Here is a 42606-nt window from a genome sequence, read left to right as displayed (position 1 = left end):
GTGGCCCTTGTGGTCCTGCAACTCCGGCTTCACCTTTTAGACCTTGAGGTCCACGAATGTTACCAATCTTATCCCAAGTTCCGTTTTCTTTCTTATAAACATCACCTGTAGTTGCATCGATATAAGTGTCGCCATCTTTACCATCATCTGCTGTTGGTGCTTTAGGTCCACTTAATAATTCAGCACCATTACGTCCATCTGCTCCGGCTGCTCCGGCTGCACCATTGGCACCGTCTGTACCATTTAAAATATCAGCTGAACTAATTGGTTCGTCAACTCCTGGATCATATTTACCATTTCCATTGTTATCGAAGTAAGCTGTAATACGAGTTCCAATTACTTTTGGTTTTTCAGTTGGAGCTGGGGTATCTGATAATGATCTTCTTACTCTTCCGCTTCTTTGATTATTCAGTCTTACTGCTGCCTCTGCTAAAGCATTTAAATCAATATTTGGTGTACGTCCATCTTTTCCGTCTTTTACATTAACGGTTACAGGTTCTTCACCAGGAATAGTAAATGTAATATCAGTACTACGGCCGTCTGCTCCACGAGCAGTTGTGATTTTTGGAGTTTTTCCGTCACGTCCCGCTGCCCCTGTTTCACCACGGTCTCCACGTTCACCTTTTTCACCTTGCGCTCCAGTGAGACCGCGTTCGCCTTGGTCTCCTTTTTCACCTTTGGCACCATCTGCAATGACAACTTCTTTTAATTTCTTATCAGAAGCATCTAATTCGTTGTTTCCATTTTTATCGTAATAGAAGATAACAGTTGTTGTTTTATCAGCTTCATTTCGTTGAGTCGCAACTAATGGACTTGCACCATCGAAACCATCTCTTACAACAGTACTTGTAACATTACCTCTACCGTCGTTAATAGTGATAGTGTGAGTACCATCTTCTTTATTATCCCTAACGGTTACGGTTGGAGTTACACCGTCACGTCCTGCAGATCCTTGCGCTCCAGTGAGACCGCGTTCGCCTCGGTCTCCTTTTTCACCTTTAGCTCCAGTTAAACCGCGTTCACCTTGGTCTCCTTTTTCACCTTTAGCTCCAGTGAGACCACGTTCGCCTCGGTCTCCTTTTTCACCTTTAGCTCCAGTGAGACCACGTTCGCCTTGGTCTCCTTTTTCACCTTTGGCTCCATCTTTAATAGCAATTTTTTGAACAAGTTCGTCTACACCTTCAGTATAAACACCGTTTCCATCGTTATCAAGATAGAAAGTGAGGTTATTTGTATCACCGACTTTATTTTGATCGACACGTGGTTTTACTGTATCGATTAGCTCTTTAGCCACACCAATTTGCATAATACGTGGCTTAGCTTCTTTAGTAACAGAATTACTAATTGGTAATCCTAAAAGTGTTTCGTTACCAAATCGATGTACTTTATAGGTAATTTGACGTTGTCCTTTTTCACCTTCTCGAACTAATCTAGTTTGACCTTCTAGTAACTTACTAGTTGGAAGATAGACAGTTTGGAAGTCAATGTCTTCTGAAACAGTCTTGTTATTAGTACCACCATAAGGGTTTGCATCCAAGTATAGTGGGTTTGCTCTATAATAATAGTTGGAGTTGCTGTATGGGTCATTGCTAGTAGCGGCACTACCACCACCTTGGTCCACGTTAAAAGTAACTGGTTTCAAACGAACAGATAAGTCACCATTTGGATTAATGATAGGCAAACTAAATCTGATTGTTTGTTTTTCACTCGTTGATGTAGCAGAAGTCATACTGTATCCTGAGTGCGATACGAAGTTGCCACCCTGACTAACAGGTCTTGTTTGTTCTCTCAACCTTGGAGTCGTGATGGTTGCATTTGAAGGATTTCCAAATCCATCCCCTTTATCCAAGATAAAGTTATTATTAACAAATTCACCTGGACCAGAATAGTCGATTGTGAAATTCAATTTATTACCTTGACGTACTGTTGTTACATCGTAATGAATGGAATTACCACCACGTGAGTTCCCGTAGCCACGGAAACTATAACTACGACCACCTTGACTAATATCTGTAAATGCAACTGTATTTCCAGAACCTGAAACAATTGGGTTTGCTGGATTGCTAGACGCTCTAAAGCCACTGTGTCCCTTATCTAAGTCTTCCTTACGAATTGCTGGATTTTGACGAGCATCAGAAAGGCTCAATCCTGGTTTCAAGATTTCATTAGTTGCTTCTACTTTAGCAGTTGTGCTAGTTGGCAAAACAGCACTATCAACAGCTGAGCGATCAGACGTTGTTGCAGCTGGCTTAGACTCTTCTTTCGCTTCAACTACATCAGCTTTCTTCCCTACAGGCGTTTCTAATACAGTTCCTTTGTCAGAGTTAGAACGAGACTCTAGACCAATATTAGCTGATTTATCTTTTGCTTCTTCAACTTTTTCTGCTGGTTTAGTAGCTTCTTCAGTTTTAACTGGAGTCGTTTCTACTGGATGAGCAACAGTTGGAGCTGTGTAAGTTGTTTCTTTTTTAGGGGTAGAGACTTCTGCTAGTTTAGTAGCTTCTTCAGTTTTAGCTGGAGTCGTTTCTACCGGATGAGCAACAGTTGGAGCTGCGTAGGTTGTTTCTTTTTTAGGGGTAGAGACTTCTGCTGGTTTAGTAGCTTCTTCTACCTTATCAACAGAAACAATGTTAGTTACTTCTGGATTTTGTTCCTCCGCTTGTACTGCTTGCGCATTAGCAGCAGTTCCCAAGACTAAGGCTGTCCCAAGCAAGACACTAGCCGCACCAAAGTGATACTTACGAATAGAGTATCGTTGATGCATGCTATACCAGTCAAATGATTTCTTATGTGAATGTTTCATTTTGAACTCCTAAATAATATTTTACAATTCCCAATCTACAACCATTTGATATAAAAATCAATATTTTCTGAATAATTGATATATTCTGTTTTTGCACCTAAGAGTCACTTATATTATTCTAAATTCTCTGACTACTAACGACAATTTTCTTATTCTAATTTTATTGTACTTTTTGGACAAGAATGTGATAGAATAAATTAAGGAGGAGACTATCTACATGCGTAACCTTTTATCCACAAAAGTTCAACGACAATTACGTTTAATGGAAACTTTAATTCAAAATCGTAATTGGATGAAATTACATGAACTTGCCGAAAAATTAGAATGTACAGAACGAATCTTAAAAAGTGATTTAAATGAACTACGTCTTGCCTTTCCAGATATTGACATCCAATTTTCTGCTAACGGAATCATGATAGATTTAGCACTTAACACTAGTGTAGAAGATGTATATCAATATTTTCTTGCACATTCTCAATCTTTTCAATTACTAGAGTATCTGTTTTTCAATGAGGGCCTACCTATTTATCGAACAATAGAAAATCTTCATTCTAGTAATGCTAATCTCTATCGATTAGGTCGAAATATTACAAAAACTCTATCATCTCAGTTTCAAATAGAATTATCTTTTACTCCATCCGAGATACGTGGGAATGAGATTGATATTCGCTATTTTTTTGCCCAATATTTTTCTGAGCGCTATTATTTCCTAGACTGGCCTTTTCCTGACCTTCCTGAAGAAGATTTAACAGAGTTTGCTGACTTCTTCTATAAAATCACGAATTACCCAATGACATTTTCAATTTATAGAATGTACAAATTGATGCTGGCTATCAGTATCCACCGCATCAAAAATGGTCATTTTATCGACTTACCAAATCATTTCTATGATGAATACTATCCTATTTTGGAAAGTATTCCAAACTTTGAGGAGATACTTGTCCATTTCTCTGAGAAATTGGGGTTGGAAATCACTCCAGATATAATCGCACAAATTTTTATATCCTTTATTCAAAACAATCTTTTCTTAGATCCTCAAGAATTCTTCAACTCTTTAGAAGAGAACAGTGAAGCAAGATACTCTTACCAATTACTTAGTCAAATATTAGAACGCCTATCAAAACAATATAAGATTACTTTTACCAACCACGATGAGCTGATTTGGCATTTGCACAACACTGCTTTATTTGAAAGACAGGAAATCTTTTCTACCCCAATCTTATTTGAACAAAAAGCATTGACGATTCAAAAATTCGAAGTTTACTTCCCAGACTTTATGGAAAGTGCGCGTCAAGAACTGGCTCAATACCGTCAAGCAATTGGACAGCATGACCATCCTGAACAGTTGGAACACTTGATGTACACCATCTTAACCCATGCTGAACACCTCTCTACTCAGCTGTTAGAAAATCGACCACCTATCAAGGTTTTGATTATCAGTAACTTTGACCATGCTATATCCCTTACCTTTGTTGATATGCTCTCCTATTACTGTAATAACCGCTTCACCTTCGATATTTGGGATGAATTAGAAACAAGTCCTGAGATTTTAAATCAGACAGATTACGATGTCATCGTGTCTAATTTCTATATTCCAGATATCACCAAGAAGTTTATTTGCCAAAACTATCTGTCAATCATGGATTTGGTCAATCATCTTAATACTTTATCAAATGAGATCCATTTATCCAATACTTTATAAGCTAGAAAAAAGTCAGCATGATGTGCTGACTTTTTCTCTTATCTGATTTATATACTTCCTTAACAAAAACCAATTCCTGTAACTTTTGTAGTGGATAAAACTCTATAGATTTTATGGAGCCTAAAAGTCCCATAAAATCTATAATGAGAAGAGACACAACAACTCATTAGAAAGAATCATATGAAAGAATTACACTTGATCACAAAACCACTCGATATTTAAGACTCTAATATCCAGATTCTAGACATCATCAATAAGGATACACACAAGAAGATCATCGCTTAACTGGACTATAATGCCCCATCTTGTCCTGATTGCGAAAGCCAAATGAAGAAATAGGATTTTCAAAAACCGTCTAAGATTCCTTACCTTGAGATGACTGGTACTCCTACCAGAATTCTTCTGAAAAAAGCGTCGTTTTAAGTGCTACTATTGTTCGAAAATGATGGTCGCCGAGACATCTTTCGTCAAGAAAAATCACCAAATTCCTCGTATCATCAATCAAAATATTGCTCAAAAGTTAATTGAAAAGACTTCTATGACCGATATTGCACATCTGCTTTCCATTTCAACGTCAACTGTCATTTGTCATTCGTAAGCTCAATGACTTCCGTTTTAAGCATGATTTTTCTCGTCTTCCAGAGACCATCCGAAATCACTTTCTTAAATATGATAGAGTAGTCCGATGTCGAGTGAAAATCATGACTATGGATATGTTTAGCTCTTACTATGACTTGGCTAAACAGCTTTTTCCATATGCTAAAATTGTACTTGATTGCTTTCACCCTTCGTTATTATATTTCTAAACTCATGCTGAAACAGTTCAGTGAACAGTTTTACTCCAACACCTTAGATCTTAGCCGTGTTATGAGTCATATGCGTGTTCAAATCATAAATCAATTTGAGCGAGAACCTCATGGATACAAGACAATCAAACGTTATTGAAAGCTCATTCAACAAGATTGTTGTAAACTCAGCGCTAAGCGATTTTATCGTCCTACTTTTCGTATGCACTTGACGAATAAAGAAATTCTAGACAAGCTTTTGAGTTTTTATGCCCCTATCTAGATATTAGCTTTTCGTCACCCACTACAGTCAACAAAGAGCTAAAAAATAGGAAAAGCCATCCAAATGGACAGCTCTTTCACTATTTAGAAAGACCAGTAAAGAAATCTACAATAGCTTGCCAGATTTTTGAGAAAATATTTTTGCTATTCTCAACTGCTTTGTTGGCATTAAAGTTTAGGTTGATTCCAGAGAAGGTATTACCAGCTTTCGAAACGATAGAATCTTTAAGTGAACTCAAGGTTGACTTAAAGTTAGCACTATCAATGATTGAAGACTTAGATAAATTCATAGCAAAATTCACCAGAAGGTTAATTTGTGTACCAGAAAGATCCAAGTTGTAGTTATTGATGGTTTGCTGAACAATCGTTTTAGCTTGGTCTTCAGTCAACTTATCCCCCTTATTAGCAACTGCTGACTTAATATCAGTCATAGCTACATTAAGCTTATCCGCATCATAGTTACTCTTACCTGAATTTTCCTCATTGATTTGGGAAAGGGTTTTAAGCTCCTCCTGAGCAAGCTCTTTGCTTTCATCTGAGACTTTAGCTCCATTCTGCTCTAGAGAATAATAAATACCAGCCAAGGCGCTTTCCCCAGTTACTGGAATAGGTGCTGCTACTGTAATCTTAGCATGTTCGATACCAAGTGTCGTGGCAGCATTACGGTACATATCTGGAGTGATTTTAGTGATATTTTGTGGTGTCACAATCTCTACACTCAAGGTTTCCTTAGCACCTAGCTTAGCAATCTTTACTGAAGAATATAGCTGAAGACTAGAATCGTCAGCAACATTCATGATATTCGCATAAGCAGATGTCGTAAGTGTCTTAACATTGGTATCCTTACTACTATCATACCCTAACAAATTCAAGGTTTCATTACGTTGCTCTTCCGACAATGAGTAACCCATCACATAGTCTGGTTGAACATAAGATTCATCAATAACCTTTTGGACTTGCGATGACGTTGCTGCTTGCGCAACCGAAGTGAAGGCTGTTACTGAAGCCAATAAAGCCATCCCAGTAACAAGAAGTTTTTTCAATTTCATGTGTGTTTCCTTTCGAAAATAGAATATTATTCCATAATCTCCTAAAGGACGACTGGTATGAGACCAACCGTAAATTTATTATACCATGACTTAAAAAATTAAGGTCAAAAAAACTACTCGTGCAACTCCAAGGGAAGACCATCCGGATCAGCAAAGAAAGTCATCTTTTCACCGGTAAAAGTGTCCTTACGAATAGGTTGGCAGGAAATACCCTTTTCTTCTAAACTCTTGACAACCTCTTCAATATTAGCCACTTTAAAAGCTAAATGACGTAATCCACATGCCTCAGGATAAGACAGACGTTTTGGTGGCTCCACATAGGCTAGATCACTAGTCTTATTTCCAAAGATTTCCAGTTCTATATCACCACAACGTAGATCTAATTTATAATCATGACGTTCCGGACGATAATTTTCACGTATAATTTCAAAACCTAGTTTATTAACATAAAAATCTCGAGATGAATCATAATCAGAAACAATGATAGCGACATGGTGTATTGTTTTCAAAAACATTTTTTCCCTCCATAGAAAAAGGCCTTATGGCCTTTTCTTAACTTTGAAATTGATTGTATGACTTATTGAAGGCTTCAATAATATCTGAACTTGCCTTGTCAAAATCTACCTGTGATTTCAATTCACCTTTGACGATTGTACGCTGAGTTGCTTCAGCATCCGTACATGTTACAAGGGTAATTTCAGACTTGCCAGGTGTATCATCAACTACTGCTACTTCAGTTGGTTGGACAACCTTCACCTCACTAATAACATAAGTATAGACCTTATTTTTATCCGTAAGATAAATCTTCATGCCATTTTTTGCTCTATCTAATGGTGAGAAGAGCATATCCGAAGCCCCAGCGATACCAAAGACGTGGTGACTAGCTAGTGAATAGTTGTTTTTTCCCCCCATGACTTGATTTTCCTTCATAGTTCCAGCACCGTAGGTAAGCTCTGTATTACCAAGTCCTTTGAAAATAGGGAGATTAATACCAACCTCAGGGATAGCAATACCACCAACTACTGGAAGTTCTTGAGCATTCATTTGTGCCTGCAAGACAGACTCAGTGCTAATTGATTTAACGGTATCAAAGTCAAAGCTCGTCTTAGCTTCCTTGTTTTTCTCAATAGTCTTCTTAGAAACCTTACTTACTTGATATTTATTAGTATTCCAAGCAATTACAGTGTTTCGAATCGATTTATTGAAAATTAAAGCTAAACCAACAACCAAGAGAACAACAATCAAGATCCAACGAAGGACCTCAAGCCACTTACGATGCTTTTTAGGCGTCTTATTTTTGTTATCTTTTCTCATTAGTTATCACCACTTTCTTGGTCTTCAGTAACTTGATCAACTTCTTCAGGTTCAACCAAAGCAAAGGTGACAATACGAGCAGTATCATCTAAACGCATGACCTTAACCCCTTGAGTTGCACGACCAGTTTGAGAGATATTAGCAACTGCGGTACGGATAATAACACCCGTATCAGTTATGACCATAATATCCTCATCACCAGAAACTGTTACAATACCTGCTAGGTTACCATTTTTATCAGTGATATTAGCTGTCTTAATACCTTTACCACCACGCCCCTTAGTTGGATATTCAGTAGCTGAGGTACGCTTACCGTAACCTTTTTCAGTGACAATCAAGACTTCTTGGTCTTCAGTAATAGCTGCTGCACCAACAACTTGGTCACCGTCACGAAGGGTTACCCCTTTAACACCAGCGGCCATACGACTCATACTGCGAATAGTATCCTCTTTGAAACGCACACTGTAACCAAATTTAGTACCAATAATAATTTCTTCATTACCAGTAGTCAAGAAGACATTGATTAGCTCGTCACCTTCTCTAAGTTTCAAGGCAATCAATCCATTTTGACGGATATTTTTGAATTCTGCTTCCTTAGTTCGTTTCACTAAACCTTGGCGAGTTACAAAGACAAGGTGATTGTTATCTGACCCTTCATCACTCTTAGCATTAATCACTGTTTGAATTGACTCACCTTCATCCAACTTCAAGAGATTGACAATTGGTAACCCCTTAGCTGTACGGCCATACTCAGGAATTTCATAACCCTTGAGACGGTATACACGCCCTTTGTTGGTCATAAAGTAAAGGTGATCATGAGTGCTTGTTGAAACGATATCACGAACAAAGTCGTCATCGTTCACACCTGTCCCTTGAACTCCACGTCCTCCACGTTTCTGAGAACGAAATTCGTCTTGAGCCAATCGTTTGATATATCCCTTGCTAGAAAGAGTGATAACGACATCTTCTTCTTCGATTAGATCTTCATCTTCAAGTGAGACAACTTCACCGACCATCAATTCTGTACGACGGGCATCTGCGAATTTACGCTTACTTTCATCCAACTCTTCCTTGATGATAGCAATGACACGTTCTGGTTTTGCCAAAATATCAGCCAAATCAGCAATCAAGGCAAGGAGATCATTGTATTCATTTTGAATCTTATCACGTTCCAAACCGGTCAAACGACGCAAACGCATATCAAGAATGGCCTGACTTTGACGTTCAGTGAGTTCAAAGCGAGCCATCAACTCGGCTTGAGCCTCTGCATCAGTTTGACTGTTACGAATAATCGTAATCACTTCATCCAGATGATCAAGCGCAATTAACAAGCCTTCTAAAATATGGGCACGTGCTTCAGCCTTATCCTTATCAAACTGTGTACGACGGACCACAACCTCTTGTTGGTGAGCAATATAGTCAGCCAAAATTTGACGCAAGGAAAGGATTTTGGGCACACCCTTTTCAATGGCCAACATATTGAAGCTGAAGTTTGTCTGAAGTTGAGTTAATTTGAACAAATTGTTCAAGATTACGTTGGCAGATGCATCACGACGCACTTCGATGATAAAACGTACCCCCTCACGAGAAGACTCGTCACGAACTGCTGTAATCCCCTCAATACGTTTTTCCTGGGCCAAACGAACGATGTGTTCATGGACCTTAGTCTTATTGACCATATAAGGAAACTCAGTGACTACAATGCGCTCACGACCTGATTTTGTTGTTTCAATTTCGGTACGCGAACGAAGAACAATAGAGCCTTTACCAGTTTCATAAGCACGGTGAATACCAGATTTCCCCATGACCAAACCACCAGTTGGAAAGTCTGGACCAGGAAGAACTTCCATCAATTCACGGGTTGTGACTTCAGGATTGTCCATCATCAGTTTAACGGCATCTATAGTTTCAGCCAAATTGTGTGGTGGAATGTTGGTCGCCATACCAACCGCAATCCCTGTAGCACCATTAACAAGAAGATTTGGAATACGTGATGGAAGAACAATTGGCTCACGTTCAGAACCATCGTAGTTATCTTGAAAATCTACGGTATTCTTATTGAGATCACGGAGCATCTCCAGGGCGATTTTAGACATACGAGCCTCAGTGTAACGCTGAGCGGCTGCACCATCACCATCCATAGAACCAAAGTTTCCGTGGCCGTCAACCAACATGTAACGGTAACTCCACCATTGAGCCATACGAACCATGGCTTCATAGATAGATGAGTCACCGTGTGGGTGATATTTACCCATAACATCCCCGGTAATACGAGCAGATTTTTTATGAGGCTTATCAGGTGTCACCCCAAGCTCATTCATTCCATAAAGAATACGACGTTGTACCGGTTTTAAACCGTCACGAACATCTGGGAGTGCACGAGATACGATAACACTCATGGCATAATCGATAAAACTCGTTTTCATCTCAGACGTCAAATTAACGTCAATTAAATTATTATCTTGCACTCTAAAAATGCCTCTTTTCTTTCATTCAAATCATTCTAAATTCTCATAAAAGAGAATGGAAATTTTCTATAATATTATACCATAAAATGCTTTATATTTCAGTTCCATAAAACGCTTTCATTTGATAATTCCTTAATATTTCGTGACATCCATCACTTAAAATGGTAGAATAAGCAGTGTATGGGGTAACCCAATAAAAAATTAAGGAGATGTTTAGACCATGACTGCAACTAAACAACACAAAAAAGTCATCCTTGTTGGTGACGGTGCCGTAGGTTCATCTTACGCTTTCGCACTTGTAAACCAAGGTATCGCTCAAGAACTAGGTATCATCGAAATCCCACAATTGTTTGAAAAAGCTGTTGGTGATGCGCTTGACCTTAGCCACGCACTTGCTTTCACTTCACCTAAAAAAATCTACGCAGCTAAATATGAAGACTGTGCGGATGCTGACCTTGTAGTTATCACTGCTGGTGCTCCACAAAAACCAGGTGAAACTCGTCTTGATCTTGTTGGTAAAAACCTTGCTATCAACAAATCTATCGTTACTCAAGTTGTTGAATCAGGCTTCAAAGGAATCTTCCTTGTGGCAGCTAACCCAGTTGACGTATTGACTTACTCAACATGGAAATTCTCAGGATTCCCTAAAGAACGCGTTATCGGTTCAGGTACTTCACTTGACTCAGCTCGTTTCCGTCAAGCACTTGCTGAAAAACTTGATGTCGATGCTCGTTCAGTTCACGCTTACATCATGGGTGAACACGGTGACTCAGAGTTTGCGGTTTGGTCACACGCTAACATCGCCGGTGTCAACCTTGAAGAGTTCCTTAAAGACAAAGAAAACGTTCAAGAAGCTGAATTGGTTGAATTGTTCGAAGGTGTTCGTGATGCAGCTTACACAATTATCAACAAAAAAGGTGCTACATACTACGGTATCGCAGTAGCCCTTGCTCGTATCACTAAAGCTATCCTTGACGATGAAAATGCAGTACTTCCATTGTCTGTATTCCAAGAAGGTCAATATGGTGTAAGCAACGTCTTTATCGGTCAACCTGCTATCGTAGGTGCACACGGTATCGTACGTCCAGTAAACATCCCATTGAACGATGCGGAACAACAAAAGATGAAAGCTTCTGCTGATGAATTGCAAGCTATCATTGATGAAGCATGGAAAAACCCTGAATTCCAAGAAGCTTCAAAAAACTAATCTTACTTTAGTTAAATAAAAGCCTCCAGTTGGAGGTTTTTTAGTATTTTAAAAAGAAAAACAGCTAATTCAAATGAATTAGCTGTTTAATATTATTCAGCTGAGATAGCTGCTTTAGCAATATAGCTAAGTGGTTGGTTAAAGTGTGGCAAGAAGAACAAATCAAGCAATTGTAGACGATCAATTGTTACTCCTTCTTGAATTGCCAATGAGAACATGTGGATTCCCATTGAGATATCCATGTGTGAAACCATTTGAGCACCCAAAACTTTACGAGTATCTTTATCATAAACAATCTTGATAGTTACATCGTCATTTTCATCTTCCATGAAGGCAGCTTTTTGAAGATCTGTTGATTCTACTACTGCTGGATTGAAACCAAAACGTTTTGCTTTCTCTTCAGTCAAACCAGTAGAAACCATGTTCAAACCATAGATAGAGATACCATTTGATCCTTGAACACCATTTGATTCTACATCACCACCACCGGCATTGTGTCCACCTACAATACCTGAACGAACAGCATTTGAAGCCAAGGCAATGTAGTTGACATCGTCAAGAGCATTGTCATAAACCGTAGCACAATCACCAACAGCGTAAACGTCCTTAACTGATGTTTCTTGTTTCTTATTAACAAGGTAAGCACCATTTCGGAATGTTTCCAATTTACCAGCTCCAAGGGCTGTATTAGGACGGAAACCAACGGCAAGAACAACCATATCTACATCGTAAGCATTTTTATCTGTTACGATGCGTTCTACCTTAGTTTCACCTTCTACTGCTTTAACAGTTTCGCCAAAGGCCAATTGGATACCATGGTCTTCCATATTTTTAGCCATACGGTCTGTAAAATCGCGGTCATAGTATCCTGCCAAACATGTGTCAACAACATCAATAAGGATAACTTCTTTACCATGACGTTGGAAAGCTTCAGCCAATTCAACACCAATGTAACCTGCACCAACGACTGCTACACGTTTGATGTCTTGTGACTTATCGTTCAGCTTATCAATAACTTCTTGAGCGTTTTGGAAAAGTTTAACGAATTGAAGGTTTTCAAGAGTCGCTTCGAAAGTACGACTCCCTTCTTTAATCTCAGCACCATCGATTGGAGGTAAGATTGGCTGTGAACCAGTAGCTAAAATCAATTTGTCATATGATTCAACATGCTCTTTACCATCAACAAGAGCTGTAACAGTTTTACCGTCAAAGTCAATAGACTCAACTGGTGAGTTCATATAAACTTTTGCACCCTTGCTTTCGAGGCCTTCTTTGTTGGCATAGAAAAGTCCATCAGAACCTGAGATTTGATTACCAATCCAAAGAGCCATACCACAACCCAAGAATGAAATGTTAGAGTTTTGATCGAAAACAACTACTTCATTTTGGTCTCCGTAATTATCAAGAATAGTATTAATACTAAAAGTACCAGCATGGTTAGCACCAACAACTACGATTTTTGACATAAGTTTATCCAACTTTCTTTTGATAATAGTTTACTATATCATTTTACCACAATTGGAAAACGGTTACACATTTTATGCTCAAACTTTGTTACTTTTTGAACAAAATAAGACATTTTGATTTAAAATCATCATTTTATTAGCTCAATTCATATTAACTAGTGTGCTATGTTAAATATTCTTATCACTAACTGACCCTAGAGTCTCTATCATTAAACTATTATCAAATCCTAATGACTACTACTTGGCTCTTTGGCCACTCAAAAAAAGAGTGAGTGACACTTAAACTCATTGAGAAGATGTCAACACTCTTTTTGATTATACTAACTCATTAAAATCCCAAACGTCTGTCCAACCTTCATAAAATTCAGGTTCGTGACATACCATTAGGACACTACCTTTAAATGCCTGAAGGGCACGCTTCAATTCGTCCTTTGCGTCAACATCCAAGTGATTGGTGGGCTCGTCAAGAACAAGGACATTATTTTCACGATTCATAAGGAGACAGAAACGAACTTTAGCCTGCTCTCCTCCTGACAAGACCTGAATTTGACTTTCAATATGTTTAGAGGTTAATCCGCATTTGGCTAGAGCTGCACGAACCTCAGCTTGATTTAGAGCTGGGAAAGCGTCCCAAACCGCTTCAAGAGGCGTCTGACGTGAGCCTTCTGCTTCTTGCTCAAAATAACCTAGATCAATAAAATCACCTGTTTCAACTTCTCCTTCGAGTGGTTGAATAATACCAAGCAGGCTCTTAAGCAAAGTGGTCTTACCAATACCATTAGCACCGACAATAGCTACCTTTTGATTACGTTCGAATGTAAGATTCAATGGAGCCTTGGTCAACGGACGGTCGTAACCAATAACAAGATCTTTGGTTTGGAAAATAAAGCGTCCAGGTGTACGACTTTCCTTGAAATGGAATTCTGGTTTTGGCTTCTCTGCCTGCAACTCGATAATTTCCATCTTATCCAATTTCTTCTGACGAGACATGGCCATATTTCGAGTAGCAACACGCGCCTTGTTACGGTTAACAAAATCTTGAAGGTCTGCAATTTCCTTTTGCTGACGTTCATAGGCTGCTTCCAATTGAGCTTTCTTCATTGCATAGACAGATTGGAAATTGTCATAATCACCTGCATAGCGAACCAAATCTTGATTTTCAACATGGTAGACAATGTTAATCACATCGTTTAAGAATGGAATATCATGCGAAATGAGAACAAAAGCATTCTCATACTCTTGGAGATAGCGTTTAAGCCAGGCGATGTGTTCAGCGTCCAAATAGTTTGTTGGCTCATCGAGGAGCAAGATATCTGGTTTTTCAAGCAATAACTTAGCCAAGAGAATCTTGGTACGTTGACCACCTGAAAGATCTGTTACATCAGTGTCCATACCAAAATCCATAACACCTAGTGCACGGGCAACCTCATCAATCTTAGCATCTAGTGTATAGAAATCACGCGTTTCCAAACGATCCTGAAGCTCACCTACTTCTTCCATCAGAGCATCAACGTCGGCTCCTTCGTCAGCCATAGACATGTAAATCTCGTTGATGCGTTCTTCAGTTTTAAAGAGCTCATCAAAAGCCGTACGAAGGACATCACGTACGGTCATACCCTTTTCAAGGACAGCATGCTGATCCAAATAACCCGCTGTCACATACTTAGACCACTCTACCTTACCTTCATCTGGCTGCAATTTCCCAGTAACGATAGACATGAAGGTTGATTTCCCTTCACCGTTAGCACCGACAAGACCGATATGCTCACCTTTGAGCAAACGGAATGAGACATTTTCAAAAATAGCACGGTCACCAAATCCGTGACTAAGATTTTTGACTTCTAAAATAGACATAGCATATCTGGGCTAAAACAGTCTTCAGCCCTTTCCTTTCTTGACATTAACTCTACTATTTTACCATTTTTTAGTTTAAATTTGGACCTATGCTTCTGAAAAATTAAAAAGAGTTATCAGGACCAACCTGCTAACTCTTTAGTTTCTCTGTAAAATACGTTTAAAGACAGGATATAGGAGAGGAACAGCAATAATTGTAACAACTGATGTCCCAAAAGTACCACCAATCTTAACCAATGAAGCCAACATTGCAGCTTTTAAAGGTAGAGATGCAACAGCAGTGTTTATAATCGTATATTTGACAAAATTAAGAATGATTTTCGTCACTGCAGCTATCACCCCAGCGATAATGACGTTAGTCATTTTGTCATTTGATTTTAGAAGCTTTTCAAAAACAAGATAGAGAACATAACAGACAATCAAAGATTCTAAAATAGTAATCCAGACTTCAGCGGCATAACCATTGAAAATATCAAATAACCCTAACCCTACTGTTGCGACTAGCGCACCTTTTCTAGCACCGAAAATCAAAACAGCAATTACCACTAGAGCATTTCCCAGATGGACAAATTGAGGTCCAAAAGGAATACGAATAAACTGTACACTCACAATAATTAAAGCTGCATACAAACTCAATTCAACTAATTCACGTGTTTTATCACTTTTCATTTTTCTCCTCCAATAGGGCATTAAAACCACTGAATAAATAACCGATATGGGGCTCATAGCAAAGACCATATTTTAAAGGACGACCATCAGACAGTGTTGACGAAAGAACCCTATTCATGACATCCAAGGCTAAATCACAAACCTTTAGTAAATCAAGATCATAAAAGTAACCTGATGATATGATTGCCGTTAGTAAATCGCCGCTTCCATAAAAATGATAGCGATAACGTTTTTGCATGCGATAAATCGTTCGATTGGTCTCTTTATCAAAATAAGCCAACCCAATTTTATCTGTCTCAAATGAGATACCTGTCAAAATAACTTTTCGAGGGCCAATCTTGCTTAAATCTCTCAGAAGCTTCTCAACAGTGAGTTTATCATAGGAACCTGCTTCAAGATATGGAGTATCCGTCAACAAAGCAGCTTCTGTCAGATTGGGAATGATGACATCTGCCTGTTGACAGAAAGCCTTCATAGCTTCTACATAGTTTCTATCAAAACCTTGATAGAGACGACCATTGTCACCCATAATAGGGTCAACAAATAGAGCTATCTGTTTACCTCGAGCCAATTGGCCCACACGCTTTAGTGCTTCTTCTGACTTAAAATAACCACTCACAAGGCCATCTACTATAAAATGCAAGTGCTCCCACTGCTTACAAAATCCCTTTAGATCATCCGTAAGATCCCGTACATAGATATTTTCAAACTCCCCTGTATGCGAAGATAAAAGGACTGTTGGTAGGGGAAGAACTTCAGTTTGACAAGCTGACATGATAGGGAGGCTACTAGTTAAAGCAACCTTACCTAGACCAACCAGGTCATTGGCAACAATTACTTTGGTCATCTATTTTCCTTCCCAGGTCTTTTTAAACTGTTTAACAAAACCTGTGTGGAAATAAATGTAGTAGGCCACTCCTAAACCAAGAATAGCAGCTACAATGTCAAAAGGAATCTTCATAATAGCATAGGCAGGCGTTCCATAGATAAAGGCTCTTCCTAAGCCATATCCGACTAAGTCAATAATAGCCCCAATTAAGAGACCTAAAGCTGCCCTAGACTTACTCAATTTTCCTAAGCATCCTCCAACAATGAGTGCAATAGCAAGAACTTGAAGGCTGTGTGTTACTAGGGTTACCCACATAGGAAGGGGGTAGAAAAGAAAATCTCCAATAAAGGAACCTACTCCGGCAATAATAACTGCTTCTGTAGGTGGGAAAATTAAACCAACTAGGAAAATAATAATCCCGTTAAAATAGAAATGACCTCCTGGCACAGGAATAGATAAGAGACTCGAGCTCAAAATAATGACAAGTGCCATGAAAAATGCAGAAATGGTTAAACGTTTTGCAGACATACCTAAAACTCCTTAGTCAATAAATATAGTATAAGTTTATGAAAATTCTGACGATTAAACAAGATAGTATTTCCGATACTGTCTGGGTACAGATTTTAGACAATAAAAAAACACCACACATTCATGTGGTGATAAGACTTATTGAGCTTTTTTATCAAAGTATTTGACAGGTGCCCTTTCAAGATTTTGTAGTGAAAGCTTAGCAGTCGCGTTAGCCTCAGTACCGTAATCAGAAAAATCAATGCTAATTTCATGATCAAAATCTACAACGGCATAGTCAACAACGATTTCTTTAACTTCCTTAGGAGCAATCTTGGTCTTATTAGCAATCTTGTCTCTGTCATCATCTTTAGAGAAGACCATTGTCGCAACCTTCAATTCTTCCTTCTCCTGTTTAACATCGAGAACCACCTTCATCAAAAGAGTGTAGGCATTCATGGTTTCTTTACTTGAGTTGCTAAGTTTATAGTGAACACGTACAGCTTTCTGACCTTCTGGTGATTCGATTTTAGTTGCAGAAAGAACTTGTACACTAGCATCTTGTCCCACAAATTGCATTTTGTTTTTATCATATGTCCAAGTAGACTCTTTATCCGGCGTACAGGCTGACAAACCAATAATGGTTAAGCAGGCAAGAGCGATAAGTCCTAAGACTTTCTTAAATGTCATTCTTACAATCTCCTTAAACTTGTTTAAAATAGGAATTTAGTATTTCCTAATAACCTTTTTATTATGTCAAAATCTAATAATCTTGTCAAATATCTCCAGACATCTTGCTCTCAGAGAACAAATAGGGTAGAATAAGAAAAAATCTGTAAGGGGTCAGTTATGAGCATTTATCAAGAAATTGTTGAGACTATCACCAAAGATATCCAAAATGGTAAATTAGAGAAAGGAAGTAAATTACCATCTATTCGTCAGCTTAGCCAAACTTATGGTTGCAGTAAAGATACTGCTCAAAGAGCACTCTTGGAACTCAAGTATCAAAACTATATTTATGCCGTCCCCCAAAGTGGCTATTATGTTCTCGAGGGCGCCTCTAAATCCAATGATAAGGTTCTACTCAACCTTAATGACTATAATCAATTAGCCTACGAGGATTTTCGTCTTTGCTTAGATGAAAGTTTAGCAGGCCACCAAGACTACCTCTTCAACTATTATCATGAGCAAGCTGGACTAAAAGAACTGGTTGAAGCATTAAAAAATCGCCTTGCATCTGACGACATTTATGTCAATTCAAATCAAATTGTCATTACTTCAGGAAGCCAACAGGCCCTCTATATCCTATCACAGATGGATTTCGGTAATGGTGCTCACAAAATTCTTTTGGAACAACCTACCTACCACCGTATGAACCAACTAGTCAATCGTCAGAATCTAGCCTACGAAACCATCAATCGCAATTTTGATGGTCTGGACTTCACACTATTAGAGGAGTACTTTAAGTCTGGTCAGTTTAAGTTTTTCTATACCATTAGTCGTTACTCTAATCCTCTTGGATTGAGCTACACTGCTAGTGAAAAAGAAAAGCTTGCCCAACTTGCCAAACAGTATAATGTCTATATCGTCGAGGACGACTATATGGGTGACTTTAGCGATAGTAAAAATCTACCAATTCACTACTACGATACCCAAAATCAGACCATCTATATCAAATCATTTTCCATGGCACTTTTCCCTGGGTTACGTTTGGGGAGTGTTGTCTTACCACCAAATCTCAGAGCGACCTTTTTGGCTCACAAAGGGCTTATCGACTACGATACCAACCTCATTATGCAGAAGGCCCTCTCAGTCTACCTAGATAATGGCATGTTCCAAAAAAATATAAAAAAATTGCGTGATCTTTTTCAAGAAACCATGGCTAAAAGTCACGAAACTATCGAGCAAGCTAAGGTTTCCATTCCCTATCAGATTTCTCCTAGACACATTACCTGGAAGCTTCCAAAAGGGGTCTCATTAGAGAATTTCAAAGCTCAGAAACAAATTCGCTTTTTAGAAACATCCTTTATAAGACCGAGTTCTGAGACTTATATGCAAATAGGACATGGAAAAGAACTGAAGACTTTTTTAAAACTTTTGAAAATGACAGACTAAAAACTCAGACACACAAAAAAGCCATCAAAGCAATGGCTTTTTATTATTTAGTCTGTTCAAAGCGTAGGTGTACGATTACTTTGTCACCATAACCGTTACGCTCCAAATCTCGTTGCAAACGGTATGAAATATAATGTTCAGCAATATTGATAAAACCAGCTTCCATAAGACGATTTTCAACCAATGACTGAATCATGTTAATGGTTGGGCGTTCCACTTGGGCGTCTTGAAGATCAAGCACTACTTTACGAGTCACTTGAGCTAGGTTTTGGCGCCAAGCATCATCAATAACATACACAGTCTGGGCTGCTTTTAAGATGGCTTGGTAGATTTTATCAGGATCAAATTCAGCAACTTGACCATTACGTTTAATAATTTGCATGGCTACCCTCTTTTCAAGTTTTTTCTTTTATTATGCAAAGAATTTACATATTTGTCAAGTGCAAGTCACCGAAAGAGCTATTCGGACTGGTTATTCCCAGAATTTAGCAATGTAAAGTGGTTTGCCATGTCTATCAAAGGATAGAGTTGAGGGATAGGACATTGACTGATTATGTCGAATATAATTAACAATTCTTTTATCGCCGTTTATCAGGTGAATGTCATAAGTCTGCCCGTCAAAACTTTCAAAGTGAGCATTAATCCTAGCACTACTCGTTTTAGACCCAACATGACTAATATCTATTTGTTCAACTTTGCCATCAATGCTTTTAGCTATAGGTCCTCCATAATCCTTGTAAATAGTGACGGTAGCCAAAACATCATCAACCAAAACATAGGTCATTCCGAAAATAAACAGATAGACTATTGGGATAACAATGAAAGATAATTTACTTTTGCGAAACGTTTCTTTATGCCAAGCCCAAATATCCTGAGGTGACATGATTAAAAACTTCTTAACATACTGATGAACGAGTAACCTATAGACTAACACTAAAAATGTTAATTGCCCTAAGGGATAAGCAAAACTGGGTAAGCCATCAATAAGTACATTGACTTTATCAGATTCAAAAGTGTAATGTCCCCACACCCCGTTAAAGAACTCTAAAAACAAATTATCTCCTCTATGTAATATCGTCTAATAACTTAAAAATCCATCTTCTCAGATGGATTTTCTAACTATTAACGTACTTCTGCTTTAACTTTTTCAGTGAGAGCTTTAGTAATTTTTTCCATGTATTTGGCAACTTCTTCGTCTGTGAGGTTGTCATTTGGATTTTGGAAGGTAAGGCTATAAGCCATTGATTTCATACCTGCACCAAGTTTTTCACCTGCGTAAACATCGAAGAGTTTAACGGCAACCAAGCGTTTGACTCCTGCAAAGTAGATAGCATCCAGAACTTCTTGATGAGTGATTTCTGCCTTGAGAAGAAGGGCGATATCACGTGATACTGCAGGGAATTTTGTGATTTCAACAAATGGTTGATCTGGTTGCAAGGCGTCTTCGACAGCACTAAGGTTAATTTCAGCCACATAAGTCTCAGGAATGCCATAGTTTTTGGCAGTTTGTGGGTGAACTTGACCAAGGAATCCAATAGTTTGACCATCAAGTACAATAGCAGCTGTACGACCTGGGTGCATACTTGCGAGGTCTTTTGTCGCTACATAGTCAACTGAAACTTCAAGCTTATCAAAGAGTGCTTCAACAATACCTTTGGCATAGAAGAAATCAACTGGCGTTGCTTTAGTTTGGAAATCTTTTTCAGCGACAAGACCAGAAATAGCGAAGGCAAAGGTATTGATTTCATTTGGCAATTCCTCTTTTGGATTACCCTTTTGTTCAAAGACCTTACCGATTTCGTAAATAGCAACGTTACTATTCTTACGGTTAACATTGTAAGCAACAGTATCAAGCATGCCAGAAACCATATTCTGACGGAGAGCTGAACGGTCAACAGTCATTGGCCACATCAACTCAGTCAAATTACTTGGTGTCACAGCAAATTCAACAGCTTTTTCAGGTGTTGTCAAAGCATATGAGATGATTTCAGTCAATCCAGCACCTTCAGCAATGGTACGAACCTTACGGCGAAGTACTTGTGTTTCAGTCAATTCACCGGCTGTCCCTGCTGCTTCTGGAAGTGTCGTAGGCAATTTTTCATAGCCGTAGATACGTGCAATTTCCTCAACCAAGTCTGCTTGGATACTGATATCCCAACGACGACGTGGTACAGATACTGTGAATTTATCGGCATCACCTGTCAATCCAAAACCAAGTTTTGCAAAGACATCTTCAATATCTGCAAAAGTCAATGCTGTACCAAGGCGAACATTCACATAGTCAAGACTTGTAGAAACTTGGACTGGTTCTGTGTCGACTGAACCTGCTTGAACACGGCCTGCAAGAACAGTACCATTTGCCAATTCTTGCAACATAGCTGCTGCAAAATCAAGCGCTTCAAGGACAGTATCGTTATTGATACCTTTTTCAAAACGTGATGATGATTCTGAACGAAGGTTAAGACGGCTGCTCGTCTTACGAACAGATTTGCCATCAAAAACAGCAGCTTCAAGAACAACGTTTTTAGAATTGTTGTCAATTTCAGTTGAAGCGCCACCCATAACACCTGCTAGGGCAACTGGTTTGTCAGCAACTGTAATAACAATATCTTCAGTAGTCAATTCACGTTCTTCACCATCGAGAGTCACCAATTTTTCCCCCTCACGGGCATCACGGGCAACGATTCGTGAATCTTCAAATTTGTCCAAATCAAAGGCGTGCATTGGTTGTCCAAAGTAAAGAAGAACATAGTTTGTCACATCTACCACATTGTTGATTGGACGGATACCAGCATTCATAAGAAGGTTTTGTAACCATTGTGGACTTGGTTGAACCGTGACATTCTCAACCACACGACTAGCATAAGTAGCCACTTTATCACTTTCAATAGCTACTGAAATCTTATCAGAGGCTGGTTTGCTGTCTTCAGTAACTGGTTTTTCTGGGAAATGAACAGATTTACCATAGATTGCAGCAACTTCATGAGCCACACCACGCATAGAAAGGGCATCGGCACGGTTAGGTGTGATTGACAATTCGATAATTTCGTCATCAAGGTCGAGATATGGGAAAATGCTATCTCCAGGAACAGCATCTTCAGGCAAAATTTGGATTCCATCTGCAAATTCCTTAGGAATAATGTTATCTGGAAGTCCAAGTTCTGCCAAAGAACAGATCATACCGAGAGATTCCATGCCTCGAATCTTCCCTTTTTAATTTTGTAATTGTCCGCAATGCGTGCACCAGGAATGGCAACAATGACCTTGATTCCAGCAGTGACATTTGGAGCGCCACATACAATTTGACGTGGACCTTCAGCATCTCCTGTATCTACTTGACACAAGTGCAAGTGTGTTTCAGGTACGTCTTCACATGTCAAGACATGACCAACAACCAATTTAGACAAGCCTTCAGAAGGTGTCTCAACACCTTCCACTTCAATACCTGTCGTCGACATTTTTTCAGCGAGTTCAGCAGTGGTAACATCCACATCAACCAACTCTTTTAACCATTTATAACTAACTAGCATAATAATGATACCAAGCCCGTTAATAGCTCTCAGCAAAAATAGGAAAGGCAACGTTGGTGCAACGCACCTATGTGACTTTATCTTTTTTGCCCAGAGCTTAGGGCGGGTTCAAATCCTTTCTGTAATTTAGGAATATGTATAGCTGATATAAGAGGAAGACGAACTGACACGTTTAATCGCCTTATAAACTCCTCTCTATCAACTTAATAATAGGTTTATAATTTCAATTTTAGTAACCAATCACAGTCCACTTTACCATCACCAACTGGAAAATCGTGTTCTGAAAATTTTTCAAAGCCATATTTATCGTAAAATATCTGTGCTTTGAAATTTCTTTCCCAAACACCCAACCAGGCCCAATCACAACCTAGATCACGGGCTTCCTGCAATGCAAATTCAAAGAGTTGCTTACCCAAACCCATGCCTTGGAAGGCCTGACTAATATATATACGTTGAATTTCAAAGGCATTGTCCAAATGCTGCTCTGTTTGAGCAGAACCAACATTGGTCTTTAGAAAACCTGCCTTTTCACCATCAACGAGAATGAAAAAGTATCGCGATTCTTCATGAATGATTTCATCCAAGAGAACTTCTTCAGAAAGTGTGGTGTCGAAGTAACCTTGCAACTGAGCCTCGGTATTATCATGAGCAAAAGTCTCTCTAAAGGTATCTTCGGAGATAACTTTTAATTCTGCTACTTCTTCCGGAAGAACCTTACGAATAACGACTGACATGACAACCTCCTAAACCTTATTTAAACTGTTCTGAGAAACGAACATCCCCTTGATAGAAACCACGGATGTCGTTAATACCATAACGAAGCATGGCAATACGTTCTTGACCAAGACCAAAGGCGAAACCTGAATATTCTTCAGAATCAACACCTGACATCTCAAGCACTTGTGGGTGAACCATACCAGCACCAAGGATTTCAATCCAACCTGTCTTTTTACATACGTTACATCCTTTACCTCCACACTTGAAGCATGACACGTCAACCTCAACGGAAGGTTCAGTGAATGGGAAGTAAGAAGGACGCAAACGGATTTGACGTTCTGCACCAAACATTTTTTGAATAATCATCTCAAGCGTTCCCTTAAGATCACCCATTGAGATGTTTTTACCAACGACCAAACCTTCGATTTGGTGGAACTGGTGGCTGTGAGTCGCATCATCGGTATCACGACGGAAAACACGTCCTGGTGAGATCATCTTAAGTGGACCTTTAGAAAAATCGTGTTTATCAAGTGTACGAGCTTGAACAGGACTTGTGTGAGTACGAAGCAAAATTTCTTCCGTAATATAGAAAGTATCTTGCATGTCACGCGCTGGGTGATCCTTAGGCAAGTTCATACGTTCAAAGTTATAGTAATCAGTCTCAACTTCAAAACCATCAACGATTTGGAAGCCCATCCCCAAGAAAATGTCTTCGATTTCTTCAGCTGTTTGGCTAAGAATATGACGGTTACCAAGTTTAACTTGGCGTCCTGGAAGAGTTACGTCAAGACTTTCAGAGTCAAGTTGTGCTTGAATTTTAGCAGCTTCGACAATTTTAGTGGCTTCGTCAAAAGCTTCAGTCAAAACGTCACGAACTTCGTTGACCATTTTACCAACTTTAGGGCGTTCTTCATTAGGAAGGTCCTTAAGTCCCTTCAAAAGGTCCGTCAAAGAGCCCTTTTTACCTAAAACTGCAACACGCAATTCTTGTAATTCCTTAGAGTGTTCACCGCGCATTTCAGCCAGTTTAGCCTGCATTGAGGTTTTCAACTCTTGCAATTGTGTTTGTAAATCCATGAGATTCCTTTCTGATGTGACAATTTCGAATCGCAAACAAAAAACCACATGCCAGAACTCCAACCCGGAGCGTTGACACGCGGTACCATCCGTTTTTTATCTGGTTTCCCAGACCTTGATTCGTCAGCCGTCTTCATGAGTGAATTCGCCAAACTTCCCTTGAGGAGGCTTCCAGTCCATGGCCCCCAATCCCTGTCAATTTCCATAAGGTTACTAGTCTCTACGACTTCTATTTAATTACCACCATTCTATCAAAAATTAGTTGTGCTTTCAAGTGCCTACAGTTACGTCAATTCAATAAGGTATTTTTGAAACTATTCTTTTTGGAGAAATCATTCAAGTAATGGTCAATGCCCGTATCAAATAGGCCTAGTCTCAAACTGAAAAAGATGAGCAGTAAAATAGACGCGGCAACCTTATTTTTTTCTGAAAGTCATTTCAATTTTTTCGAGACTATAAAAAAATAGTGATAAAGCTATCAACTATCTTTCATGAACATATAATCTATTTTTAGTCAAAATCGAGGTCTTTTAGTTTAACTGAAACAATTTTTGAGACACCTGATTCCTGCATGGTCACCCCATAAATAGAGTCTGCTGCTGACATGGTTCCCTTACGGTGGGTAACCACAATAAATTGACTAGACTTGTCAAAACGATTAAGGTAGTCCCCGAAGCGTTTAACATTAGCTTCATCCAAAGCCGCTTCTACTTCGTCAAGGATTACAAAAGGTATAGTCTTAACACGAATGATGGCAAAGAGAAGAGCCAAAGCTGACAAGGCCTTTTCACCGCCTGACATAAGGTTAAGTGATTGAATTTTCTTACCTGGTGGCTGCACAGAAATTTCTACCCCAGCCTCTAGGAGATTGTCTGAGGTCAAAATCAAGTCGGCAGAACCTCCACCAAACATCTGGGTAAAGGTCTGTTTAAAGCTTTCTCGGATAGCCTCAAAAGTTGCTTTAAAGCGTGATTTCACTTCATCATCCATGTCATTTATGGTATTCAGAAGGAGACTCTTAGCTTCGAGCAAATCATCCTTTTGTCCGTTCAAGAAATCAAGACGTTGCTTAACCTCTTCAAATTGAGCAATAGCGTCCACATTGACAGGACCCAGAGCCTTAATCGAACGCTCAAGACCTTGCAGATTCTGGCGAGTTTGGTCGACATTGTCAAGAGGACAAGCCTGACCTTTGGCGACTTCAAGTGTCATCTGGTAATCTTCAGCTAACTGAGTCGCAAACTTACGAAGCGATTGACTAATCTGACTTTCACGCTCTTCCAGGCGAGTCTGCTGACGAATCAAGTCCTCATTACGATTACCTGCTTTAGCCAAACGCTCCTCCAAATCTTCCAACTGACCTTCGTAATCTTGCAGCTGAATCTTGGCACGGACAAGAGCTTGTTCCAAATCGTCCTTACGTTGGACAGCTTCTTTATGCTGTGCTTGCAAATGCGGAAGGCGATCAGTTTGGTCATCATTGACCTGGTTATTAAGGAGCGCTTGAAGATTATCCGATTCCTTCATTAACTCAGACAAGTCGGCTTGAAGACGATTACTTTCTGTCTTAGCAAAACGCAATTCTGCTTGCAAATCACGTTCCTTCAACTGAAGTTCAGATTGCTTGTCTAAGAGAACCTGTTTTTGTTGGCCAAGAGCGTCTTTGTCTTCCTTAATAGCCTCAATACGGTCATTAATGGCCTCACGCTTGGATGCAATTTGTGCTAACTCTGCTTTAAATTGTTCAGCCTTATCTTGAAGATTTGCTCCATCAGTTCCCTGAGAATCCTGTTTGAAACTATCCACTAGGGTTCGATTTTTCTCCACCTCTGACAGGGCTTGTTGGTGTTCTAAATCTAGTTTTTGCTCCTGAAGACGAGCATTTTCACCATCTACTTTAAGATCATCTAGCTCTTTCTGTAGAGCCTTACGTTTGGTCTTAAGGGCTTCAACTTTGGCTTCACTATCACTTAATTGGACCTTGATCTGGTTAATTTCAGCAGTCAATGCATCCAGTTCAGGCTTGATAAAGAGATTATTATTTTGTTTGTTGGTACCACCAGCAAAGGCACCACCGGGACGGATCTCAGACCCATCAAGAGTAACCATACGTACTTGAAAACGAACAGCTCGAGCAGCCTTATTAGCATTGTCAATGGTATCAAAGATTGCCGTAACCCCTAGGAGGTTTTGTAAAATATTAGATAAGCGTTCTTCATAGGTAACCAAATCGGAAGCCATACCAATAAAGCCTGGTGCATTGGCAAGACTTTGAGCAAATTGTCCATTAAGTTGACGTGGTTTAATAGTGGTCAACGGCAAGAAAGTCGCACGACCTTGACGATTACGTTTCAAGTAGTCAATTGAACGCTTAGCAGCCCCTTCGTCCTCAACAATAATATTTTGCCCGCTAGCTCCCATAGCAATTTCAAGAGCTGTCTGATAACGCGTATCAAAGGTCAAGTGTTCACTGACAGCACCAATAATTCCCTGAATGGACTGGGCATTTTGAAGGACAGCCTTAACCCCTGCATAGAAATTAGAATGATTTTTTTGAATAGATTCAAGACTTTGACGACGGGCATCTTTACTTTTAAGGTGATCCATGAGGTCAAACATCTGCTTTTGAGCCTCTTGATAGTCCTTATCAATAGCTTGATAAACCTGAGCCTTTTCTTTGTAACTAGCTAAAAGACTTTGAAGACTCTCTTTGGCTACTTGATAAACTTTTTGGGTTTCGCTAGCCACTTCCTGAGCGGAGAGCAAATCGGCTTGAGCTTGTTTAAATTCTTCAGCTTGTGCCTCAAGCGCTTGTGTCTGACTGTCCATGTCGTGGGTGACCTGAGTCAAACTATTGGAAACCTTGGCTTCCTCCTGCATCAGACCAACATAATCCTCACGTAAACGTTCAATAAGCGTATCTGGATCATCAGTAAATTGCTCCAAATCTTTTTGAATGGCAGTCAGCTCCTGAGCAATAGTATTCAATTCAGCATCCAATTTAACTTTACGTTGGTTAACCTTATCAAGTGATGCCTGAGCTTCTGCTTTCAAACTCTCTAACTCACTGAGACGAGATGCTGTCTCTTCTTTTTTCTCTGAACGCTGCTGACTCTCCATGGTATAAAGATCGATTTGACGCTCAAAGTCACTAATAAGACGTGTGACATCCACCAAGGTTTGCTGGTCAGAAGAAATTTGTTCTGAAATTTGATGGCGTTTTTGCTTGAGTTCTTGATTTTCAGTCTCTAGATGATGACGTTCCTCATAATAGCTGGTTAATTTTTCCTTGACCTCTGCCAAATCCTCTTGGGTCTGACTCAACTCAGACTTACCAATTTCAATATCGTGGACCAAAAGATTAAGCTGAGTCTGTCTACGCTCTTCATCTAATTCCAAATAACGTTTGGCAGTCGCAGCTTGCTTTTCAAGGGGTTTAACCTGACCGTCCAGCTCGTAGATGATATCTTCCAAACGATCAAGGTTATCTTGGGTTTGATTAAGCTTACTTTCCGTTTCTTTCTTACGTGTCTTATATTTGAGAACCCCTGCTGCTTCTTCGAAAATAGCGCGGCGTTCTTCAGGTTTGGCATTAAAAATAGCCTCAACACGACCTTGGGAAATAATGGAAAAAGAATCACGCCCTAAACCTGTATCCATGAAAAGGTCATGAATATCACGCAGACGAACCTTACGACCCTCAATCAAGTAATCATTGTCACCGTTTCGATAAATGTGACGCTCCACACGAATGGTTTCACCAGCACCCGCGATAAAGCCGTCACTGTTATCAAGAGTGACTGCCACTTCCGCATAGTTGAGAGCCTTACGAACCTCTGTCCCCGCAAAAATAACGTCAGGCATCTTGCCCCCACGCAAACTCTTGGCAGAGGATTCACCCAGTGCCCAGCGTAGACTCTCTGTAATATTTGATTTTCCCGATCCATTTGGACCTACAACGGCTGTTACTCCCTTGTCAAAGACGACTTGCGTCTTGTCCGCAAAGGATTTAAAGCCCTGCATTTCAATTGATTTCAAATACATGCTTAATTTCCTAGTTGTTCAAGGGCAGCCTTAGCCGCTGCCTGTTCAGCTAATTTCTTAGATTTTCCAAGACCTGTGCTGAGTTCTTTACCATCAACAGCTACCTGCATAGTAAATTCTTTGGCATGAGCTGGTCCAGACTCGTCAATAACGGTATAAGTAATATCAACCGTACCATTAACCTGAAGACGCTCTTGAAGGGCCGTCTTATAGTCTGTTACTCGGTCAAAGTTTCCCTTTTCAACCTGAGGAATCATGACCTGATTCAAAAATTTCTCAACAGCAGGCAAACCTTGATCCAGATAAAGGGCTCCAAGGAAGGCCTCCCAGAGGTCACCAAGAATAGTGGCACGTTCACGGCCTCCAGATTTTTCTTCACCTTTACCAAGACGAATATACTGCTCGAAACCACAAGCCTTCGAAAATCCGGCTAAGCTCTCTTCACGAACGATAGTGCTACGCATCTTAGACATTTCCCCCTCTGGCTTGTTAGGGTAGCGTTTGTAAAGATAAACAGAAATGACTAGTTGCAGAGCCGCGTCTCCTAAAAATTCCAAACGTTCATTATGTGAAATGTTTAGGAGGCGGTGCTCATTGGCATATGAGGTATGTGTAAATGCAGTTTCTAAGAGATCCTTTTGGTTAAAAACAATACCAAAGTCCTGCTCAAGTTTTTGTTCAAGTTGATTCATAAAACTTCCTTTCTATTTAAACACACTAATTACAATTATATCAAAAAAAGCAGATTTTCATGATGGAAAACTGCTTTTAGAGCCTATATTTGCTGATTTAGTGACAATTAAACTATTGCACTAAAAAAGCCTAGCATTATACTCAACTTCATTTTCTTAATAATCTGGACGAACGACACCTGTAACTGTCTCACGTGTTGCTTCAACATCTTCTTCAAGGACAACCTTGATGATACGTTTAGCTTCTTCTGAAGTACATGCAACTAATGGCAAACGAAGTGGTCCAACTTCGAAACCAAGATGGTTTAGAACAGCCTTGACAGGTGCAGGACTTGGTACTGAGAAGAGAGCGTTAACTTTAGGAATGAATTTACGTTGGATAGCTGCTGCTGTTTTGAGGTCACTATTTTCAATAGCTTCAAGCATGGCATGCATCTCATCACCATTTGTATGAGAGGCTACTGAGATAACACCATTAGCTCCAAGGTTCATTGCGTGGAAGGCATCCCCATCTTCACCGGTATAAACCAAGAAATCTTCTGGTTTATGTTCGATAAGGTAGGCCATGTTGGCAAGACTGGTACATTCTTTAACTCCAATGATATTTGGATGTTCAGCCAACCGAAGCATGGTATCAGGAGCCATTTCAACAACCACACGACCCGGGATGTTGTAGATGATAATTGGCAAATCAGAAGCATCTGCAATAGCTTTGAAGTGTTGGTACATACCTTCTTGTGATGGCTTGTTGTAGTAAGGCACGATAGCAAGACCAGCTGCAAAACCACCAAATTTGGCAACTTCTTTAGCAAACTCGATAGAGTCGCGTGTATCATTGGTACCGACACCTGCAATCAATGGTACACGTCCATTAACAATTTTCTGAACAGCCGCAAAGAGTTCCAACTCCTCATCGTGAGTAAGTGTTGGACTTTCAGCCGTTGTTCCCGCCAAAAGAAGAGCTTCTGTATGGTGAGCCAAAAGATGCTCAATCAATTCTGGAAGGGCATCATAATTGATTGAGCCATCTTCGTGGAAAGGTGTAATAAGGGCTGTAATCAGTTTGACATCTCTTAATTGATCAATTGACATAATATTCTCCTTCAACCGTTTTCTAATCCTTTCTATTTTACCATAATTTTGACCAGACAGACAGATAAGTTGACAATTTTCTGAAAACGTGAGGACTGATTGTTTCAAATTGATGGCTAATAAACAAAAAAACAGAGAGAAGTCTCTCTGCTTTATAGGATCCAGCTTGATTATAGTATTTGAATACAACACTAAATCCTTACTGTTTTCTGAATCATAACGCAGTGCTTGATTGGAACTACTCATATCTGCAACATTCGTACTTCCTAATCCACTGTGCTGGGGTGAAACTACGAAATCAAACTCTTCGAGTTACTGATTTCTGCTTTGCTTCCTATTTCAATTCAAATTTCAATTCTGAAGTTGGGCGAACCAATCCACGTTCGTGGAGTGTTTCTGCGATTTGGACTGAGTTCCAAGCGGCACCTTTAAGAAGGTTATCTGAAACAACCCACATGTGGATACCTTTTTCAGCATCCAAGTCTTTACGGATACGTCCGACGAATGTATCACGTGAACCTACAGCATTAACAGCTTGTGGGTAGACTTGGTTAGCAACGTCGTCTTCAAGGACTGCACCTGGGAATTCTGCAATAGCAGCTTTCACTTCGTCAATTGGTGCCACTTCTTTTGTTTCAATGTAGACTGACTCTGAGTGAGCTGACAAAACTGGAATACGCACACATGTTGCTGATACAGCAATGCTATCGTCTTCCATGATTTTCTTAGTTTCGTTTGTCATCTTCATTTCTTCGTAAGTGTAGTCATTTTCAGTGAAGACGTCGATTTGAGCCAAGGCGTTGAATGCGATTGGGAAGTGTTTCTTATCACCACCACATGGCAAGATTTCAGCTTTAACATCACGTGGATTAACGCCGTCATTCAAAACTTCTTTCAACTCACGTTGTGTTTCAAGAATTGCTCCCATACCAGCACCTGATACAGCTTGGTAAGTTGACACGATAATACGGTCCAAGCCCCATTTTTGACGAACGGGCTCAAGGGCAACCATCATTTGGATAGTTGAACAGTTAGGACAAGCGATAATACCATTGTGAGCATCAAGCGCATGTGCATTGACCTCAGGTACAACCAATGGCACATCTGGATTTTGACGGAAGTAAGATGTGTTATCAACGACTACTGCACCGGCTTTAACAGCGTATGGTGCATATTTAGCAGAGGTAGATCCACCAGCTGAGAAAAGTGCAATGTCTACACCTTCAAAAGCGTCCTCTGTAGTTTCTTCGATGGTCACATCTTGACCTTTAAATTGCAAGACTTTCCCTGCAGAACGTGCAGACGCAAGGTAGCGAATCTTATCGATTGGAAGTGTTGATTCTTCCAACATTTTGATCATTTGAGCACCAACGGCACCTGTAGCACCGACAACAGCAACTGTGTATCCCATAGTAAAACCTCTTTCGGAATTTTCTATCAATTTAGTTTAGTGAATCTATTATACTACGTTTAAGTCCAGTTGAAAAGGGTAAAAAAGCCAAGAATAAAGAAAAATCCCCTACCAAACGGCAAGGGATAAGAGGCATCTTTCGATGAGAGTAGCAGGTTCACACAACTACTCAAGGTCCGCTCCTGCGTTACAATCTAATGTAGACCTCCTCAGCGCAAAAGGCTCTAAAGAGCCAATCGACTCATCGCATACTCCTATTTTAGCATAATAGATCACAGAGTCAAGCTCTTGATTTTTATAAATACTTACTTGCCTCACGAATGCTAAGAGATGCCATTTGACTAGCATGTTGATTAATAAAAGCTCGAACCCAATCAGGATTTACCTTTGAGTAATTGCGCAAACTCCAACCGATAGCCTTGTTAATGAAAAACTCAGTCTGTCCAAAGTTATTACAGATAACCTCAGCTAAGAGGTTTATATCAGTCAGTTCTTTACGCATAAGCTGGTGGTCGATGGCAATACGTCTCAACCAAAAATCCTCATCCAGACTCCATTGACGCATGATATTCTTGGTTTCTGGGTAGTAAAAAGTAATCTCCCCGATGATACGGTCCAATTGATCTATACTGTCCCACCATGATTTGGTTTGAGCCAATTTCTTCAGCTTTGGAAAATCTTCAGGTCTAAGCTCCTTCTTCTTTTTATCCAGATAATCCATAGCAATATATTGAAACTCACGGTAAGGTTGCTGCCAACACTCTTCCACAAAAGTCCAATCAATTGGATCCTTTATGAAAGGCTTAAAAAACTCTCTTTCAATCTTTTTGAGAATTGGTTTTTGAACGCCAAGAAAGCTGAATTTATTTTTCATATAAGCTTCCATAGCTGGGACTTTTGCTGGATCAGCCTGGTCTTCTAACAGTTTCAAAAGAATTTTTGCATCCATATGAACACTCCTATATTACATCAAAGGTCCAATCAGAGAAAAGAGATAGCCGCCTAGACGATGAGCCATAGGTATTTTAGACAAACTTTCCAGAGTGACTTCCTCTGAGAGTGCCTGGGTTTTCTCAAAATCTTGTTCAATGTTAAGGACTTCCAGATTTTTATAGAGATAGACCCCATCTTCAAAATTTTGATAGAGACTCCGGTAATCAGTATTAATGGTACCTACCACAGCTTGTTTGGCGTCAGAAACATAAACTTTAGCATGGATAAAGCCTGGGGTATAACGGAAAATACGGACGCCAGCATCCAAGAGCACTTTAAAATAGGTAGTCGCAATATCAAAGGCATACTGCTTATCTGGAATCCCTGGCATAATGATACGAACATCTACACCTCGTCTAGCCGCAAAGGTCATAGATCGAACCAATTCATCATCCAAAATCAGATACGGTGTCATGATATAGACATAATCGGTAGATGTATTCAGAAGATGTAAATAAACATTTTCTGCAACCTTGTGGTAGGTCAAAGGTGAATTGGCATAAGGGAGAACCAAACCCTGACTCTTACTTTTTTGAGGTTTTTCTTGTAGATAGTGCTCCATATCTGTCTTGTCTTCTACTCCAGTCACCGTCCACATGGTCAAAAAGAGAGCTTTTAGCGTTTGAACTGCTGAACCATCTAGGCGAAGGGCTGTATCCTTCCAATGACCAAAGCGTTCTCGTTTATTGACATACTCATCAGCGATATTTACACCACCAGTATAAGCAACTTGACCATCAATCACAGTAATCTTCCGATGGTCTCGGTAATTGTAATAGGTTGATAGGATGGGCTTGACTGGTGAGAAGGCTTGAGCTTTAATACCAACCTTGTGTAGTCGCTCAATATAATCGTAGGACAAGGTAGTCATCTCATTCATCCCATCAAACATGACACGAACGTCCAGACCTGCCTTGGCCTTCTCCTCTAAAATTGTTAAAATCTCGCCCCACATGATTCCTTCGTCAATGATGAAATATTCCATGAAGATATAACTCTCCGCCTTTTTCAAATCCTCCAACAAGGCTGGAAGCATGTCATCTCCAAGTGGAAAATAGGTAACCTCTGTGTTTCTGTAGATAGGAAACTGTGCTGGACTATGCTCCAAAAAATAAGCTAATTTCTGTAATTGGCGATCACTTTGGGATAAATAATCAGCAACTTCTGGATTGGTGCTTAAATGGTCGGATGCCTGCACTGTAGCATCCTCAAGCCGTTTCTTCAAGCGTCTGACACCCAAATCAGCCAGTGAAAAGTAAAGCAGAGCCGTCCCAAAAATTGGAAAGAGGGCAATGATAATCATCCAGGACAGTTTGGAACGAGAATCCATGGAACGATTGAGCAAGTAAAAGAAGGTAAAGACACTCAACAAGTGTTCCCATAAGATAATGGATGGGAAATGCTCTTGTAGGCTGAGATATGAAAAGACAAGAAAGGCCAATTCCAGTAAGAAGAACAGGAGGATGGGAACCTTTCGGTTAAGTAGAATTTTGCCCCATCTGGAGGGCTTTTGGGGTAACAGTCTAGCACTTTGTTCTTGAGTCATATAGGCTCCTTTCGTGTAGGGGAGACCATTACAACTTTCCGGTCTCCTTCAGTAATTTTATTAGTATCGTTTTAGCCTATGAAAAAGGCAGGAATAATTAGCTATTGCAATTTAGAATTGGCGTGGTTTCTACTGTATTTTCCTGACAGGGCCATCTATGGTCTTTTGCATCCAGACGATATCATGCCATTTGTTAAACTTATAGCCAATCTTTGGGAAATGAGCCACTTGAACATAGCCCCGCTTTTCATGCATGGAAATGCTCGCTTCGTTCGGAACAGCGATACAAGCCAGAAAGCGTAAGTAGCCTCGTGCTTGCAACTCCTCTTCTAAGGCCGTATAAAGGGCCGATCCAATCCCTTGTCCACGCGCCTCTTTGGCTACATAAATAGACAATTCAGTGGTCCAATCATAGGCTGTACGAGCATAATAGGTTGAGGCATAAGCATAGCCTAGCACTTGGCCATTCTCTTCCGCTACTAAATAGGGGTATTTTTCAAGCGTCTTGCAAATGCGTTTTTCAAACTCTTGAACACTGGGAACCTCATATTCAAAGGTAAAAGCTGTCTTCTCGACATAGGGTGTATAGATGGCCTGGATAGCTTGTGCATCTGACAAGCTGGCTGGACGAATGGTTAACATCATTTTCTCCTTCGACTTCATTATCTTTATTTTAAACTATAAAAAAAGAGGGCTCAACCCTCTTATAACAAGTCTTGTCACTACATCAATGGCGCAACTAATCTGGTCAATAAGCCCAAGCACTTCTGGTGAAATGGTCGATTTTTAACATCAGTCATGCTGACTCGATGACACTTGGCCATTGTCGCTTGGAAATCTTCCTCAATACCAACCACTGATGACGTCCTGTAAAGATAGGTCGCACACTCAAAGTGGTGATAAAGACTGCGGTAATCCAAATTAATCGTTCCGACAACAGCCCTACTATTGTCACTCACAAATACCTTTGCATGAACAAATCCAGGAGTGTACTCATAGATTTTTACGCCGGATGCCAAAAGTGTTGGGTAGTAAGTCTTAGCGAGGTAGTAAGCTGACTTTTTATCAGGAATACCAGGCATGATGATACTGACGTCTACCCCACGCTCGGCCGCAAATTTCAAAGCATGTAGTAACTCACCATCTAAAATAAGATAAGGCGTCATGATGTGAACAAAATCACGCGCATGGTTAAGGATGTCAATATAGACATTCTCACCAACTTTATCCTTGTCCAATGGAATATCTCCATAAGGAACAACAAAGCCAGGGGTATCAAAGACCTTATGTTCAACCATATACGGCGTAACATCTAAGGTTTCGTTAGAATAGGTCCACATCTGAAGAAAGAGAACTAAAAAGTATCAACCGCTGGGCCCTCCAGCATCAAGGCAGTATCTTTCCAATGACCGAAACGCTCAATCTTGTTGATATACTCGTCAGCTAAATTAACCCCGCCTGTGAAAGCAACCTTACCATCAATCAGCAAGATTTTTCTATGGTCACGGTAATTGTAATAGGTTGACAGGAAAGGGGTTACCGAGGCAAAAACTCGAGATTGAATGCCAATTTTTTCCAATCGTTTCTTATAGTCAAAACTCAAAGTTGAAAATTCATTCATACCGTCATACAGGACTCGAACTTCCACCCCTTCTTGAACCTTTTGTTTCAAGATTGCTAGGATTTCACCCCACATTTCACCTTCACCAATGATGAAATATTCCAAGAAAATGTACTTCTCTGCTTTAAGGAGCTGTTTCTTCATTTCCTCAAACTTGGCTTCACCACTTGGGAAATAGGTCGTCTTCGTGTGACGATAAACTGGAAAGGAAGCGTTCACATTTTCAAGATATTGGACCAAATTATAGTTGCTGGTGTGACGCTGTTTAAGCTCTTCGAGGGCCTGATTATCTTGTTTCAGAATACCAGAACTGCGGTCAATATTGCTCTGAATAGCACGCTTCATCCCTGTGTAACCTATATCAAGTTTCGTATAAGCCAAGAGCAAGGTTCCGATAATTGGAAAAGGCAAGACTATCAGGAGCCAAGTATTGACGGCTGTTGATTCCATATCACTTTGAAAGAGATAAATAATGGCCAGAATACGAAGGACTACTTCTGTAACTTGCAGGTGTATCCTATATTGATGCAACCAGAGGTAAGACATGGCCACAACAACAAGCTGCAGTAAGATGGTCAAGAAGATAATCGTAGCACGACTAAAGATTCCACGAAGAAAGCCGCGACGACTCTTATCATAAAGACGTTCAATTTTAGCTTCGTTTTTGATAGCATGACTCCTTTCCCTTTTTAATTAATCTTATTATAACCAAATTTGTAAAATTAAGCAAGACAGAAAAAGCCATCTAGGCTAGTCTCAGATAAACACCACATTTATCTGAAAGGAACTAACATATAGGACGAAATGGATTACCGAAACAAATGGATTTTACGAATGTTTCTCAAAATTATGAGGCTGGGACAAAAGTCCTAGCCTCTCAATTTGTCTTTGGATTGTCGAGAAAGACGCAGTGGTTGAGTGGGCTCTACTACGCTGATTTCATCAGCTTTTACAGCCCTACTCAACTGTGCGGAGGTGGGACGACGAAATCGAATTCTAACGAATTACCGATTTCTGTCCCACTCTCAAGAAATAGAATTCCTAGGAAATCATTGAATTATCAATCACCCTACCAAGTTTTTCTGAGTTACTTGAAAAGTCTAACTTAATTTGACAATTTAGGTCCCAATTTGTAAAATTAAGCTAGACAGAAAAAGCCATCTATGTTAGGCTCAGATAAACACCACATTTGTCTGAAAGGAACTAAGATAAATGACCTATACTCATCTTACCACAAACGAGCTTGTAACGATAGAGGCTTACTATCAAGAAAACATAATAAAAATTTAATATAAAAAGTGTCTAAAATACATATTTAGACACTTTTTGTATGCTATAATTTTCATTAACACTATAACAAAGGAGAACCAAATGAAACGTTTAAATACTCTATTTCATATTATAAAAGTTACAGGTTTTAATCAATTTTTGATAAGTTTTGTAAGTTTTATTTTTATTTCAGGAGGAATACTTTTATTAGTTGAACCTCAAATAAGTAATTACTGGGATGGACTATGGTATGCTTTTGTCACATCAACAACAGTAGGTTACGGAGATATACTAGCTACTACTCTAATCGGACGTATTACTAGCGTCTTTTTAACTGTATATGGACTTATTTTTTTTGGATGCTTATCAGCCGTAATTGTCAATTACTACAGCAAATTAAATACATCTAATAATAAAACTGACTAACATATTTCTTAGTAACTGTAAAAAATAATTCTTTCTCTGCCAATTCCAAACGGCTACAATTTCCTGACCTCGCGATACTTCTTGACTATCCTCTCCAGTCTGAACAAGATTACCATCTTCGACATCATCTAAGTCTAATTCTTTCTTGATAGTCTTGAAGAGTTTTCCAAATCCAATCTGTCGTTTCCGATAAAGTCCCTCAAACAAATCACCCGTTATCCGTTCCTTCGTCTCTTCAGGCAAGACAATCACTTGTTTGTCATTCTCTTTCTCGACATCAAATGGATTTTACTAATATTTCTCAAAATTATGAGGCTGGGACAAAAGTCCTAGCCTCTTTATTGTTTTTGGATTGTCGAGCAAGACGCAGTGGTTGAGTGGGCTCTACTACGCTGATTTCATCAGCTTTTACTGCCCTACTCAACTGTGCGGAGGTGGGACGACGAAATCGAATTCTAACGAATTACCGATTTCTGTCCCACTCTCAAGAAATAGAATTCCTAGGAAATCATTGAATTATCAATCTCCCTACCAAGTTTTTCTGAGTTACTTGAAAAGTCTAACTTAATTTGACAATTTAGGTAACAAAAAATGAACTTAATTCATTACGTTTCTTTAATTGTTATCATTTAATTTATCTAACAGAGCCTCTGCTACTTTTTCTGGAATGCCAAGGGCATGGATATCCTCAACAGTAGCTTTTTGGATAGCTGTCATAGACTTGAAGTATTTGAGGAGTTTTTGTTTGCGCTTAGGTCCTAACCCCTCCACGCCATCAAGTTTAGAACTGAAACTATTCTTACTACGGACTTGACGATGGAAGGTGATGGCAAAGCGGTGTACTTCATCCTGAATACGGTGAAGGAGGAAAAATTCCTCGGATTGACGTGGCAAATCAATGACTCGCAAAGGATCTCCAAAAAGCAATTCATTGGTTTGGTGCTTGTCATTTTTCTGAAGACCTGCAACTGGGATAGATAGATTGAGTTCCTTGCGAAGCACATCCTTGGCTACATTGACCTGACCTTGACCACCATCCATGATAATGAGGTCTGGTGGCGTTAGACCATCACGTTTGACACGACTATAGCGACGACGAATGACCTCACGCATACTGGCATAATCGTCAGGACCTTCAACAGTCTTAATCTTGTATTTGCGGTACTCTTTTTTATTAGGTTTACCATTTTCAAAGACAACCATGGCAGAGACAGGGCTAGTTCCCATGATATTAGAGTTATCGAAAGACTCGATACGGACCGGTGTCGGAATCCCCATGAGTTTGCCTAGATTTTCAATAGCTCCTTGGGTCTTAGCCAAGTCTTTTTCGAGGAGATCAAATTTTTGGGTCAAACTGACGCGGGCATTTTTCGTCGCCAAGTTTACCAACTGCCTCTTCTCTCCACGCTGAGGCTTGAAGACCTTAACCCCGTCTCCAACCAGAGCTTCGACAGACTCTTGATCAATGTCACCTGGAATAAAAATCTCCTTAGGTTTGAGATGACGACTATCCAGGTAAAATTGCCCCATATAGGTTAGAAAGTCTTCCTCAGCATCATTATAGTAAGGGAACATATTGACATCACGCTGAATGAGTTTCCCTTGGCGAACAAAGAAAACCTGAACACACATCCAACCCTTGTCCACGTAGTAACCGAAGATATCTCGGTCCTGCATGTCCTGACGGATAACCCTTTGCTTGGTCCTAAGCGTCGACACTGCCTCAATCAGATCTCGATACTCCGCTGCACGCTCAAACTCCATCTGATCAGACATGTCCGTCATCTTGGCCTTGAGCTGATTAACGATTTTATCATCATGCCCATTTAGGAAATTCTTGACATCCTCAACCAAACCTTGCCAATAGTCCTCGGTGGTGTGACAGATGGTGTGGGCATTACATTGGCCAATATGGTAATAGAAACAGACCTTGTTGGCGGGATTTTTACATTTCTTAAAGGGAAAAATACGGTCCAAAAGCTTCTTGATTTCATTGGCTGCCCCAGAGTCTGGGTAAGGGCCAAAATAGAGACCGCCATCCTTCTTAACCTGGCGAGTAATCAAGAGCCTTGGATAGATTTCCTTAGTAATCTTGATAAAAGGGTAAGACTTGTCATCCTTGAGGCGGATGTTGAATTTAGGCATATTTTCTTGGATAAGATTAATTTCCAAAAGCAAGGCCTCGATATTAGACTCGGTTACGATAAATTCAAAGTCTGCAATCTCAGATACCAAAAGCTCCGTCTTGGTATCATGACTTCCACGAAAATAGCTACGCACACGATTTTTTAGATTTTTAGCCTTACCGACATAGATAATATTGCCGAATTTGTCCTTGTGGAGATAGCACCCCGGGTTGTTTGGGAGCAATTCCAACTTATGTTTAATCAGATCATTCATGCTTTCATTGTAGCAAAAAAAGAGCTAAAAAGCTCTTCGGAATCATGGCTATCATAGCTTTACTTGGACAAAATCTTCAGGATTTCCTCATAACTTTTGACTTGATAGGTTGGAACAGCTGGAGTCTCATTGACTAGGTTACTTGGATTGAACCAAACACTATCAATACCCGCATTATTACCACCCTGGATATCAGCAGTTAGACTATCACCAATCATGAGAGCTGAGCTTGGGTGAAAATCATGAACCTGATTGGCAATTTTATCAAAAAAGTCTGTAGACGGTTTGTGGGCACCCACCTCATCAGAGATGAAAACATCGTCAAAGAAAGGTAAAATACTCGAAGCCTGCAGGCGGCCACGTTGGATAAAACTAACACCATTAGTCGCTGCATAAATATTGTAGCCACGGTCTTTGACATCCGCTAAAAAAGCATGAGCCTGAGGAAGTTCCTGCCCCTGTTGACTCAAGAAATGTTGGTAGCGCCCAGCTAAGTGACTACCATCTACTTCTTTTCCAAAGTGCTCAAAGAGACGTGAAAAGCGCGTGCGAAGCAATTCAGGTTTTGTAATCAAACCATGGTTGAGGTCCTCCCACATGGAACGGTTCATGGGAATATAGTGGTCTTTATAAGCCTTGATCTCTTGTGAAGCTACACCAGCCTCTTCAAGCAAGTAGTTTAAAGCCATATCTTCAGCACGGTCAAAATCTAGGAGGGTGTGGTCAAGATCGAAAAGTAAATGGGTGTAGGTCATGACGGATCCTTTCTGACAGTTAAAACATCAGTGTTTATTTTATCATAATCTAGCTCTATATAAACAAAGAAACACAAAAGGACGACCCATAGACCGTCCTCTCTGATTTATGAAAAATAAGTATTGCTTACTTAATAGAACACTATTATATCTATTGAACCTTAAAGAAAGCTTAAAATAAGTTATTTTTTATGGTTTCAATAGATTTTTACTTAAACAGCGAATCTCTCTAATTCGTGGTATACTGAAAATACAAGATTAATCAAACGAGGCGTGTTATGAAAAATTTAAAATTTCAATCCGTTTTTGATATTATCGGTCCTGTCATGGTAGGACCTTCCTCTAGTCATACTGCAGGAGCTGTTCGTATCGGAAAAATTGTTTCGGCCATCTTTGGTGATATACCCACTGAAGTAGAATTTCAACTTTTTAATTCCTTTGCAAAAACCTACCGAGGTCATGGAACAGATGTGGCTCTTGTAGCTGGTATTTTAGGTATGGAAACAGATGACCCTGATATTCCGCGTGCACTTGATATTGCACACGAAAAAGGCATTAAGGTCTATTGGAAAATCAACAAAGATAGCAATGCACCGCATCCTAACACTACTCGTATTACACTAAAAAATGCTACAAAAACTATCTCTGCCACTGGTGTTTCCATCGGTGGAGGGAATATCCAAGTAACTGAGCTCAATGGTTTTGCGGTCAATCTCAAGATGAATACACCGACTCTCATCATTGTCCACCAAGATGTTCCTGGAATGATTGCCCTTGTCACAGATATTTTGTCGCGTTATGGTATCAATATCGCTCAAATGACTGTTACTCGGGAAAATGCCGGTGAAAAGGCCATTATGATTATCGAAATTGACTCTCACCAGTGTGATGAAGCCGTTACTGATATCGCAAGAATTCCAAATTTGCATAACGTGAACTTTTTCAGTTAAGAGGAGATTTCCATGTTTTACACTATTGAAGAATTGGTTCAACAAGCTGACCGAGATTACCAAGGTAATATCGCCGAGCTCATGATCGCTACAGAGACAGAGCTAACTGGACGGGAACGTCATGAAATCCTTGCTCTCATGACTCGAAATCTAGAAGTGATGAAAGAGTCTGTTCAGGCTGGTTTGTCCCCTGAGAAATCACCAACTGGCTTAACCGGGGGAGACGCTGCTAAACTGGATGCCTATATCAAAAAAGGAAATACCTTGGCTGATTCTGCTGTTTTGGGTGCTGCTAGAAATGCCATGGCTGTTAATGAATCTAATGCCAAGATGGGATTGGTTTGTGCCACACCAACTGCTGGATCTGCTGGCTGCCTACCTGCTGTTCTTACAACTGCTATCCAAAAACTGGGCTTAACCGAATCACAACAATTGGATTTTCTCTTTACTGCTGGTGCATTTGGTCTAGTCATCGCAAATAATGCCTCGATTTCTGGCGCCGAGGGAGGCTGCCAAGCCGAAGTTGGTTCCGCCTCTGCTATGGCTGCAGCCGCTATTACAATGGCTGCTGGTGGAACACCCTTCCAAGCTAGCCAAGCCATTTGCTTTGTACTAAAAAATATGTTGGGACTCATTTGTGACCCCGTAGCTGGATTAGTCGAAGTCCCTTGTGTCAAACGTAATGCTATGGGAGCAAGTTTTGCCCTAGTCGCTGCCGATATGGCTTTGGCAGGTATCACATCTGCCATTCCAGTCGACCAGGTCGTTGACGCGATGTATCAGGTCGGTTCAGCCATGCCAACTGCATTCCGTGAAACTGCTGAAGGTGGCTTAGCAGCAACTCCGAAAGGAAAAGCACTCGCAAAAAAAATCTTTGGTTGATTTTTTAGAATAAATCATAACCACCCGTCTAACAGGTGGTTTGATCAAGAGCTATAAGCCCATAATACCAGCCAGTACCTAAAGACGCTGGCTTTCACTTTGTTCAAGCCTTATTGCTTTTGACTCGTCACAAGCCCCTCAAAGAGGCATT

Annotated in this window: 31 protein-coding genes and 4 pseudogenes; 8 read left to right on the top strand and 27 right to left on the bottom strand. The window is 39.9% G+C overall.

The annotated features are described in order from the left end of the window. Positions 1 to 2803 (bottom strand): G5 domain-containing protein (locus tag HMPREF9425_RS03640; protein ID WP_003096886.1); only part of this gene is annotated, 2803 nt, incomplete at its 3' end. Between the two features lie 217 nt (positions 2804 to 3020). Here HMPREF9425_RS03640 and pclR point away from each other — a divergent pair. Beyond that, a complete protein-coding gene (pclR, locus tag HMPREF9425_RS03635) occupies positions 3021 to 4505 on the top strand; it encodes a virulence transcriptional activator PclR (protein ID WP_003096885.1) in 1485 nt (494 codons plus the stop codon). 231 nt (positions 4506 to 4736) lie between these two features. After that, positions 4737 to 5558, top strand: a pseudogene (locus HMPREF9425_RS09725) (transposase family protein); the annotation flags it as partial. A gap of 94 nt (positions 5559 to 5652) precedes the next feature. On the opposite strand, the gene HMPREF9425_RS03630 reads toward HMPREF9425_RS09725, so the two are convergent. From HMPREF9425_RS03630 to gyrA, 4 genes are all read right to left on the bottom strand, one after another. After that, positions 5653 to 6621, bottom strand: a complete 969-nt coding sequence (locus HMPREF9425_RS03630; protein ID WP_003096881.1) for a DUF1002 domain-containing protein — start codon at positions 6619 to 6621, stop codon at positions 5653 to 5655. 113 nt (positions 6622 to 6734) lie between these two features. Then, positions 6735 to 7136: an SMU1112c/YaeR family gloxylase I-like metalloprotein gene (gloA2, locus tag HMPREF9425_RS03625; RefSeq protein WP_003096878.1), complete on the bottom strand. Its 402-nt coding sequence runs from the start codon at positions 7134 to 7136 to the stop codon at positions 6735 to 6737. Between the two features lie 37 nt (positions 7137 to 7173). After that, complete coding sequence (locus HMPREF9425_RS03620; protein WP_003096876.1) at positions 7174 to 7935, bottom strand: class A sortase; 762 nt, start codon at positions 7933 to 7935, stop codon at positions 7174 to 7176. Next, on the bottom strand, positions 7935 to 10403 hold the full coding sequence (gyrA, locus tag HMPREF9425_RS03615) for a DNA gyrase subunit A (protein ID WP_003096874.1): 2469 nt from the start codon (positions 10401 to 10403) through the stop codon (positions 7935 to 7937). The genes HMPREF9425_RS03620 and gyrA overlap by 1 nt, the downstream gene beginning before the upstream one ends. A gap of 220 nt (positions 10404 to 10623) precedes the next feature. Here gyrA and HMPREF9425_RS03610 point away from each other — a divergent pair, with 220 nt between their 5' ends. Further along, positions 10624 to 11610: an L-lactate dehydrogenase gene (locus tag HMPREF9425_RS03610; protein ID WP_003094733.1), complete on the top strand. Its 987-nt coding sequence runs from the start codon at positions 10624 to 10626 to the stop codon at positions 11608 to 11610. Between the two features lie 92 nt (positions 11611 to 11702). On the opposite strand, the gene nox is transcribed toward HMPREF9425_RS03610, so the two are convergent. The 6 genes from nox to HMPREF9425_RS03580 form a co-directional block, all read right to left on the bottom strand. Continuing rightward, positions 11703 to 13076, bottom strand: a complete 1374-nt coding sequence (gene nox, locus HMPREF9425_RS03605; RefSeq protein WP_003096871.1) for a H2O-forming NADH oxidase — start codon at positions 13074 to 13076, stop codon at positions 11703 to 11705. Between the two features lie 315 nt (positions 13077 to 13391). Continuing rightward, the gene (locus HMPREF9425_RS03600; RefSeq protein ID WP_003096870.1) at positions 13392 to 14930 is read right to left on the bottom strand and encodes an ABC-F family ATP-binding cassette domain-containing protein; all 1539 of its coding nucleotides are present in this window, start codon (positions 14928 to 14930) and stop codon (positions 13392 to 13394) included. Between the two features lie 138 nt (positions 14931 to 15068). Further along, positions 15069 to 15599 (bottom strand): ECF transporter S component, encoded by a 531-nt coding sequence (locus tag HMPREF9425_RS03595; RefSeq protein ID WP_003096869.1) that lies wholly within the window; start codon positions 15597 to 15599, stop codon positions 15069 to 15071. Next, positions 15589 to 16446, bottom strand: coding sequence for a pyridoxamine kinase (locus HMPREF9425_RS03590; protein WP_003096867.1), 858 nt, complete (start codon positions 16444 to 16446; stop codon positions 15589 to 15591). Before HMPREF9425_RS03590 ends, HMPREF9425_RS03595 begins: the two co-directional genes overlap by 11 nt. Beyond that, entirely contained in the window at positions 16447 to 16956 is a 510-nt protein-coding gene (locus HMPREF9425_RS03585; protein WP_003096865.1) for an ECF transporter S component, read from the bottom strand. Between the two features lie 138 nt (positions 16957 to 17094). Beyond that, complete coding sequence (locus HMPREF9425_RS03580) at positions 17095 to 17625, bottom strand: DUF5067 domain-containing protein (RefSeq protein WP_003096863.1); 531 nt, start codon at positions 17623 to 17625, stop codon at positions 17095 to 17097. Between the two features lie 159 nt (positions 17626 to 17784). On the opposite strand from HMPREF9425_RS03580, the gene HMPREF9425_RS03575 reads away from it, so the two are divergent. Further along, complete coding sequence (locus HMPREF9425_RS03575; protein ID WP_003096861.1) at positions 17785 to 19050, top strand: aminotransferase-like domain-containing protein; 1266 nt, start codon at positions 17785 to 17787, stop codon at positions 19048 to 19050. Positions 19051 to 19093: 43 nt separating this feature from the next. On the opposite strand, the gene HMPREF9425_RS03570 is transcribed toward HMPREF9425_RS03575, so the two are convergent. The 13 genes and pseudogenes from HMPREF9425_RS03570 to cls (HMPREF9425_RS03505) all read right to left on the bottom strand — a co-directional run bounded on the left by HMPREF9425_RS03570 (position 19094) and on the right by cls (HMPREF9425_RS03505) (position 36424). Beyond that, positions 19094 to 19432: an ATP cone domain-containing protein gene (locus HMPREF9425_RS03570; RefSeq protein WP_002887879.1), complete on the bottom strand. Its 339-nt coding sequence runs from the start codon at positions 19430 to 19432 to the stop codon at positions 19094 to 19096. A gap of 90 nt (positions 19433 to 19522) precedes the next feature. Continuing rightward, positions 19523 to 20104: a hypothetical protein gene (locus HMPREF9425_RS03565; RefSeq protein WP_003096860.1), complete on the bottom strand. Its 582-nt coding sequence runs from the start codon at positions 20102 to 20104 to the stop codon at positions 19523 to 19525. A 68-nt stretch (positions 20105 to 20172) separates the two neighbouring features. Continuing rightward, positions 20173 to 22580 (bottom strand): annotated as a pseudogene (gene pheT / locus HMPREF9425_RS03560) (phenylalanine--tRNA ligase subunit beta). 215 nt (positions 22581 to 22795) lie between these two features. Then, positions 22796 to 23314 carry a GNAT family N-acetyltransferase gene (locus HMPREF9425_RS03555; protein ID WP_003096855.1) on the bottom strand — a complete coding sequence of 173 codons (519 nt, stop codon included), beginning with the start codon at positions 23312 to 23314 and terminating at the stop codon, positions 22796 to 22798. A gap of 16 nt (positions 23315 to 23330) precedes the next feature. Further along, complete coding sequence (gene pheS / locus HMPREF9425_RS03550; protein WP_003093726.1) at positions 23331 to 24374, bottom strand: phenylalanine--tRNA ligase subunit alpha; 1044 nt, start codon at positions 24372 to 24374, stop codon at positions 23331 to 23333. Positions 24375 to 24884: 510 nt separating this feature from the next. Next, positions 24885 to 28418, bottom strand: coding sequence for a chromosome segregation protein SMC (smc, locus tag HMPREF9425_RS03540; protein WP_003096852.1), 3534 nt, complete (start codon positions 28416 to 28418; stop codon positions 24885 to 24887). Between the two features lie 2 nt (positions 28419 to 28420). Beyond that, positions 28421 to 29110: a ribonuclease III gene (rnc, locus tag HMPREF9425_RS03535; RefSeq protein WP_003094778.1), complete on the bottom strand. Its 690-nt coding sequence runs from the start codon at positions 29108 to 29110 to the stop codon at positions 28421 to 28423. Positions 29111 to 29266: 156 nt separating this feature from the next. Then, complete coding sequence (gene dapA, locus HMPREF9425_RS03530; protein WP_013990425.1) at positions 29267 to 30202, bottom strand: 4-hydroxy-tetrahydrodipicolinate synthase; 936 nt, start codon at positions 30200 to 30202, stop codon at positions 29267 to 29269. Between the two features lie 334 nt (positions 30203 to 30536). Next, the gene (locus HMPREF9425_RS03525) at positions 30537 to 31613 is read right to left on the bottom strand and encodes an aspartate-semialdehyde dehydrogenase (RefSeq protein ID WP_003096845.1); all 1077 of its coding nucleotides are present in this window, start codon (positions 31611 to 31613) and stop codon (positions 30537 to 30539) included. A 295-nt stretch (positions 31614 to 31908) separates the two neighbouring features. Then, positions 31909 to 32562: a DNA alkylation repair protein gene (locus HMPREF9425_RS03520; RefSeq protein ID WP_003096842.1), complete on the bottom strand. Its 654-nt coding sequence runs from the start codon at positions 32560 to 32562 to the stop codon at positions 31909 to 31911. Positions 32563 to 32577: 15 nt separating this feature from the next. Continuing rightward, a complete protein-coding gene (cls, locus tag HMPREF9425_RS03515) occupies positions 32578 to 34152 on the bottom strand; it encodes a cardiolipin synthase (RefSeq protein ID WP_003096839.1) in 1575 nt (524 codons plus the stop codon). A gap of 129 nt (positions 34153 to 34281) precedes the next feature. Continuing rightward, complete coding sequence (locus tag HMPREF9425_RS03510; RefSeq protein ID WP_002885332.1) at positions 34282 to 34794, bottom strand: GNAT family N-acetyltransferase; 513 nt, start codon at positions 34792 to 34794, stop codon at positions 34282 to 34284. Between the two features lie 80 nt (positions 34795 to 34874). After that, a pseudogene (gene cls, locus HMPREF9425_RS03505) lies at positions 34875 to 36424 on the bottom strand (cardiolipin synthase). A 149-nt stretch (positions 36425 to 36573) separates the two neighbouring features. On the opposite strand from cls (HMPREF9425_RS03505), the pseudogene HMPREF9425_RS10680 reads away from it, so the two are divergent. After that, positions 36574 to 36882, top strand: a pseudogene (locus HMPREF9425_RS10680) (hypothetical protein); the annotation flags it as partial. 262 nt (positions 36883 to 37144) lie between these two features. Next, positions 37145 to 37468 (top strand): potassium channel family protein, encoded by a 324-nt coding sequence (locus tag HMPREF9425_RS03500; protein ID WP_003096828.1) that lies wholly within the window; start codon positions 37145 to 37147, stop codon positions 37466 to 37468. Here the strand turns inward: HMPREF9425_RS03500 and HMPREF9425_RS03495 are convergent. From HMPREF9425_RS03495 to pynA, 3 genes are all read right to left on the bottom strand, one after another. After that, complete coding sequence (locus tag HMPREF9425_RS03495; protein ID WP_002891204.1) at positions 37439 to 37720, bottom strand: protein rep; 282 nt, start codon at positions 37718 to 37720, stop codon at positions 37439 to 37441. The two genes, HMPREF9425_RS03500 and HMPREF9425_RS03495, sit on opposite strands and share 30 nt — an antisense overlap. A 363-nt stretch (positions 37721 to 38083) precedes the next feature. Then, complete coding sequence (gene uvrC / locus HMPREF9425_RS03490; protein ID WP_003094253.1) at positions 38084 to 39868, bottom strand: excinuclease ABC subunit UvrC; 1785 nt, start codon at positions 39866 to 39868, stop codon at positions 38084 to 38086. 59 nt (positions 39869 to 39927) lie between these two features. Continuing rightward, on the bottom strand, positions 39928 to 40623 hold the full coding sequence (gene pynA / locus HMPREF9425_RS03485) for a pyrimidine 5'-nucleotidase PynA (RefSeq protein ID WP_003094828.1): 696 nt from the start codon (positions 40621 to 40623) through the stop codon (positions 39928 to 39930). Positions 40624 to 40901: 278 nt separating this feature from the next. Between pynA and sdaAB the strand changes: the two genes are divergently transcribed. Next, a complete protein-coding gene (gene sdaAB, locus HMPREF9425_RS03480) occupies positions 40902 to 41573 on the top strand; it encodes an L-serine ammonia-lyase, iron-sulfur-dependent subunit beta (protein ID WP_003094592.1) in 672 nt (223 codons plus the stop codon). A 12-nt stretch (positions 41574 to 41585) separates the two neighbouring features. Then, positions 41586 to 42455 carry an L-serine ammonia-lyase, iron-sulfur-dependent, subunit alpha gene (gene sdaAA / locus HMPREF9425_RS03475; RefSeq protein ID WP_003096825.1) on the top strand — a complete coding sequence of 290 codons (870 nt, stop codon included), beginning with the start codon at positions 41586 to 41588 and terminating at the stop codon, positions 42453 to 42455. The last annotated feature ends 151 nt before the right edge of the window (positions 42456 to 42606 follow it).

Origin of the sequence: Streptococcus vestibularis ATCC 49124 (assembly GCF_000188295.1) — a bacterium.
Taxonomy (GTDB): domain Bacteria; phylum Bacillota; class Bacilli; order Lactobacillales; family Streptococcaceae; genus Streptococcus; species Streptococcus vestibularis.
This window is presented reverse-complemented; position numbering and strand designations above follow the sequence as displayed.

What these genes read in the sequence shown, in the direction of transcription:
- pclR (WP_003096885.1), top strand. Translation starts at nt 3,021, where the DNA reads ATGCGTAACCTTTTATCCACAAAAGTTCAACGACAATTACGTTTAATG.
- HMPREF9425_RS03630 (WP_003096881.1), bottom strand. Translation starts at nt 6,621, where the DNA reads ATGAAATTGAAAAAACTTCTTGTTACTGGGATGGCTTTATTGGCTTCA.
- gloA2 (WP_003096878.1), bottom strand. Translation starts at nt 7,136, where the DNA reads ATGTTTTTGAAAACAATACACCATGTCGCTATCATTGTTTCTGATTAT.
- HMPREF9425_RS03620 (WP_003096876.1), bottom strand. Translation starts at nt 7,935, where the DNA reads ATGAGAAAAGATAACAAAAATAAGACGCCTAAAAAGCATCGTAAGTGG.
- HMPREF9425_RS03610 (WP_003094733.1), top strand. Translation starts at nt 10,624, where the DNA reads ATGACTGCAACTAAACAACACAAAAAAGTCATCCTTGTTGGTGACGGT.
- nox (WP_003096871.1), bottom strand. Translation starts at nt 13,076, where the DNA reads ATGTCAAAAATCGTAGTTGTTGGTGCTAACCATGCTGGTACTTTTAGT.
- HMPREF9425_RS03600 (WP_003096870.1), bottom strand. Translation starts at nt 14,930, where the DNA reads ATGTCTATTTTAGAAGTCAAAAATCTTAGTCACGGATTTGGTGACCGT.
- HMPREF9425_RS03595 (WP_003096869.1), bottom strand. Translation starts at nt 15,599, where the DNA reads ATGAAAAGTGATAAAACACGTGAATTAGTTGAATTGAGTTTGTATGCA.
- HMPREF9425_RS03590 (WP_003096867.1), bottom strand. Translation starts at nt 16,446, where the DNA reads ATGACCAAAGTAATTGTTGCCAATGACCTGGTTGGTCTAGGTAAGGTT.
- HMPREF9425_RS03585 (WP_003096865.1), bottom strand. Translation starts at nt 16,956, where the DNA reads ATGTCTGCAAAACGTTTAACCATTTCTGCATTTTTCATGGCACTTGTC.
- HMPREF9425_RS03580 (WP_003096863.1), bottom strand. Translation starts at nt 17,625, where the DNA reads ATGACATTTAAGAAAGTCTTAGGACTTATCGCTCTTGCCTGCTTAACC.
- HMPREF9425_RS03575 (WP_003096861.1), top strand. Translation starts at nt 17,785, where the DNA reads ATGAGCATTTATCAAGAAATTGTTGAGACTATCACCAAAGATATCCAA.
- HMPREF9425_RS03570 (WP_002887879.1), bottom strand. Translation starts at nt 19,432, where the DNA reads ATGCAAATTATTAAACGTAATGGTCAAGTTGCTGAATTTGATCCTGAT.
- HMPREF9425_RS03555 (WP_003096855.1), bottom strand. Translation starts at nt 23,314, where the DNA reads ATGTCAGTCGTTATTCGTAAGGTTCTTCCGGAAGAAGTAGCAGAATTA.
- pheS (WP_003093726.1), bottom strand. Translation starts at nt 24,374, where the DNA reads ATGGATTTACAAACACAATTGCAAGAGTTGAAAACCTCAATGCAGGCT.
- smc (WP_003096852.1), bottom strand. Translation starts at nt 28,418, where the DNA reads ATGTATTTGAAATCAATTGAAATGCAGGGCTTTAAATCCTTTGCGGAC.
- rnc (WP_003094778.1), bottom strand. Translation starts at nt 29,110, where the DNA reads ATGAATCAACTTGAACAAAAACTTGAGCAGGACTTTGGTATTGTTTTT.
- dapA (WP_013990425.1), bottom strand. Translation starts at nt 30,202, where the DNA reads ATGTCAATTGATCAATTAAGAGATGTCAAACTGATTACAGCCCTTATT.
- HMPREF9425_RS03525 (WP_003096845.1), bottom strand. Translation starts at nt 31,613, where the DNA reads ATGGGATACACAGTTGCTGTTGTCGGTGCTACAGGTGCCGTTGGTGCT.
- HMPREF9425_RS03520 (WP_003096842.1), bottom strand. Translation starts at nt 32,562, where the DNA reads ATGGATGCAAAAATTCTTTTGAAACTGTTAGAAGACCAGGCTGATCCA.
- cls (WP_003096839.1), bottom strand. Translation starts at nt 34,152, where the DNA reads ATGACTCAAGAACAAAGTGCTAGACTGTTACCCCAAAAGCCCTCCAGA.
- HMPREF9425_RS03510 (WP_002885332.1), bottom strand. Translation starts at nt 34,794, where the DNA reads ATGTTAACCATTCGTCCAGCCAGCTTGTCAGATGCACAAGCTATCCAG.
- HMPREF9425_RS03500 (WP_003096828.1), top strand. Translation starts at nt 37,145, where the DNA reads ATGAAACGTTTAAATACTCTATTTCATATTATAAAAGTTACAGGTTTT.
- uvrC (WP_003094253.1), bottom strand. Translation starts at nt 39,868, where the DNA reads ATGAATGATCTGATTAAACATAAGTTGGAATTGCTCCCAAACAACCCG.
- pynA (WP_003094828.1), bottom strand. Translation starts at nt 40,623, where the DNA reads ATGACCTACACCCATTTACTTTTCGATCTTGACCACACCCTCCTAGAT.
- sdaAB (WP_003094592.1), top strand. Translation starts at nt 40,902, where the DNA reads ATGAAAAATTTAAAATTTCAATCCGTTTTTGATATTATCGGTCCTGTC.
- sdaAA (WP_003096825.1), top strand. Translation starts at nt 41,586, where the DNA reads ATGTTTTACACTATTGAAGAATTGGTTCAACAAGCTGACCGAGATTAC.